Here is a 57,671-nt window from a genome sequence, read left to right on the forward strand (position 1 = left end):
AAGGTGGCGCCTCATCTCTGTACTTGCTACGCCACGCGCTGCGTTTTTCCCATAGCCACAGTGCAATGCCGTTTGCCGCGACAATACAGAAGGCGAAGACGGCAGTGTAGCGGAAGATCAGTAACAAATTGCTGCTGAGATTTTCCAGAAAGGCCAAGCTGATGCCCATCAAAAACAGAATAACGTACACCATCCAACTCAGTAGTTGGTTAATCAGCTGTAATGCTTTTTTGCCGCGCAGCGGTACCAGATAGCCAATGATGAGCGGTAATAAAATAATTAATAATCCTGAATACATCACAGAATTGATGTCCTTACGCGAGAAAAACGGCGCTAGCCCGTATTTTAGGATTGGCGGGGGTTGCCGTAGTCAAACAATGAGGCTTTTCTTCTTCATTTCTACCCCGATAGATATCGGCACGGCGGAAACACAAACCGTTCGTTAACAACATCGTGGGATTCATCGGCTACACTTGGCGGGAAGAAAAACGATAATCTATTAAAATTAAACAAATTATCGGAGTGAGTAAAGCGCTGTCTGGCAGGATATTCTATACGGTGAGCGTTTTTGCAGCAGAAACTCGCAGGCCGCTGCTACAGGAGAGAAGGATGCATCTGGAAAGTATTGAAATCCTAGGGTTTCGGGGAATCAATCGTCTGTCGCTGACGCTGGACGAGAACAATGTACTGATTGGTGAGAATGCCTGGGGGAAATCAAGCCTGCTGGATGCGCTCTCGCTGCTGCTGGCACCGACGCTGCCGCTTTATCATTTTGATATGCAGGATTTTCACTTCACGCCGGGGGATGAAAATAGCCGGGAAAAGCATCTTCAGGTTATTTTCACGTTTTGCGAGACGGCACCCGGCCATCATCTATCCCCTCGCTACCGTTCGCTAAGCCCCGTTTGGATAGAGGGAAATGAGTCGCTATACCGCGTTTTTTATCGGCTGGAGGGTGAAGTGGACGAAAGCCAGTCAGTTTTCACCTGGCGCAGCTTTCTGGACGCTGACGGACACCCAATACCACTGGATGATATTGATGAACTGGCCAGAGAAATTATCCGCCTGCACCCGGTGCTGCGGCTGCGAGACGCGCGTTTTATGCGGCGCCTGCGTTCTGGGACGCTGACCGCGACGTTAGATAACAGCAATGAAAAGCTGGCTCAGCAGTTTGAGCAACTGATGCGCGAACTGGTGCAAAATCCGCAGAAGCTGACGGATAAAGAACTTCGCCAAGGGCTGGTGGCGATGCGGCAACTGCTGGAGCACTATTTTTCCGAGCAGAACGCCACGGGTAATGACCGACGCCATCATCGGCATGCGCGAACGTACAACGGTAAATCGTGGCGATCGCTGGATAATATCAACCGTCTGATTGCCGATCCCAATAGCCGCAGTCGCCGAATTATCCTGCTGGAATTGTTTTCTACGCTGTTACAGGCGAAAGGATCGGTGGCGTTGGATCCCCATGCGCGTCCACTTTTGCTGATTGAAGACCCAGAAACCCGGCTGCACCCGATTATGCTATCCGTCGCCTGGGGGCTTCTGGTGCAGTTGCCACTCCAAAAGGTCACAACAACGAATTCAGGCGAGCTGCTGTCGCTGGTGCCGATGGAGCAGGTGTGCCGTCTGGTGCGGGAATCCTCACGGGTGGCGACATATCGCATTGGTCGTCAGGGTATGAATGCGGAAGACAGCCGACGCATTGCGTTTCACATTCGTATGAATCGACCCGCGTCACTCTTTGCCCGCTGCTGGCTGCTGGTGGAAGGGGAAACCGAAGTCTGGATGCTGAATGAACTGGCGCACCAATGTGGGCACCATTTTGAGGCGGAAGGGGTGAAAGTGATTGAATTTGCCCAGTCTGGACTCCGGCCATTGCTGAGGTTCGCACGTCATATGGGGATTGAATGGCATGTGCTGGTTGATGGCGACGACGCGGGGAAGAAATATGCCGCGACGGCAAAAAGCATGTTAACCGCACATGACGAGAGCGAGCGCGATCATTTGACCGTCTTGCCCGCATCGGACATGGAACACTACATGTATCGTGAGGGATTCAGCCACGTTTATCACCGCATCGCGCAGTTACCGGAGAAAGTGCCGCTCTCGATGCATAAAATCATCATCAAGGCGATCCATCGTTCATCCAAGCCCGATTTGGCGATTGAAGTGGCGATGGAAGCCGCAGCGATGGGCAGCGATGCCATCCCACCGCTTATTCGCAGCATGTTCTCCCGCGTGCTGTGGCTGGCCCGCGGGCGTGCAGATTAACAGTATCGACCAATAAAAAAATGCCGCTCAATATAACGAACGGCATTTGTCGCATTATAGTCATTTTACGGTTTAGCGTAGTGTGTTCTGAGTCGATGTGTAGGGTGTAGAAAGGGTCAGGATACGGCCTCGGCGATTTGCGGCACGATCAGGCAGGCATGATTGCCTTTCGGCCCTTGATGAACATCAAACCTGACAACCTGTCCGGCTTTCAGAGTCCGGTAGCCATCCATTTGAATGGTTGAGTAGTGCGCGAAGATATCGTCACCGCCCCCTTCTGGACAGATAAAACCAAACCCTTTGGCATTATTGAACCATTTAACAGTACCTGTCTCCATGCATTGACATCCTTCGCAAGAGTATTCTTTTCAGTAAGGTGTGGTTATTTGGTTACTACAAATACGAATTGATTAAAACCCCATCAATTCATCCGTACACTTTAGTGAAATCGATCCCGGCGTCAAGCGATCCACCGTGTGGTGAGGCGGGCAGTTTGCCAAAGTTTGATGCAGATAACGCTATTGATGAACCAACGATCGCGTTGCGTCATCAAGATATCGGTTACAGGCCTTGAATTTTGTTTTCCGGGAACCATTTAATCCCTCAGGTGGTAAAATAAAAAGCAGACGTGCTACTGTAAATGTAGAGATACCCGTCATCTTTCAAGTCGCAGGCGCTCATTTCCTGCTTCTCGGATCTATTAGGAATAACAGACCAATGTCGTGAGTCGCGATATTCGTTGCATGATGTGGATAGAGAATGGGAAACAACAGTACGTGGTCACAATCTGAGAACCTGACCACCGATAAACAGAAAGAAAAATTGCAGCCACCTTCCATGTATAACGTGGTGTTAAATAACGATGATTACACCCCGATGGAATTTGTTATTGACGTTCTGCAAAAGTTCTTTTCTTATGATATTGAACGTGCCACACAGCTTATGTTAACTGTGCATTATCAGGGTAAAGCGATTTGTGGCGTATTCAGCGCTGAAGTGGCTGAGACCAAGGTCGTACAAGTCAATCGTTATGCCAGAGAAAACGAGCACCCGCTGCTCTGTACGCTGGAAAAAGCCTGAAGTCAGGCGATTTATTGGGAGAGGTGCCTATGCTCAATCAAGAACTGGAACTCAGTCTCAACATGGCTTTCGCCAGAGCGCGTGAGCACCGACATGAGTTTATGACCGTGGAGCACCTGCTGTTGGCTCTGCTCAGTAACCCAGCCGCCCGTGAAGCATTGGAAGCATGCACGGTAGATTTAGCCGCGCTGCGTCAGGAACTGGAAGCGTTCATTGAGCAAACCACACCAACATTACCGCAGAGTGACGACGAGCGCGAAACGCAACCGACGCTCAGCTTCCAGCGCGTACTCCAACGTGCCGTCTTCCACGTGCAGTCCTCCGGCCGCAGCGAAGTGTCTGGTGCCAACGTTCTGGTCGCGATTTTTAGCGAACAGGAATCTCAGGCCGCCTACCTGCTGCGCAAGCATGACGTCAGCCGTCTGGATGTGGTGAATTTCATTTCTCACGGCACGCGTAAAGAAGAATCCGATCAGGCGCCGAACCCTGAAAGTCCCGTCAATGAAGAACAGGCAGGAGGGGAAGATCGTATGGAAAACTTCACCACCAATCTGAATCAGCTGGCTCGCGTTGGCGGTATCGATCCGCTCATTGGCCGAGAGAAAGAACTGGAGCGTACGGTTCAGGTGCTGTGCCGCCGTCGTAAAAATAATCCGCTGCTGGTCGGCGAATCTGGCGTCGGTAAAACCGCGATTGCTGAAGGGCTGGCCTGGCGTATTGTGCAGGGCGATGTACCAGAAGTGATGGCGGAGTGCACCCTGTACTCGCTGGACATCGGCGCGCTGCTGGCAGGCACCAAATACCGTGGTGATTTTGAAAAACGCTTCAAGGCACTGTTGAAACAGTTGGAGCAGGATAAAAACAGTATTCTGTTCATTGATGAAATCCACACGATTATCGGCGCTGGCGCGGCGTCCGGTGGCCAGGTCGATGCCGCTAATTTGATTAAACCACTGCTTTCCAGCGGCAAAATTCGTGTTATCGGCTCGACCACCTATCAGGAATTCAGCAATATCTTTGAAAAGGATCGGGCGCTGGCGCGTCGTTTCCAGAAAATCGATATCACTGAACCGAGCGTGGAAGAAACCATACAAATCATTAATGGTCTGAAGCCGAAATATGAGGCTCACCATGATGTTCGCTATACGTCGAAAGCGGTTCGTGCCGCGGTAGAACTGGCCGTGAAATACATCAATGACCGTCACCTGCCGGATAAAGCGATTGATGTGATCGATGAAGCGGGTGCGCGCAGCCGTCTGATGCCGGTTAGCAAACGTAAGAAAACGGTCAATGTGAGTGACATCGAATCGGTTGTCGCTCGTATCGCCCGTATTCCAGAAAAAACCGTCTCCGCCAGCGATCGCGATGTGCTGAAAAATCTCAGTGACCGCTTGAAAATGCTGGTATTTGGGCAGGACAAAGCAATCGAAGCACTGTCCGAATCTATCAAGATGAGTCGTGCAGGTCTGGGTCAGGAGCGTAAGCCGGTCGGTTCCTTCCTGTTTGCCGGTCCTACCGGTGTAGGTAAGACGGAAGTGACGTTACAGCTGGCCAAAGCGCTGGATATTGAACTGCTGCGCTTTGATATGTCCGAATACATGGAGCGCCATACGGTTAGCCGTTTGATTGGTGCGCCTCCGGGCTATGTGGGCTACGATCAGGGCGGCCTGCTGACGGATGCGGTGATTAAGCATCCTCATGCGGTGCTGTTGTTGGATGAGATCGAAAAAGCGCATCCTGACGTCTTTAACCTGCTGTTGCAGGTGATGGATAACGGTACGCTGACGGACAACAATGGCCGTAAAGCGGATTTCCGCAATGTTATTGTCGTCATGACCACCAACGCAGGCGTGCGGGAAACACAGCGTAAATCCATCGGCATCATCCATCAGGACAACAGTACTGATGCGATGGAAGAAATTAAGAAGGTGTTTACGCCAGAGTTCCGTAACCGTCTGGACGGCATTATCTGGTTCAACCATCTGTCGACCGATGTCATTCAGCAGGTTGTCGATAAGTTTATCGTAGAACTTCAGGCGCAGCTGGATGCGAAAGGCGTGTCGCTGGAAGTGAGCGATGAAGCGCGCGACTGGCTGGCAGAGAAAGGCTATGACAAAGCAATGGGCGCACGACCAATGGCACGCGTGATGCAGGAAAGCCTCAAGAAACCGCTGGCTAACGAGCTGCTGTTTGGTTCGCTGGTGGACGGGGGGTCTGTGACGGTGGAACTGGATAAAGAAACGCAGCAGCTGACGTATGGCTTCGTGAGTGCGCAGAAGCGAAAAGCAGAAAGCGTTAATTAATCAATATCGTGTGTTATCTAAGAGGGATGCTGAGGCATCCCTTTTTTATTGGGTTCCCGACCACTTTGGGTGCGCTATTTCGCATCATGGCCCAGTTAAAAGTACGATTCTTGGATCTTTTCGGATAGGCCAAGATTTTGCACAATCATGACTAGCGAGTAGTCGGCCCTGTGCATTGTCGCTGGCGTGTGGCCGTCTCTCTTCTCTTTCATCCTATCCCGTTTTGGAGTTCACTATGAGCCAACGTCTTGATTACTACAGCAAGTCTCCCGATGCCGCTAAAAAGTATCTGGAGTTCAATAATATTCTGCACAAGAAACCGTTTCTGGCTGAAATAGGCCATCTGGTTACGCTACGCGCTTCTCAACTTAACGGCTGTGCATTTTGCGTTGATATGCACGTTAAAGAAGCCAAGATTAATGGGGAGCGCGAGCTACGCCTGCACCACGTGGCCGTCTGGCGTGAATCACCGCTTTTCTCTCCGCGCGAGCGTGCTGCGCTGGAGTGGACAGAAGTGCTGACTCATCTTCCGCCGCACGGCGTGCCCGACGAGGTATTTACGCGCGTTCGTGAACAGCTGTCAGAAGAAGATCTGGCTGACTTATCTTTCATGATTATCGCGATTAATGGCTGGAATCGTCTGGGCGTCGCGTTTCAGGTCGTTCCCGGCTCCGCAGATAAACTGTACGGCTTGGAAAAAGCCAATCTGAGCTAATTAGCTCCCGTGCTGTTCAAGCTCGGCGAGAATCAATGTGGCAAGCCGTTCCGGTTCTGCCATCGTGGCGCAGTTGGTGAAACTGGCGAGTAGCGCGTTATCACCATTTCCTGATACTGCCCAGCGTGATAGCGGTTGAACGGCAATACCCTGAGCCAGCAGGCGGTCGGCAAGCTGCCGATCGCGAATGCTATCTGGCAGGCGTAACACTAAGTGCATCCCGCCGGGCTGCGAATCGATGTGTATACGGTTCCCCAAAATACTTTGTAGCGCAGCGATGGTGGCGGTGCGACGTTCTGCATAAAGGCGTCGCGTGCGCTGAATGTGCCGGGCAAAATGGCCTTCAGCGATGAAGCTGGCAACGATAGACTGCGTCATTGTTGGCGATGCGGAAGCGAAGAAAGTTCGGCTGATGTGTTCAAAGGTGGCAATTTGTGCCTGCGGTACAACCAAATAAGCCAACCGAATCCCCGGGAATAACACCTTGCTGAAGGTGCCCGCATACAGAACCCGCCCATGGCGATCCAGACTGGCGAGCGCTGGGAGCGGGCGACTGACGTAACGATATTCCCCATCATAATCATCCTCCACTACCCAGGCGTTCTGCTCGGTTGCCCACTGCAATAATGCCTGTCGCCGAGGAAGCGATAACGACATCGACAGAGGACTTTGATGTGCAGGAGTGACAACGGCCATACTGGCGTCATTCGCCAGCGCGATGCCGCGCTCCACATTGAGTCCTTCGCGATCGACGCTTACCGGAACCGGACATAAGCCAGATTGCGATAGTAGCTGGCGAGTGGGGGGATAACCGGGATCTTCAACCCAGACGCGCTGCCCAGATTTCAGCAAGGCTAGCGCTGTGAGTTGCAAATTGGCGCGCCAACCTGAGGTGATGAATACCTGATTTGCGGTACAGTCAATGCCACGTGCCACTTGCAGATAAGAGGCGATAGCGTTTCTTAGCGCTGGCAAGCCATAAGGTGCAGGGTAATCCCAATCCGGTAATTGCATGCTGCGAAGATAGCGTGCGCCCAGTCTAGCCCAGAGTTTGCGCGGAAAGGCATCAAAAGCGGGAACCCCCATTTGAAAGGGCAACAGCTGCGATGGACGCCACAGTATGTTTTGTTCATCGTCTGGTGCTGAGGGGGATATAGTCGCATCGGTAACGGACGTTGGCGCTAAGGGTAAATCGGGATTCACAAGCGTTCCTGCTTGCCCGCGTGCCTGAAGATAACCTTCAGCAATCAGCAACGAGTAGGCCTGTTCTATGGTTCCGCGTGCGACGCCGAGCTCTTTCGCAAGCATACGTGCGGAAGGCAGACGGTCACCCGGAGACAATAGGCCTACGCTGATAGCCCGACGCACCCGCTCGTAAAGCTGTCGGTAAAGCGGCGTACCTTCCTGAAAGGAAAGGGGGAAAAATAGGGGAGAGTCAGGCTTCATAGGCGGAATCCATGACAAGCAGGCTGTTGACCTTAAAACGGTGCCCCAAAAACAAAAGCCCTTGCCATGAAGGGAAGGGCTGGGGAGGGAGTCACATCCTCATATATCGCTAATAATAGCGATGAGCGAACCGGTTAACGGCTGCGGAAGACAATGCGGCCTTTACTCAGGTCGTACGGGGTTAACTCTACAGTGACTTTGTCACCCGTCAGGATGCGGATATAGTTTTTACGCATTTTACCGGAGATATGAGCGGTAACCACGTGCCCGTTTTCCAATTCAACGCGGAACATGGTGTTGGGCAGCGTATCAAGCACGGTGCCTTGCATTTCAATATTGTCTTCTTTGGCCATCGAATCCTCTAGGTCTAACTACCTTTATTTTTTAACCGCAAGATAATGCCGAAAAACCGACATTATGTAAAGAAGCGTTCACGTTTGGGGCGTTATTTACACGGTTTCCTCTATCACCCTGTCGGTTCGGCGAGCTGTTGTGGTAGCCAACAACCGTCATCGACGGCAATATCCTGCCACTGGAAAAGCAGTTGCAGAAAGCGTTCGCGGGGAATTTCACTCACGCCCAGTGACGCCGTATGGGAATTTAACACCTGACAATCAATCAAATGACCGCCGTGGCGAATAAAATGCTGCTGGAACGCCAGCAGTGCATATTTTGAGGCGTTATCCATGCGGCTGAACATTGATTCACCGCAAAATAATCGCCCTTGTTCAATACCATATAACCCACCAACCAGTGCGCCATTGTGCCACACTTCGACGGAATGTGCTTTCCCAACCTGATGAAGCTGGCGATAAGCTGAAATTATGTCTGGCGTAATCCAGGTGCCATCATGGTGTTCATGCGCGCAGGCGTGGATGACATCATCAAATGCCTGATTGAGCGTGGCATGAAAAGTATGACGTTTTAGGAATTTTTTCATGCTGCGGCTGAGATGGAATTCACCGGGAAAGAGAACCGCACGCGGATTCGGAGACCACCATAAGAGAGGTTCACTGGGGGAGTACCAAGGGAAAATGCCCTGTCGGTAAGCCGCTTTCAGCCTGGCAACGGAGAGATCGCCGCCAACGGCCAGCAGGCCGTTGGGGTCATCCAGCGCATGATTCGGATCAGGAAACTGAAGCGATTGAGACGATAGCTGGTATAGGCGCATATTTTTCAAACGTTGTGTTTCACTGAAATTGCCTTAAACGTGTTGGCGGAATTGCCAATAACGGCCTTGCTGTGCCATTAAAGCCTGATGGCTGCCCTGTTCGATCACTTTGCCATCGTCCAAAATACAGATGCGATCCATCGACTCTAAGCCGTATAGCCGATGAGTGATGACGATCAGCGTCTTATTGGCACAGTGCTGGCGGAGCAGTTGCAGAATACGCTTTTCGGTTTCTGCATCCAACCCTTCAGTGGGTTCATCCAATAGAACGAGCGGCGCGTCGTGCAATAAGGCACGTGCCAACGCGATACGGCGCTGTTCGCCACCGGACAGTTGTCGACCGCCTTCTCCCAGCCAGGCATTCAGTCCCTCGTTTTCCAGCAGTTTTTCTAACCCAACCTGCTGTAATACCTCGGCCAGTTTTTCATCTCGTGCAGTCGGCGCTGCTAGCAGTAGGTTATCACGCAGCGTGGCGCTGAAAATATGCACGCGTTGTGGCACCACGCTCATCATGGCGCGGAGATCTTCTTCTCTCCAGTCGGCAAGGGGGTGACCATTCAGCGTAATGTCTCCGTATTCACAATTCCATGCTCGAGTCAGCAATTGTAATAGCGTAGATTTCCCGCATCCGGTACGCCCCAGCAGCGCCAGATGCTCGCCCGGTTGAATGGAAAGAGTAATATTCTGTAGCACGGGCTGGGGTTGACCAGGATACGTGAAACCGACATGTGAGATGTCTAGCGCCGCCTCACGCGAGGTTTCTGGCCCATGTTCTGGGAACGTGACGTCAACGGGCTGGCGAATGATTTGATCGACCCGAGCCGCGGAGGCAATCACTTGTCCCATATGCTGGAAGGCTACCGTGACGGGGGCCAGCGCTTCGAAGGCGGCAAGCGAGGCGAACACAAACAGCGCAATCAATGCACCGGGCTGTGGATTACCACCAACACCAGCGGCTGCCAGCCACAGAATCAGGGTAACGGTCAATCCGCTGCATAAAATCATCACCGCCTGAGACAGACCGGTAAGGTTGGCCTGCTGACGCTGGCGACGCAGCCAGTTAATTTCCACCAGAGCCAACTGCTGACGGACGCGACTGAGTGCGCCGAAGACGGTGAGTTCCGCCTGACCTTGTAGCCAGGTCGTTAGCTGAAGGCGGTATTGTGCACGCAGCGCGGTCAAATCCTGCCCGATGCCGTTTCCTGCCCGATAAAAGATAATCGGCAGGCACAGCAGTAGTACTAGCATAATGGCACCCAGCGTCAGAGCCAGTGAGGCATCAATGAAGCTCAGGCCGTAACAGACGATAAGAATGACGGCGAATGCGCTGACGATGGGGGAAATCACACGAAGATAGAGGTGGTCGAGCGTATCGACGTCCGCCACCAGCCGGTTTAGCAGTTCAGCCTGACGAAATTGTGCCAGTCCACCCGGAGAGAGCGGCAGAATGCGAGAAAAAGTGAAAACACGTAAGCGCAGCAAAACGCGGAAGGTGGCATCGTGACTGACAACTCTTTCCCCGTAGCGCCCAGCCGTACGGGCGATAGCCGCGCCTCGCACGCCAGCGGCGGGCAACATATAGTTAAAGGTGAGCAGCCCGACGATCCCCGCCAGCGCAGCACCCGCCAGAAACCAGCCGGATAAGGCGAGTAGACCAATGCTGGCCAGCAACGTAGCAATGGCCAAGACCACGCCCAGACTCAAATACCAGAAGTGCTGACGATAAAGTGCCAGAAACGGTTTTAATACCTGCATCGTTTTCATCTGAGCCATTACAGCGCCTCCTGTCGTTGTGCCAGTAGCGTCGCGAAGGGACCCGCTTCGGCTCGGAGTGTTTGATAATCACCCTGTTGAACTAACTGACCGCTGTCCATTACCCAGATCGCGTCATACTCGGCGATCTCGGTGAGTTGATGCGTGACCAGCAGCGTGGTCTGCGAACGCGCTGCGTCATTCAGCGCCGTCATGACGAGATCCTCGCTATGGGCATCCAGACTGGCTGACGGCTCATCCAACAGCAGTAAGTTGCAAGGATGAATAAGCGCACGGGCAACGGCGACGCGCTGTGCCTGCCCGACGGAAAGGCGTGCCGCACCGTCACCGATCGTCGTTTCCAGACCCTGCGGGAGCTGTGGTAAAAATTCCTGTACATGTGCGCGCTCAATCGCTTGCTGCAATTCCACAATACTGGCCTGTGGGTTACCCAGCAGAATATTGCTGCGGAGCGTCTGTTCCGGTAAATGAGGGTTTTGCCCGACCCAGCTCAACTGCTGACGCCATGATTCAGGTGTCAGCGTGTTCAGCGCCTGACCGTTGACGGTGAGTGAACCACGATAGGGTAGGAATCCCAGTAGGACATTCAGCAGTGAGCTTTTTCCTGCTCCGCTGAGGCCGACCAGTGCGATACGTTCACCTGCGCGAATATCGAACGTCAGCGGTTGGGTCAGCGGTGTGCCATTTGGTGCGAGGACAACCAGATTTTCCGCTCGGATAGCAATGGCGCTATCGCTGCTGAATTCTTGTGTGCCAAAGCCGACCGTTTCGCCTTCTTCTGACAAAAAAGTTACCAGCGATTCTGCTGCGCCGATAGCCTGAGCCTTGGCATGATAGAAGGTGCCCAAATCGCGTAAAGGCTGAAAGAATTCTGGAGCCAGAATCAATACGAGAAAGCCGGCGAAGAGCGTCACGCCCATGCCGTAATGACCAAAATCCAGTTCCCCGAGATAAGAGAAACCGAAATAGACGGCGACAACAGCGATTGAAATGGAGGCGAAAAACTCCAGCACGCCCGAGGAGAGAAACGCCATGCGCAATACTTCCATTGTGCGACTACGGAAATCTTCGGAAGCATGACGGATTTGTTCGATTTCAGCCTTGCCACGATGGAACAGACGCAGAGTCTCCATCCCGCGCAGGCGATCGAGGAAGTGTCCGCTCAGGCGTGCCAGCGCCAGAAAGTTACGTCGGTTAGCATCCGCCGCGCCCATGCCAACCAGCGCCATAAAAAGCGGGATAAGCGGGGCGGTTAGAAACAGAATCAGGCCAGCAGCCCAATTGAGCGGGAAAATCGTGATTAAGATAAGCAGCGGAATCAGCGCGGCAAGATACATTTGTGGCAGATAGCGGGCGTAATAATCCTGCATATCATCAACCTGCTCAAGAATCATCGTTGCCCAACTGCCGGCGGGTTTGCCCTGAACCCAAGCAGGGCCAAGCTGTTGCAATCGATCCAGTACCAGCTTACGAATTTGCTGCCGAACGGCTTGTCCGCAAAGAAAACCAACACGCTCGCGTAACATACTGTTGAGTGCGCGCAGAATAAATGTGGCAATCAGCAGAAGGAAAGGGGAGAGCAAGGATTCGCGAGAGGCGTGCTCGATGATCAAGGCATGAAGCAGCGTCGCTAACAGCCAGGCTTGTGCCACGATTAACGCCCCGCTCAGGAATCCAAGCAGTAGTGAAATCCGTAGCCAACGTTGCGCCAGCTTACTCTGTTGTTTCAGCCAGGCGGTCAGTTCTTGCTGTCGGGTTTTTTTCATCAGGCACCAGTTCGTTATATTGCAGAAATGGACTTAACAGAAAATAACTCTCATATAACCGTTAGTTAACAAAATTATCTTCTATCACGCAGAATGACGCCATGTTACCGCGACAGAGACGCGCTGCAAACGAAAAGGAGAGGGGAAATGAGTGAGGCGATCAATTTTTGTGTTGCGGAAAGCAACCAGAAGGAAGAAAACGGAACGGCTATTGCCGTTCCGTTATGAGTACGCTCTTACTTGTTGACGGTCAGTCCGTCCAGGTAGCGTTCAGCATCCAGTGCCGCCATACAGCCGGTACCTGCGGAGGTAATAGCCTGACGGTAGATGTGATCCATGACGTCGCCTGCGGCAAAGACGCCAGGAATGCTGGTCTGTGTCGCGTTGCCGTGAATCCCGGACTGCACTTTGATATAACCGTTTTCCAGTTCCAACTGACCGCCAAATACGGCCGTGTTCGGGCTGTGGCCGATAGCGATAAACACGCCAGCCAGCTCCAGCTCTTCTGCGGCGTCGCTCTGCGTATCGCGGATACGAACGCCGGTTACACCCATGTCATCGCCCAGCACGTCGTCCAGCGTACGATTGGTATGCAGGATGATGTTGCCGTTTTTAACTTTGTCCATCAGGCGATCAATCAGAATCTTCTCTGAACGGAACGTCTCGCGACGGTGAATTAAATGCACTTCCGCAGCGATGTTAGACAAATACAAGGCTTCTTCTACCGCGGTATTCCCGCCGCCAACCACGGCGACTTTCTGGTTACGGTAGAAGAAACCGTCACAGGTTGCACAGGCAGAAACCCCTTTGCCTTTAAACGCCTCTTCAGATGGCAGGCCGAGATAACGTGCTGATGCCCCGGTGGCGATGATCAGTGCGTCACAGGTGTATTCGGCGCTATCACCGAATAAACGGAAGGGACGGTTCTGCAAATCAACACGTTCGATATGATCGAAGATCACTTCAGTATTGAATTTGGTCGCGTGCGCATGCATACGCTCCATTAACAGCGGGCCAGTTAAATCATCGGCATCACCCGGCCAATTTTCTACTTCGGTCGTGGTCGTCAACTGACCGCCTTTTTCCATACCAGTGATTAATACTGGCTGTAAATTCGCCCGTGCAGCATAAACAGCGGCAGTGTAGCCAGCCGGGCCTGAACCCAGAATCAATAACTTGTGATGTTTAACAGTACCCATGCTTTCCTCATTTCATGACGGCGGATAAGGTTCATATGAACGGTCTCTACGACAAACACGTTTCTTTACTATGAACAGTCTCTACCACGGACAATGCGAATGATTGTAAGGAAATTACAAGAGTAAAAAAAGTATGCAGAAAAGTTGCTGGCTATTTGTTTAATCGTTAATGACGATGGTGACGACAAATCGCTGAAAAATCAGCCACATTCATAAGTAAAATGATTGAAGTCACCTCGGCGAAGGGCTCTAGCTTATCCAATCTGGCAGTTTCTTCTGATTTTCGTTGTTTTGCTTTGACAATCGGCTGTGCATTTGCGAAAACATCTGGGTAAGAGGAAATTTTTTGTATGTGAACAGTTAAAAGCTCGGCTTTTTATTCGTTTTTGCGCAGGTAGGCCTTTGGGCCACGGATATGACGTGATGGTCTTCTTCGCGGGTAAGCAATACGTGGGGCGAGAACGAGAAGTTAATGACTGTTGATATACAAAATAGGCAGCGTGTCTTCTTTAAGGGTAGCTCTGATACATGAGGTCTATCGGGGTAAAGCGGGGCAGGGAAAAGTGAAGAGAGACAATAATAATGGTAGACACTAAAAAACGGCCAGGAAAAGATCTCGATCGTATTGATCGTAACATCCTGAACGAATTGCAAAAAGATGGGCGTATTTCCAATGTCGAGCTTTCCAAACGTGTTGGGCTTTCGCCAACGCCTTGTCTGGAACGTGTGCGTCGTCTGGAAAGACAGGGTTTTATTAATGGCTACACAGCGCTGCTAAACCCGCATTATCTGGATGCGTCACTGCTGGTTTTTGTTGAAATAACGCTAAACCGCGGTGCGCCTGATGTGTTTGAACAGTTTAACTCTGCGGTGCAGAAGCTGGAAGAAATTCAGGAATGTCATCTGGTTTCCGGTGATTTTGACTACCTGTTGAAAACACGCGTGCCGGACATGTCTGCTTATCGTAAACTCCTGGGCGAAACGCTGCTGCGTTTGCCGGGCGTAAACGACACCCGTACTTACGTGGTGATGGAAGAAGTGAAGCAAAGCAACCGTCTGGTCATTAAGACCCGGTAAACGTGTGGGTGCAAAACCCGATAAATTCAGCTACACTCCTGTGAATTTATACAGTCCCAGCGCCGGGTTTTCTCGGCGCTTTGTCATAAACCTTACAGGCCCCTGGAGAGACTCTTGAGCCAGGAATATACAGAAGATAAAGACGTTACCCTGAAGAAACTCAGCGGAACGCGTCGCTTGCTTGAAGCGATTTTAATCGTTGTGGCACTTTTTGCGGTTTATCTCGGTGTCGCACTACTCAGTTTCAGCCCCTCCGATCCTAGTTGGTCACAAACCGCTTGGCATGAACCTATCCACAACTTTGGTGGTGTGGCGGGTGCCTGGTTGGCGGATACGCTGTTCTTTATTTTTGGCGTTCTGGCCTATGCCATTCCACCGATTATGTTATCCCTGTGCTGGGCGGCTTTCCGTCAGCGTGATAACCAACAATCTATTGAATATTTTACCTTTTCACTTCGCCTGATTGGGACATTGGCGCTGATCCTGACCTCTTGCGGTTTGGCTGCGCTGAATATTGACGATCTCTACTATTTTGCTTCCGGTGGTGTTTTGGGAAGCCTGTTGAGCAGCTCAATGATCCCGCGTTTCAACAGCATGGGTGCAACGCTGATTCTGCTGTGCGTGTGGGGGGCAGGGTTAACGCTGTTTACCGGCTGGTCATGGTTAACGATCGCTGAAAAAATTGGCGCGGGGGTGTTGGGTTGTCTGACGTTTATGTCAAACCGTTCGCGCCGCGACGAGGACTATCGTGAAGAAAACGATAGTGAAGAGGATGAACGTGATGTGCTTAACCTGCGCCACGATGAGGCCTCAGGTGAGGCAATAACACAACAGCGTGATGACGATGATGTTCTGTTTTCTGCGCCTTCTGTTGCTGATGCGGCAAACGACACGGCGGCAGACAATCAGATAGAAGTGTCATCACCGTTAGCGGAGAACGCACCGACAGCGACACAACCGATCCTTTCCGCAGAAACGCCAGTGGCAGGGTCAACATTGTCTGGTGTGGCAGTGTCTGATTCCGCATTACCAGTAGCAGCATTCTCTGGTTCATCGTCTGGCATTGTGCCACCCGTTACCCCATCCGCGATTGATTCGACGCCGTCGCTAAATCCGCCGCTGTATTCGTTTGAAGTCCCTGAAACGCCAGCGACAATGCCAGAGATTGCAACCTCGCCTGAACTCCATAGCAGTGTGTATGCACCTTACGGAAATAGTTACGGAGAGAGTGCCGTACCACCGATTGTCTCGGCACCTGTGGTTCAACCTTTTGCTGAGCCGCCACAACCTGCACGCGATACGGATTTCAATACGAACAGCACGTTTATGCCTGCGTTCAGTGCCGATGGCGATGATAATCCGCAGATTAAACGCGGCGTAGGGCCTGAACTGCCGCGTCCTAATCCAGTACGTATTCCTACTCGCCGCGAGCTGGCGTCATACGGAATCAAACTGCCGTCGCAGCGGCTGGCTGAAGAGCAAGCAAGGTTGCAGGCGCAGAACGGTAGCGCAGAAACGGAATTGGCGAATGATGTGTATCAGGAAGAAACACCGGATGACATCGCCCAGCAGGAAGCGGCATTGCAGCAAGCGTATCTGGATCAGCAACGTCAGCGTTACGGTGATGAATACCCGTTACAGGAAGATGATGAAGACGCGCTTCTGCAAGCGCAGCTAGCCAGAGATTTCGCAGCACAGCAGCAGTCACGTTATGACGACAGTGCGTTGCAGCGCGATGAGGAAATCCCTGCTCCGATAGCACCGCCTGCGATCAGTGATCCCGTTCAACCAAACCCTGTTACATCGCACAACGCTTTTTCATTCTCGCCGTTTAGTGCGGAGAATGAACGCGAGCCTGAACCGCGTACGTTCAGTGAATCGACCTATTCACAGCCGTCCTATAACACCGAGCCAGAGCTTCCGCCGATGCATGCTGGTGAAGATGAGGACGACGAGGATGAGCACAACCCGTTGACGTTTAGTCAGCCAGCACAACCGGTGTCAGCGCCTGTTGAGGTTGCGAAACAGGAAAATGTGGCAACACCAACGCATCATCCGGCAATGGATGGCTTGATTCATCCGTTCCTGATGCGTAATGAACAACCGCTGCAGAAGCCGACTACGCCGCTGCCAACGTTGGATTTGTTGACGCCACCGCCGGCTAGCGAAGCGCCTGTTGATAATTTTGCACTGGAACAGACGGCGCGACTGATTGAAGCGCGCCTGGCTGATTTCCGAGTAAAAGCCGATGTGGTCGATCACTCTCCCGGGCCGGTGATCACACGGTTTGAATTGGATCTGGCTCCGGGCGTTAAAGCGGCTCGTATCTCGAATTTGTCGCGCGATTTGGCTCGTTCACTGTCGGTTGTCGCGGTGCGTATTGTTGAGGTTATCCCCGGCCGACCGTACGTCGGGCTAGAGTTGCCGAATGCGCATCGCCAGACGGTTTATCTGCGAGAAGTGTTGGACTGCGATCAGTTCCGGGATAATCCATCGCCGCTGTCGATTGTGTTGGGTAAAGATATTGCGGGTGAACCTGTCGTTGCCGATTTAGCGAAAATGCCACACCTGCTGGTTGCGGGTACGACAGGGTCGGGTAAATCGGTCGGCGTTAACGCCATGATCATCAGTATGTTGTATAAAGCCACGCCAGAAGACGTACGCTTTATCATGATTGACCCGAAAATGCTGGAACTCTCGGTATACGAAGGTATTCCGCATTTGTTGACGGAAGTCGTGACCGACATGAAGGATGCAGCCAATGCGTTGCGCTGGTGTGTCGGTGAAATGGAACGCCGTTACAAGCTCATGTCAGCGCTTGGCGTACGTAATCTGGCGGGATACAACGAACGGGTGATGACGGCAAATGCAATGGGCCGCCCGATTCCCGATCCGTTCTGGAAGCCAGGTGACAGTATGGATATGACGCCGCCAGTGCTGGAAAAACTGCCGTATATTGTCGTGATGGTCGATGAATTTGCTGACTTGATGATGGCGGTGGGTAAGAAAGTTGAAGAGTTGATTGCCCGACTGGCGCAAAAAGCGCGTGCTGCGGGGATCCACTTGGTGCTGGCGACGCAGCGTCCTTCGGTTGATGTCATCACCGGATTGATCAAGGCGAACATTCCGACGCGTATCGCGTTTACCGTTTCCAGCAAAATCGACTCACGGACTATCCTCGATCAAGGTGGCGCGGAGTCGCTATTGGGGATGGGAGATATGCTGTATATGGCGCCTAACTCTTCGATACCTGTCCGTGTTCATGGCGCTTTTGTGCGTGATGAGGAAGTTCACGCCGTCGTTCAGGACTGGAAAGCACGTGGCCGCCCTCAATATGTCGATAATATTGTCAGCGGTGGCGACGATGCAGAAGGCGGAAGCCTCGGTCTTGATGGCGATGAAGAACTCGATCCGCTGTTCGATCAGGCGGTAGAGTTTGTCGTCGATAAGCGGCGTGCATCCATCTCTGGCGTGCAGCGTCAGTTCCGAATCGGCTATAACCGCGCTGCGCGAATCGTTGAGCAAATGGAGGCGCAGGGTATTGTCAGTTCTCCAGGGCACAACGGTAACCGCGAGGTATTGGCACCGCCATCGATGGAATGAGAATACCGTACTGATTGACGTCATTCTACTAAGGGCTGCGTAAGCAGCCCTTATGCAAAGAAGCGTAAAAGCGGCAATAAGCAGATAATTCACCTATCACCGTCCGAGTGGGTTCAGATAACATAGATCTATAGATAATGTAGCTCGACGAATAACACCGATCTGTAAAGAACACAGGCGCTGTGCAAAGCGTCTGACCTTGATAGGTGAAGGTTCGTTATATTAAGAAATTCAAAGGATTATACGTATGAAAAAGTGGTTAGCTATCAGTTGCCTGATTGCAGGTGTTACCTCAACCGCTGTCTATGCGGACGCGGCAAAAGATTTGCAGGGTCGTCTCAATAAAGTAAACAGTTTCCACGCCAATTTCAGCCAGAAAGTCACCAGCGCTGACGGCGCAGCAGTGCAGGAAGGGGAAGGCGAACTGTGGTTGAAACGTCCTAACCTATTTAACTGGAAAACCACATCACCTGACGAAAGTGCGTTGATTTCTGATGGCAAAACGCTTTGGTTCTACAATCCGTTTGTTGAACAAGTCACGGCAACGTGGCTGAAAGATGCGACAGGCAATACGCCGTTTATTCTGATCACGCGTAACGACACCAGCGACTGGAATAAATACGATGTGCGCCAGAAAGGTGATGACTTTGAGCTTACGCCGAAATCAGCGAGCGGCAACCTGAAGCAGTTCGCGATCAATGTGACGACAAATGGCACAATCAAACAGTTTACCGCGACGGAACAAGATGGGCAGCGAAGCACTTATGTGCTGAAGAACCAGCAAAACGGTGCTGTTGATGCCGCGCAATTCACGTTCACACCGCCGAAAGGCGTCACGCTGGATGACCAGCGTCAGTGAGGCCAGAGTGAGCAATCTGTCCCTTGATTTTTCCCATAATGAATTCCAACCGCTGGCCGCGCGTATGCGGCCTGCGACGTTGGCACAGTATATCGGTCAACAGCACCTGTTAGGTGCCGGTAAGCCTCTACCACGTGCCATTGAGGCAGGGCAGTTGCATTCAATGATTCTCTGGGGGCCGCCAGGAACGGGAAAAACTACGCTGGCAGAACTGATTGGGCATTACGGGCAGGCGGATGTTGAACGTATTTCTGCCGTGACGTCCGGTATCAAGGAAATTCGTGAAGCGATTGAGCGTGCCCGACAAAATCGCAATGCAGGGCGCCGCACTATTTTGTTTGTCGATGAAGTCCATCGTTTCAACAAAAGTCAGCAGGATGCGTTTCTGCCACATATTGAAGATGGAACGATCACCTTTATTGGTGCGACAACGGAAAACCCCTCTTTCGAACTCAATTCCGCCTTGTTATCTCGCGCCCGCGTCTATTTGCTAAAAGCGCTGACGGCGGAAGATATCGAGCAGGTCTTGCAGCAGGCCATGAGCGACAGCGAGCGAGGATACGGCGGACAGAACATTGTCCTGCCTGCCGAAACCGCGCGAATGCTGGCCGAATTGGTCAATGGCGACGCCAGACGTGCGCTGAATAGCCTGGAAATGATGGCGGATATGGCGGAAATCGACGCACAGGGCATGCGTGTTCTGACGTCGGCACTCCTCAACGAAATCGCTGGCGAGCGTAGTGCCCGCTTTGATAACAAAGGTGACCGCTATTACGACCTGATTTCGGCGTTGCATAAATCGGTAAGAGGTTCTTCGCCGGATGCGGCGCTTTATTGGTACGCCAGAATCATCACCGCCGGTGGCGATCCGCTGTATGTTGCTCGACGGTTGTTGGCGATCGCGTCGGAAGATGTCGGCAATGCGGATCCGCGTGCGATGCAGGTCGCTATTTCTGCCTGGGATTGCTTCACTCGCGTCGGCCCGGCAGAAGGGGAACGCGCTATTGCTCAGGCGATTGTTTATCTGGCCTGTGCCCCTAAAAGTAACGCCGTCTATAGCGCCTTTAAAGCCGCGATGCAGGATGCGCGCGAGAAACCAGACTATGATGTTCCCGAACATCTGCGTAATGCGCCTACCCGGTTGATGAAAGAAATGGGGCTCGGCGCAGAGTATCGCTACGCGCACAATGAACCCAATGCCTATGCCGCTGGAGAGAGCTATTTTCCGCCGGAAATGGCCGATACGCACTATTACGCGCCGACCTCACGCGGCCTTGAGGGCAAAATTGGTGAAAAGCTCGCCTGGCTTGCCACTCAGGATCAAAATAGCCCGACAAAACGCTACCGTTGAACTAAACGTTGCGGTAAGGTTATTACGGTATTTTCTGAAACCGGCCGCGTAGCGCGCCGTGTCCGCCACCATTTCATTTGATAATCATAAGCACAGGATTAGCATGCTCGATCCCAATTTACTGCGTAATGAGCTAGACGCAGTCGCCGAAAAGTTACTGGCTCGCAGAGGCTTTAAGCTGGATGTTGAGACCCTGCGTAAGCAGGAAGAACGTCGTAAAGTATTGCAGGTAGAAACCGAAAACCTGCAGGCAGAGCGTAACTCCCGATCGAAAGAGATTGGTGCAGCGAAAGCACGCGGTGAAGATATCGAGCCTTTGCGTCGTGAAGTTAACACATTAGGCGAAAAACTGGATGCCGCGAAAGCCGAGCTGGATCAGTTGCAGAATGAAATTCGCGACTTGGCGTTAACGATCCCGAACCTGCCGGACGACTCCGTGCCGCTTGGAAAGGACGATTCGCAGAACCAGGAAGTGACTCGCTGGGGTGAGCCACGTAAGTACGATTTCCCGGTACGCGATCATGTTGAACTCGGTGAGATGGCTGCCGGGCTGGATTTTGCCGCTGCGGTGAAATTAACCGGTGCGCGTTTTGTCGTGATGAAAGGACAGATTGCCCGTCTGCATCGTGCTCTTGCCCAGTTCATGCTGGATTTGCATACACAACAGCATGGCTATCAGGAAGCGTATGTCCCTTATCTGGTAAACCACGCCACGCTATACGGTACAGGCCAACTGCCTAAATTTGGCGAAGACCTGTTCCATACCACTCCGCTGAGCGAAGAAGCAGAAAGCAGCAGCTATGCGCTGATTCCGACGGCTGAAGTGCCGTTGACCAACCTTGTGCGTGACGAGATTCTGGATGAAGAATCCTTACCGTTGAAAATGACTGCACACACGCCGTGCTTCCGTTCAGAAGCAGGTTCGTATGGTCGCGATACGCGTGGGTTGATTCGTATGCACCAGTTTGACAAAGTTGAACTGGTACAAATCGTCCGCCCTGAAGATTCCATGCAGGCGCTGGAAGAATTGACAACCCATGCTGAAACCGTGCTGCAATTGCTGAAATTACCTTATCGTAAGGTCTTGCTGTGTACGGGTGATATGGGCTTTGGCTCCACCAAAACTTACGATCTGGAAGTCTGGTTGCCGGCGCAGGATACGTACCGTGAGATCTCTTCCTGCTCAAACATGTGGGATTTCCAGGCGCGCCGTATGCAGGCTCGCTGCCGCAGTAAGTCCGATAAGAAGACTCGACTGGTTCACACGCTGAACGGTTCTGGTCTGGCAGTCGGTCGTACACTGGTGGCTGTTCTGGAAAACTATCAGCAGGCTGATGGCCGTATTGACGTTCCTGAAGTGCTGCGTCCGTATATGGGCGGGCTGGAATTTATTGGCTAAGCGTAGTTATTTGAATCAAGCGCCTAAGGGCGCTTTTTTATGCCATAGCTTCGGTAATATTTTTTCATCGTAAAAATAATCTCTCCCCTTTAAACAACCCGCATTACTTAAATTTCAAGTGAAAAATTATTTAAAATCAGCGGAGTAGCGGCTTTCTGTTTTTAAGCATAGCGGGTTTCCTATTCGTGTTGATTAATTCTTTCAATCCATAATTTGAGAAAGGACTTTTAGCACTTTTTGCCCGGATTGACTTTTATATACGCAGTGGCATGATGCGCTCACTCTTCTCCGGTTGTTTGGTTATCCACTTCGCTATGTCTGCTTATTCCCGCCCAGTGCTGTTATTGCTCTGCGGACTCTTGCTGCTGACGGTTTGTATTGCGGTATTAAATACCCTGGTACCACTTTGGCTGAGTTATCAATCTCTTCCTGTCTGGCAGGTTGGCCTTGTTGGTTCATCCTACTTCGGCGGCAATCTGGTTGGAACGCTACTAGCTGGTAAATTAATCAAGCTTTATGGGTTTAACCGTAGCTATTATTTCGCGGCTTTATTATTTGGTATCGCGATCGTTGGCCTCGGTATTTCTCCGGATATCAGCAGTTGGCTGTTATGGCGTTTTCTTGCGGGGATCGGCTGTGCATTAATCTGGGTTGTGGTCGAAAGCGCCTTGTTATGCAGCGGAACGCCGACGCAGAGAGGGCAACTGCTGGCTGCTTATATGATCGCTTACTACCTCGGCAGTGTGATTGGACAGCTTCTGCTTGGCGTGTTACCTACGTCATTGTTGAGCGTGTTGCCGTGGATAGTCGCATTGGTTATTTTAGCGGTATTACCACTGTTGTTCACTCGTCTTCCTGCTCCGCCAGAACAACACGAAAAGCATGTCAATATGTGGAAAATGCTGACGTATCGCAGTGCCCGCTTAGGCGTACACGGCTGTATCATTTCCGGTGTGATTTTAGGATCGCTGTATGGCTTGATGCCGCTGTATCTCTCTCATCAGGGAATGAATGATGCGCAGGTTGGATACTGGATGGCGCTGCTGATCAGCTCCGGTATCATCGGTCAATGGCCTGTTGGACGCATGGCCGATCGTTATGGTCGGTTGCTGGTTCTGCGGGTATTAGTCTTTGTGGTGATTATTGGCTGTATTGCGATGTTAAGTATTAGCCACTATGCCATGGCACCGTCGCTGTTCCTGCTGGGATGCGCAGGGTTTACGCTGTATCCCGTTGCTATGTCGTGGGCATGTGAAAAAGTGCGCCCTGATGAGCTCGTGGCGATGAATCAGGCGCTGCTCCTCAGCTACACGCTTGGCAGTCTTTGCGGGCCAAGCGTCGCTGCGGTGTTGATGCAGAACTACTCCGATCGATTGCTGTTTGTTCTGATCGCTGTTGTTGCCGTGATCTACCTGATGCTGTTACTCAGAAAAGCCGATCATCACCCAACGCCATTAGCTACTGCTTGAGCCAGCGGCATCAAGGCTGGCCAACGAACTTTGTCCAGCTTCTACCATGTTATTCCACAGCGCTTCGGCTACTGGGCTAAGGCGCTGTTTTGCGTTTCGCACCAGATAAAATATGCTGGTGAGTCCGAGTTTTTCCGGTGAAATAGCGGTAAGTTGCCCAGTTTCAACCCATTTCGCTGCATAGTGATCGGGAAGAAATCCAATATGTGTGCCAGCTAATAAGAGCAGCAAGCTACTTTCTAAATTCCAGGCTGTATTTTGCAAACCTTTCTTTGCGACTGGGCCTAATTGCTTACTAATTTCGTGCAGTGCATGGCCACCAATGAGTAACCTGTTCGGGTTAAGTGTTCCATCGCGCCACTCTTTTTCTATCCTCGCTGCATTTTCTGAAGCGGAATAAAAATAACTTTTTTCAACGAAAACGGGCTGGAAATAGATGTCGGTTGGAACATCATCCGGTAAGACGCTCAGGATAATGTCGATATGACCATTCTTTAGGCGTTCCATCAGCGGTGTGTAATCACCGATCTCTAGTTCAACCGCAACGTCAGGGCTCTGGCCGTACAATTTTCCAATCGCCTTGGAGATAACTTTGGCAGGGTGGGTGACGGTGTTATCCAAACAGCCAATACGGGCTTCACCAATGAGCTGATGCTTGATTCTTGCTAATCGATTTGCAAAGTCGTCCAGCGTGGCGATAACCGATTTGGCTTCCTGATAGACCACTTCACCTTCCGTTGTGAGAGCAAACCCTCCACGTCCTCGTTCGCACAGGACTAGCCCGAGCGTATCCTCTAGGCGAGACAAATAGTGACTCAACACGGGCTGGCTTAAGCCTGTTGCGATTTGTGCATTAGTAATCCCTTGTTTTTCAACAATTTTACAAAAAAGCTTTAACCAGCGAATCTCCAGTTTATCTAAGCGCATAGCATGTCCTTCGCATACATTACATATCTGAATGTTAACATCAAAATATATCTGTATTAATCGATATGAAACCCATTTATCTTGTTGTCACGCCACATTATTGATGTGGCTGCCACAAAAAATCGTGGTTTATGCGTCACATCAGGGTCTCTCATAAAGCACAATGGTGTCGTTAGCTTGCTGGCGACACCATTGTTCTATACGTCACCAGACAACCTCTATAAAATATCACAACGATACAATAATTATTTGCTGCTTATTTAATGGAGGAATTATGTCTCAAGGGAATGCTGTGCCTGAAAAAGAACAACAGGGACGGCAAATCTATGATTACGAATACGACCCCGTTCCTGCTGAAGCCAGAAAAAGTTGGTATGTTATCGCTTTAATATGGCTGGCAATGGGAATTGACATTTCAGGCCTATTTCTTGGCGCTTTCTTAAGCGGTGGGTTACCTTTTTCTCAGGCCGTTAGTGCCACGCTTATCGGTTCCGCCTTTTTAGGTGTGTTGGCAGCATTATGTGCTAACGTCGGTTATGGATGCGGATTATCAACAACGCTACTGAGTATCTCCGTTTTTGGACGTCTTGGTGGAAAGATCATCGGTATTTTCTCTGCTGTATCATTGATTGGCTGGTTTGCTTTTCAACTCGATTTTTTTGCCGTAATGCTGCAAAAAGCATTGCTACATTATCAATTAGAACCTGGACGTTTCCTCATTTTGGTTTTCGGTATGGTGCTGATGATCTCTACCGCTATTTGGGGAGTCAGGGCATTGGGCAAACTGAGTATATTCAGCGTGCCATTAATGCTGATATTGATCATTACAGGTTTAGTTTTAGCCGCAAGTAATCATCCCGAAATACCGATTCCGATAATTAAAGCGCCAATTAGCATGGGAAGCGCTATATCTTACGTAGTTTCTATCTGGATAGTATCTGCCGTGATGTCACCGGATATTGCCCGCTATGCCAAAACACGCAAAGATGCGCTTCTCGGTGCTGGCTTAGGATTCTTTTTAGGCAATAGTTCAACGATATTAGTTGCACTCATTCTGACTCATCTGGTCGGTACAGAGGATCTAGTTGAAGTGTTCTTCAGTATTGGTTTGGGCATGTCAGCTATTGTGGTGCTTATTTTTGCCCAATGGACAACAAATAGTACCAACCTTGTTTCTGCATCTCTCGGACTATCTGTTGTTATTCGAACGCTATCTCGGCCAGTATTGGTTGTGCTAATGGCTATTGCCGGTTTGCTGTTAGCCTACAACGGTATGATTAATAATTTTACTCAATTCCTGTCACTCCTCGGTGTACTGATTTCTCCTATCGCAGGTGTTTATCTCGTCGAATATTATTTTATTAAGTCCTCACGTTTGCAGAAAAATGTATCAGAGGCATCATTCTTGAATGTGGCGGCGGCTATATCTTGGTCACTCGGTAGCATTGTGAGCCTGTTGACCTCCCCAGATTTTTTCGATTTATTTACGATAAGTTCGATTTCTGCCCTGGATGGCGTAATTGTCAGTATGGCGATGTATATCGGCATACATAAAATTTTTCCTCAATTGGCAGATTGAACGTGTTATGCAGATAACACGAGATCTTGGGTAGGGTATGTCTCGTTATATTAATGCACAAACAATTGATGATATAGCATTAGGGGCCGCTGTTCTCGGTACAGGAGGCGGCGGCGATCCGTATGTAGGTTCTTTAATGGCAAAACACGCATTAAAAAATGCGGCCGAGGTACCTATATTCGGTTTAGATGAAATTAAAGACGACGATATATTTGTTCCTTGTAGCATGATCGGTGCAACGACTGTTGTTGTAGAAAAGATCATGTCAGCGAGTCAATTCGTTCGAGCATTTGACGCGATGGAAAAGGCGCTTGAGCGACCTATTACGGCGACTTTTCCCATCGAAGTCGGTGGTATCAATTCGCTAATGCCGTTTGTCGTTGCGGCCGCAAAAGGTTTACCTGTTATCGATTGTGATGCGATGGGGAGAGCCTTTCCCGAAGCCCAGATGGTGACCTTTTTTCTCGATGGTTTATCCTCTGCACCAAATACGTTAGCCGATGAAAAGGGAAATACCGTTACCTTAAATCCTATTGACGGTATGTGGTCTGAACGTTTAGCCAGGATGATTTCGGAACAAATGGGGGCTGCCTGCGCGATGTGTGATTACCCCTTACTCGGTAGTCAACTTAAGCGTAGTGCCATCAAAGGAACGCTGACGCTGGCGCAGGATATCGGGAAAACGCTGCGAGAATCTCATCGGTCAGGCAGTCATCCAGTACAGTCTCTGCTTACTGTGCTGAATGGCCATATCGTTGCATCAGGGAAAATTGTTGATGTAGAACGGCGCACAGCTGGCGGTTTTGCTCGGGGTAAAGTGGTGTTGGATGGTATGGGAAACGACAAAGGCGAGTCGTTTACTGTGCTTTTTCAGAATGAGTTATTGCTCGCTTATCGCTCATCACAGGTGAAAGATCCTACGCAGGATAATCTGCTGGCCGTTGTGCCTGATTTAATCTCCATAGTAGATAGTGAAACCGGACGTCCGATCATCACGGAACATTTACGTTATGGGCAGCGAGTCGATGTGATTGCCTATCCGTGTAATGACAAGTGGCGAACGCCAAAAGGGATTGACGTTGCGGGGCCGGAGTATTTCGGTTATCCGGTGCAGTATGTGCCGATAGAACTGCTTGCAAATCGCTGAGGCTTTCCCGATGTTACATAAAAATGATTACCGACTCGGGATTGATGTCGGCGGCACCAACACGGATGCGGCAATTTTAGATGCTGATCTACGCTGCATCGCGACGGCCAAATTTCCTACCAGTCTGGATATCTACAGCGGCATCGAACGGGTGATTGCGGAAGTATTGGCGCAGTCTGGTATCGCACCGCAGCATATTCGCTATGCGATGTTGGGTACAACCCAATGTACTAATGCCATTGTTGAGCGGAAAGGGCTGGATCGCGTCGGACTATTGCGCCTGAGCCTGCCAAGTAGCGATAGCGTCCCGCCGCTGTTTGGCTGGGATGACGAGTGGCAAAGGACATTAGGCGAGCATTTCTACCAGATTCATGGCGGCTATGAGTTTGATGGTCGAGAGATTCATTCTGTACTGCGGGATGAAGTGCTGGCAGTTTGTGACAAGATGCGCGGCCATGTCGATAGCGTGGCTATCTGTGGCGTATTTTCCCCCGTAAACAATCAACAGGAACTGCAGGTTGCCCAGTGGGTGAGTGCGGCATTGCCAGCGGTTTCCGTGTCGTTATCCCACCGAATAGGCAGCACGGGATTATTGGAAAGGGAAAACGCGACAATCCTGAATGCATCGTTGCAAAGTACCGCGAACCGCTTTGTTAACGGTTTTACGCAAGCGCTAGTTCGGCACGGTATCGAGGCTACACCATTCTTCGGGCAAAACGATGGCACATTGATGTCCGAGAATATGGTGAAGCAATACCCTATTCTGACGATGGCCTGTGGACCAACGAACTCGATTCGCGGAGCGTGCCACCTTTCCGGGCTGGATAATGCGTTGATTATTGATGTTGGCGGCACGACAACGGATATTGGCGTGTTGGTGAATGGCTTCCCGCGTGAATCGGCAATCGCCGTTGAAGTCGGCGACGTACGGACGAATTTCAGAATGCCGGACATTATTTCTATCGGCATTGGCGGTGGAACCTGCGTTCGACAGTCTCAGGATGGAAAGCTTACCCTTGGGCCTGACAGTGTCGGCTATCGCCTGCTTGAACAGGGTGTCAGCTTTGGCGGGGAGACGTTAACGCTCAGCGATATCATGCTACAACTACATCGTGAACGATGGATTGCGGATCTTCCTCGTCCGCTACCCAAGCTGGATAATGCATTTTGCCAGCAGGCTTATCGTCAGATGATTGAGAAAGTGGAAAGCGCTATCGATCGGATTAAATCGTCAAGCGCAGCAATCCCTGCAGTGCTTGTGGGCGGTGGCAGCATTTTACTGCCTGACGTTTTATCTGGTGTCAGTCAGGTCATGCGTCCGCAGAACTTTGATGCGGCCAATGCGGTTGGTGTGGCGTTAGGGGCAGTGGGCGCACAGATCGAACGTGTGGTTAAAATGCCGGATAACGATCGTGAGAAGATAAAAAGCGAATTGCAGCAGCAAACCATTTGTCTTGCAGAAGAGATGGGAGCTAGGCCGGGCAGTGTTGAAATCATCGACTATCAGGAAATTCCGTTGGCTTATCTACCAGGGAATGCGGTACAGGTGAAAATCAAGGCGGCAGGGAACTTGGCTTAGCACAGCGCATTAATACTGTAGTGATATCTACCCGCCAAAAATGAAAATAGCGCGCCGTGAGCGCGCTATTTTTCCAGAAAGCGTCAGAAGTTAGTACATGACCTTGTGACCGTAGCTTTCAAGAATCGATTTAACGCGATCCATCGTATCGGCCTTCGGCGGTTTAACACCGTCTAATTTGTACTCTTCACCCATCGCAATCCACTTGTGTTTGCCAAGTTCATGATAGGGGAGAAGCTCAATTTTCTCGATGTTCGTCATATCTTTGGTGAATTCGCCCAGCTTGTGTGCGGACGCATCATCGTCAGACCAGCCGGGAACGACCACATAACGTATCCAGGTGCGCTGATTGCGCTTTGCCAAATAGCGAGCGAAATCCAGAGTACGGTGATTGGATACGCCCACTAAATTCTGGTGTACGTCGTCATTCATTTGCTTCAGGTCGAGCATCACTAAATCGCTGACGTCCAATAGCTCGTCAATGACGGGGTCGTAACGACGCACAAAGCCATTGGTGTCCAGACAGGTGTTGATGCCTTCTGCCTTACAGGCACGGAACCAGTCGCGCACAAATTCGGCCTGGAGAATAGCCTCGCCGCCGGATGCCGTTACGCCGCCGCCGGATGCATTCATAAAGTGGCGATAGGTCACGACTTCTTTCATGAGTTCTTCAACCGTCACTTCCTTGCCGCCGTGCGTATCCCAGGTATCACGGTTATGGCAATACAGGCAGCGCATTAGGCAACCTTGAAAGAAGATGATGAAACGGATGCCTGGGCCATCGACGGTGCCACAGGATTCAAAGGAGTGGATGCGACCGATAAGTGACATTGCGAGGTTTTCTCCAAATTTGACCGAACAATAGCGGTCTTTATGAGCGCAGTCATAAGAAGGCAGATGCTGCTCTGACAAGAGTTTCTGGCAGAAGAACACCGTGTGACAGATGCTGCGTCGAATCTGTTTTGCGAGCCATCCACATAATGAGGGCAATATAGCGGGCTGGCAAAACAGGCTAACAATCTGAACGACAAGCGAGGGTGAGAAAAAGGCCCCACTGATGTGGAGCCTTTATTTTACGCCTTTTCAGACAGTCATGGAAATTAGATTGACTGTGTGAACGTACGGGTGATGACGTCTTGTTGCTGTTCTTTCGTCAGTGAGTTGAAACGCACTGCGTAGCCAGATACACGGATAGTCAACTGCGGATATTTCTCCGGATTTTCCATCGCATCAAGCAGCATTTCACGGTTCATGACGTTAACGTTCAGGTGCTGACCGCCTTCGATGCTGGCTTCGTGGTGGAAATAACCATCCATCAGGCCGGCAAGGTTAGCTTTACGTACGTTGTCGTCTTTACCTAACGCATTAGGTACGATGGAGAAAGTATAAGAAATACCATCTTTCGCGTAAGCAAACGGCAGTTTGGCAACAGAAGTCAGAGAAGCAACCGCGCCTTTCTGGTCACGACCGTGCATTGGGTTAGCACCTGGTCCGAACGGAGCACCTGCGCGTCGACCGTCTGGCGTGTTACCCGTTTTCTTACCATATACCACGTTAGAGGTGATGGTCAGAACAGACTGCGTTGGTGTTGCGCCACGGTAGGTATTCAGTTTCTGAATTTTCTTCATGAAACGTTCAACCAGGTCACAAGCCAGTTCATCTACGCGAGCATCGTTGTTACCGAATTGCGGATATTCGCCTTCGATATCAAAGTCGATAGCCAGGCCATCTTCATCACGAATTGGTTTAACTTTGGCATATTTGATGGCAGACAGGGAGTCAGCAGCAACAGACAGACCAGCGATACCACACGCCATGGTACGGAACACGTCACGATCGTGCAGTGCCATCAGCGCCGCTTCGTAGCTGTATTTGTCATGCATGTAGTGAATGATGTTCAGGGAGGTGACGTATTGTTTAGCCAGCCAATCCATGAAGTGATCCATACGCTCCATCACTTCGTCGAAGTTCAGAACGTCGCCTTTGATCGGTTCTGATTTCGGACCGACCTGCATTTTCAGTTTTTCGTCCACGCCGCCGTTGATTGCATACAGCATGGTTTTCGCCAAGTTTGCGCGAGCACCGAAGAACTGCATTTGTTTGCCAACGATCATCGGGCTTACACAACAAGCAATCGCGTAGTCATCGTTGTTAAAGTCAGGGCGCATCAGATCGTCATTCTCATATTGCAGAGAAGAAGTATCGATGGAGACTTTAGCCGCATAGTTTTTAAAGCTTTGTGGCAGTTTTTCAGACCACAGAATGGTCATGTTTGGCTCTGGAGACGGCCCCATGGTGTACAGGGTGTTCAGGAAGCGGAAGCTGGTTTTGCTCACCAGTGTACGACCATCCAGACCCATACCTGCCAGAGATTCTGTTGCCCAGATTGGGTCACCAGAGAACAGCTCATCATACTCAGGCGTACGCAGGAAACGTACCATGCGCAGTTTCATGACCAGATGGTCAATCATTTCCTGAGCTTCATCTTCAGTGATTTTGCCTGCTGCCAGATCGCGCTCAAGGTAGATATCCAGGAAGGTAGAGACACGTCCGAAGGACATTGCTGCACCATTCTGTGATTTCACCGCAGCCAGGTAACCGAAGTAAGTCCACTGCACGGCTTCCTGAGCTGTCGTTGCTGGACCAGAAATGTCACAGCCATATTTAGCAGCCATTTCTTTAATTTGGCTCAGCGCATGATGCTGATCGGCAATTTCTTCACGCAGACGGATTGTTGCTTCCAGATCTTCGCCGTTTTCCAGTTTGGATTGCAGAGAAGTGAACTGAGCAAATTTGTCTTTCATCAGGTAGTCGATACCGTACAGCGCAACGCGACGGTAGTCACCGATGATACGGCCACGGCCGTAGGCATCTGGCAGACCAGTCAGAACGCCTGATTTACGACAACGCAGGATATCTGGGGTGTAAACATCGAACACGCCTTGGTTGTGCGTTTTGCGGTATTCGGTGAAGATTTTTTTCAGTTGAGGATCCAATTCACGACCGTAAACTTTGCATGAACCTTCAACCATTTTGATGCCGCCAAACGGAATTAACGCACGTTTCAGCGGAGCGTCAGTTTGCAGACCAACGATTTTTTCCAGACCTTTGTTGATGTATCCCGCGTCGTGAGACGTGATAGTTGCAGCAACATTGGTATCAAAATCAACAGGGGCGTGAGTACGGTTTTCCTGTTTGATGCCTTCCATGACGCTGTCCCACAGCGCTGAGGTCGCTTTGGTTGCGCCAGCCAGGAAAGACTCATCACCTTCATACGGCGTGTAGTTTTTCTGGATAAAGTCACGAACGTTGACGTTATCCTGCCATTCACCTTTGCTAAAGCCTTGCCATGCATTGGCCAATTTTTCATTCAGCTCGGTCATTTTACACCTACCTTTGATATGGATTTCTTAAAACCCGACGTTGCGGCCGATTGCACCTTAGTGGTGCTTGTCTCCACCGCGCAAATAAATTACCCAATATGTCAAACCGACCATTACGCCGCCGCCGATGATGTTCCCCAGGGTGACGGGAATCAGGTTATCGGTAATAAAGTGGCTAACGGTTAAATGTTCAAACTGAGACGGCACCATTCCGATCGCATTCCAGAATTCTGGGGCCGCAAAATTTTTGATAACAATGCCCATAGGAATCATGAACATGTTGGCGATACTGTGCTCAAAGCCGCTGGAAACGAACATGGCAACAGGCAGAATCATGGCAAACATTTTGTCGGTAAGCGTACGGCCGGAATAGCTCATCCACACGGCCAGACAAACTAACAGGTTGGCTAGAATCCCCAGACACAGCGCTTCAACAAACGTATGTTCAAGTTTGTGTTCAGCTGTTTGCAGGACGTTAAGCCCCCACGCACCGTTTGCGACCATGTGCTCTCCCGAGAACCAGATAAGCCCAACGAAGAAAAGCGCGCCAATCAGGTTGCCGACATAGACATTTGCCCAGTTACAGGCTAGTTGCTTCCAGGTAATACGTCCACTGGCTTTGGCAATCACGATGAGAACGGTTGAGGTAAACAAGTCCGCACCGCAGACGACAACCAACATGAGGCCAAGGGAGAAACAGATACCACCGATCAACTTCGCGATGCCGAAAGGGATCGTCGCGGTCCCTGTGGTAGCCGTAATATAAAAGACGAAGGCGATCGAAATAAACACACCCGCAGTGATCGCTAAATAAAACGTCGTACACGGTTGTTTTGTAGCTTTATAGACTCCGGCGTCTTCAGCAACTTTTGCCATGGCGGCCGGGAGTAATAGAGTAAAGGGGTTGTCAGCTTTCACACTAACTCTCTCTTAAAAATTATCAGCGTTGAGATACTAACAAAGCAGTATACGGTAAAATTTGACGTGGATCATATTGCAAGAAATTAACAGGTTGGTGGGGAGGGTGAGATACCGAAGTTTTATGGTTAATTTATTGAATTTTATAATAAAAAAATATTTTAAGTTTTACAAAAATAGTTGAATGGCATACGTTAAACCTACCGATTTAGCGTTAATGAAAATCATGTTTTGTAGAATTTCAGTACCACCTTGTCGATGTAATTTAATTAAAAATTCACCATTCAATAACAATGTTCTGATTATGCATTACGAATAATAAATATTGCTCTTTGGACAATAAAATAGCCCTTTAAGAGAAAGGGCTATTTTTCGGTTGCTATTTGTACTCAATCGCACTCATCGATATAAAATGCGTGCTGATTGCACCACTCTGGCATTATTTTGCTTGCCAATAACGACGTTTCGCCTGTTGCAGTTTTTCATAGGCGGCTAGCAGCGATTGGTGTGCAGGTAAAGAAGCAAAGGTGTCATCCACGGCAAACAGACCATAGAAGCAGGCTTCGCCAGCAACGGCGGCACTGGCGGCATCGACCGTCTCACTGCCGTACATTTTGATAAAGGCATCGTAGTATTCTGCTGGATCGCGTTCAGGCTCTTGCGCCAGTAACAGCAGCGTTTGCAGGCAACGGTAATAATTGCTGCGTTGTGCCGTAAAGACGGAGTCGTTGAAATCCTGCGTCCACTCTGTCCAGGTCAGCGCCTGATCCAGATCGCCGCCAGCCAGAGCCAGCATGGCTTTCAATTCGCCAACGCGCAGAGTGAGCCAGCCATTATCTTTGCCAGTGGCAATACCAAGCAATTCGCGTACGCGGGTGAAATCATCCAGCCCTTCGTCATCCAACTGTTGCAACAGAGTCAGATAGTCTTCTTTTTCCCATTTGCTGTCAGGCAGCGCCAGCAGCGTGTCACGCAGATGAGCCCCCATGCTGTTATTGGCCAGCAACAGATCGTCAGCAGGGTAGATGTCCGACATTCCCGGCACGATGATGCGGCAGGCGTAAACAGCCAGATGCTCATAGTCAGCAATGTAGACTTCTTTATCTTCCTGCTTGAAGATCGCCATCAATGTAGCGAATTCTTCTTCCGTCGATCCTTTAAAGCTCCAATCAGCAAATTCATAATCCGCTGTTTTCTTGAACGTATCCCAAGAGATCAGACCGCTGGAATCGATAAAGTGGGTTTCCAGATTGGCGTGCTCGGCAACTTCTTCATCATCGAACGTCGGTGGGGTGAACACGTCCAGATCTTTCAGGCCACGGCCTTGCAGCAGTTCGGTAACGGTGCGCTCAAGCGCCACGCCGAAGTCAGGATGTGCGCCGAAGGAGGCAAAGCAGGTGCCGTTAGCGGGGTTAAACAGCACCACGCAGATAACCGGATATTTCCCGCCCAGTGAGGCATCGTAAGAGAAAATCGGGAAACCTTCTTTTTCCAGCGTTGCAATCGCTTCGACCACGCCTGGGTAGCGGTTCAGCACCTCTTGCGGAATTTCTGGCAGACTGATGGATTCGGCAATGATGCGGTTCTTGATGCTGCGCTCAAACACTTCAGACAGCCCCTGAACGCGGGCTTCGTTGGCGGTGTTACCTGCCGACATTCCGTTAGAAACGTACAGGTTACCGATGATGTTCATCGGAATATAGACGGTTTGCTGATCGGACTGACGCGTAAATGGCAGCGCGCAAATGCCTCTGTCGGCATTACCGGATTGCAGATCGATCAGATCGCTGGCGCTCAGTTCCTGCTCGGGATCGTAAAACTGGTGCAGACGGGCATCCAGAATACCTTCCGGCAATGCATCATCTTCTGGAATCGGGAACCATTTTTCATTCGGGTAGTGAACGAAATCGCCGTTAGCGATGCTTTTGCCGAGATAGAAGTCAGCAAAGAAATAGTTGGTGGACAGACGCTCGAAATACTCGCCTAACGCAGAGGCCAGCGCCGCTTTCTTACTGGCACCTTTACCGTTAGTGAAGCAAAGTGGGCAATCGCGGTCTCGAATATGGACAGACCAGACGTTTGGCACCGGGTTCAGCCATGACGCTTCTTCGATGTTAAACCCCAGGTCCTGGAGCTGTTGTTGAAAACGGGCGATGGAATCTTCCAGGGCGGCGTCTTTGCCTGGGATAAACGTTTGAGTCATGGTGTTCACTCTTATCGAGATTAGCGGAAGCGGCATGATACGGATTTTTCTGTTCAGACTCTATTTATTCATAACAGATCGGCAACAGTGAAAAAGAACAGACTGCGTAACGTGCCGTTTTGCATAATGAAAGCGCAATAAGCGTTGCAGCCGCGATTGACGAGTGATAAAACCGATAGCAGGGTAAAAGTAGTGTGGTTATGGCGGTCGTTCCGTTATAACTACTATCTTGTAACAGCGGTATTTTTATAACCGTCAGGTTTATAAAAATGGTATTTGTAACAACGGTGATAAAAAGAGCCGCTATTTTTTCAGGTGTGGTGAGGGGAAATGACTCAGATTTTTAATTTTAGCGCCGGTCCAGCAATGCTGCCGGTTGAAGTACTGCGTCGTGCTGAACAGGAATTGTGTAATTGGAATGGCCTGGGCACATCGGTTATGGAAATCAGCCACCGCAGTAAAGAGTTTATGCAGGTTGCCGCTGAATCCGAACAAGATCTGCGTGATTTGCTGAAAATCCCCTCCAACTACAAAGTGCTTTTTTGCCACGGTGGTGCGCGTGCGCAATTTGCGGCAGTACCGTTAAATCTCCTGGGCGAACGCTCAACGGCCGACTACATCGACGGTGGATATTGGGCACACAGCGCAATCAATGAAGCAGAAAAATACTGCACACCTAACGTGATTGACGTGAAAACGAGTGTAGGCGATCTGCGCGGCATTAAGCCGATGCGTGAATGGAAATTGTCTGATGACGCCGCGTTTGTACATTACTGTCCAAATGAAACCATTGACGGTATTGCGATCGAAGAAGAGCCAGATTTTGGCGATAAAATTGTGGTCGCCGACTATTCTTCCAGCATCCTGTCTCGCCGTATTGACGTTAGCCGTTACGGCGTGATCTATGCCGGCGCACAGAAAAATATCGGCCCGGCCGGTCTGACGCTGGTCATCGTACGTGAAGATTTGCTGGGCAAAGCGCGCCGTGAGCTGCCATCGATTCTGGATTATCAGGTTCTGGCGGACAATGACTCTATGTTTAACACGCCGCCAACGTTTGCCTGGTACCTGTCCGGCATGGTCTTCAAATGGTTGAAAGAGTACGGCGGTCTGGCTGAAATGGAAAAACGTAACCAAGAGAAAGCCGACCTGCTGTATAGCGCGATTGACGGTAACGATTTCTATCGTAATGACGTCGCGGTAGCTAACCGTTCTCGCATGAATGTGCCGTTCCTGCTGGCGGACTCTGCGCTGGATAAAGTCTTCCTGGAAGAATCAGTTGCTGCGGGTCTGCACGCGCTGAAAGGTCATCGCGTAGTGGGCGGCATGCGTGCTTCTATCTACAATGCGATGCCGTTGGAAGGCGTGAAAGCGCTGACGGAATTTATGGCTGACTTCGCGCGTCGCCACGGTTGATTAAGACCGCCCCTCGATACATTTTGATCAACCCCGGACTTTCCGGGGTTTTTATGTCCACGTTGAAAGAATAGGCTTTACATGCAGGAATCCCTGACGCTACAACCCATCAAACTGATTAACGGTACCCTTAACCTTCCTGGATCAAAAAGCGTCTCTAACCGTGCGCTTTTGCTGGCGGCCTTGGCTGAAGGAAATACCCGGTTAACTAACCTGTTAGACAGTGACGATGTCCGCCATATGCTTACCGCTCTAACGGCGCTGGGAGTGGAATATCATCTGTCGTCTGACCGGACCGTGTGTGAGATTTCGGGGCTGGGTGGCGCGTTTACGGCATCGCAACCGCTGGAGCTGTTTCTAGGGAATGCAGGTACAGCGATGCGTCCACTGGCTGCCGCGCTGTGTCTGACAGATGGCGATATTGTGCTGACAGGCGAACCTCGGATGAAAGAGCGCCCGATCGGGCATCTGGTCGATGCACTGCGTCAGGGCGGGGCGAAAATTGACTATCTGGAGCAGGAAAACTACCCACCGCTTCGTCTGCACGGTGGTTTTCAGGGCGGCGAAATCAGCGTAGATGGCAGTGTATCAAGCCAGTTCCTGACTGCGCTGCTGATGACTGCGCCTCTGGCCGCGCAGGATACGCAAATCAGCATTCAGGGCGATCTGGTTTCCAAACCGTATATCGATATTACGCTGCATATGATGAAAGCGTTTGGTATTGAAGTGCGTCATGAAAACTATCAGCAATTCTTCGTGGCGGGTCGCCAGCAGTATCGCTCACCGGGCGACTATCTGGTGGAAGGTGATGCGTCATCGGCTTCTTACTTCCTGGCCGCAGCGGCGATTAAAGGCGGCGTTGTGCGTGTGACTGGTGTAGGCCGTAATAGCGTACAGGGCGACATTCGCTTTGCTGACGTGTTGGAAAAGATGGGCGCGACCGTGCGCTGGGGTGAGGATTATATCGAATGCGAGCGCGGTGAGCTGCATGCGATCGACATGGATATGAACCACATTCCTGATGCTGCGATGACCATCGCGACGGCGGCGCTTTTCGCTCAAGGTGGCACCACTACGCTGCGTAATATCTACAACTGGCGCGTGAAAGAAACCGATCGTCTGGCGGCAATGGCGATTGAACTGCGTAAAGTTGGCGCGGAAGTGGAAGAGGGTAATGACTACATTCGCATTACGCCGCCGACCAAGCTGAAAGCGGCAGAAATCGGCACGTACAACGATCATCGTATGGCGATGTGTTTCTCTCTAGTGGCGCTATCGGATACGCCAGTTACGATTCTGGATCCGAAATGTACAGCTAAAACCTTCCCGGACTACTTCGAACAGCTGGCACGCCTCAGCGAGCTAGCCTGATCTCTCTCTAAGGCACGGTTTCCGTGCCTTTTTTCTCTATCGATTTCTCCGAGCAACGCTCAGCTTTTCTTCTGAAATTGCGTACCGCGTTCAGAGAATGCCTTATTTTTCCCGCCATTCCGGCATTGGGGTAACCTTTCTCTGTATTGATGCGTATAATGATGCTCCGTGATGCCATAAAAACGGCATAAGCGGAACTTCCCAGTATTAAGGAGAGAGAGATGACGGTGATGGCACCGGTAATTACGGTTGACGGACCGAGCGGCGCAGGCAAAGGTACCTTGTGTAAGGCATTGGCTGAAGCTTTACAATGGAACCTGCTGGACTCGGGGGCTATCTATCGTGTTTTGGCTCTGGCGGCATTGCACCACCATGTGGATATCAGTTCGGAAGACGCGCTGGTTCCGCTGGCTTCTCATCTTGATGTGCGTTTTGTTGCAGAAGACGGGCAGTTGAAAGTCATCCTGGAAGGCGAAGACGTTAGCCATGAAATTCGTACCGAAGCGGTAGGCAACACGGCGTCTCAGGCTGCGGCTTTCCCTCGCGTTCGTGAAGCATTATTACGTCGGCAGCGTGCATTTCGCGAGGCTCCAGGGTTGATTGCTGATGGCAGAGACATGGGAACGGTGGTCTTTCCTGATGCCCCAGTGAAGATTTTTTTGGATGCCAGTGCGGAAGAACGTGCACAACGTCGCATGCTACAGTTGCAGGGGAAGGGCTTTAATGTTAACTTTGAACGTCTTTTGTCTGAGATAAAAGAACGGGATGAGCGCGATCGCAGCCGTCCCGTTGCGCCGTTAGTGCCTGCTGCCGATGCGTTGGTGCTAGATTCAACGGAAATGACAATCGATGAAGTGATAGCGCGCGCGTTGGCTTATGCCCGCGAAATTTTAGCGTAATCACAAAAAACTGAATTTTTACCTCGCTGTAAGGATGCACAGCGGGGCATGTTAAACAACCCCATCGAGCAGGATGCCAGATGGACGTTAAAATGAAACCCTTAAGATTATCAAACATGACTGAATCTTTTGCTCAACTCTTTGAAGAATCCCTGAAAGAAATCGAAACCCGTCCTGGTTCCATCGTACGTGGTGTTGTTGTTGCTATTGATAAAGATGTCGTACTGGTTGATGCCGGTCTGAAATCTGAATCTGCCATTCCGGTAGAGCAATTCAAGAACGCACAAGGCGAACTGGAAATTCAGGTTGGTGATGAAGTTGACGTTGCTCTGGACGCTATCGAAGATGGCTTCGGTGAAACGCTGCTTTCTCGCGAAAAAGCTAAACGTCATGAAGCATGGCTGACGCTGGAAAAAGCTTACGAAGAAGCTGCAACTGTTACCGGTATTATCAACGGTAAAGTTAAAGGCGGTTTCACTGTTGAGCTGAACGGCATTCGCGCGTTCCTGCCAGGTTCTCTGGTAGACGTTCGTCCGGTTCGCGACACGCTGCATCTGGAAGGCAAAGAGCTTGAGTTCAAAGTTATCAAGCTGGATCAGAAACGCAACAACGTTGTTGTTTCCCGCCGTGCAGTTATCGAATCTGAAAACAGTGCTGAGCGCGATCAACTGCTGGAAAACCTGCAGGAAGGCATGGAAGTTAAAGGTATCGTTAAGAACCTTACTGACTACGGTGCATTCGTTGATCTGGGCGGTGTTGATGGCCTGCTGCATATCACTGATATGGCTTGGAAACGTGTTAAACACCCAAGCGAAATCGTCAATGTGGGCGACGAAATCACTGTTAAAGTGCTGAAATTCGACCGCGAACGTACCCGTGTGTCTCTGGGTCTGAAACAGCTGGGCGAAGATCCATGGGTCGCTATCGCTAAGCGTTACCCAGAAAGCACGCGTCTGACTGGCCGCGTAACCAACCTGACTGACTACGGCTGCTTCGTTGAAATCGAAGAAGGCGTTGAAGGTCTGGTGCACGTTTCCGAAATGGATTGGACCAACAAAAACATCCACCCATCCAAAGTTGTTAACGTTGGTGATGTAGTGGAAGTAATGGTTCTGGACATCGACGAAGAACGTCGTCGTATCTCTCTGGGCCTGAAACAGTGCAAATCTAACCCATGGCAGCTGTTCGCAGAAACCCACAACAAGGGCGACCGCGTTGAAGGTAAAATCAAGTCTATCACTGACTTTGGTATCTTCATCGGTCTGGACGGCGGCATCGACGGTCTGGTTCACCTGTCCGACATCTCTTGGAACGTGGCTGGCGAAGAAGCCGTTCGCGAATTCAAGAAAGGTGATGAAATCGCCGCTGTTGTTCTGCAGGTTGACGCAGAGCGCGAGCGTATCTCCCTGGGTGTGAAACAACTGTCTGAAGACCCGTTCAATAACTACCTGTCTGTTAACAAGAAAGGTGCTATTGTTACTGGTAAAGTTACAGCAGTTGACGCCAAAGGTGCTACAGTTGAATTAGCAGACGGTGTTGAAGGCTATCTGCGTGCTTCTGACGCTTCTCGTGACCGCGTTGAAGATGCAACTCTGGTATTGAGCGTTGGCGACAGCGTTGAAGCGAAATACACCGGTGTTGATCGTAAAAATCGCGTTGTTAGCCTGTCTGTTCGTGCGAAAGACGAAGCTGACGAGAAAGATGCAATCGCAACTGTTAACAACAAGCCGGAAGAAAACAATTTCTCCAGCGCGATGGCAGAAGCGTTCAAAGCAGCTAAAGGCGAGTAATCACTACGGTGGAATGAGCAACGTAAGTTGCTCATTCTTGTAACGGTAGTCAGTTATCCTGGTTATTGATAACCGCACTTGGAGGAGCTATGACCAAGTCTGAACTTATTGAAAGGCTTGCTGGACAGCAATCTCATATCCCAGCCAAAGTGGTTGAGGATGCAGTGAAAGAAATGCTCGAACAAATGGCTTCTACGCTAGCCGAAGGCGACCGTATTGAAATCCGTGGGTTTGGCAGTTTTTCACTTCACTACCGTGCACCGCGTGTAGGTCGTAATCCGAAAACGGGTGACAAAGTTGAGTTGGAAGGTAAGTACGTCCCTCACTTTAAACCAGGTAAGGAACTCCGCGACCGCGCTAATATTTACGGCTAATCGTTAGTCTTAAATACCAGCCTTATAAAAGCACCCATCTCGGGTGCTTTTTTACATTTATGGCCTATTTTCCTCTCCGACCTTCCACATGATTTGATCTAGTTACTTATTAGAATGCGATCCCACGTAATACGCTTTCCTTTTGGCCCTTCACGTTTCTAAGTGATCGCCAGCACACGAAATATGAATTTTTGATTTTCAACTGCTTGGACGTTGAAGTTTCTAATGTTATTGCCTATTTTTTATTCGGTACATTAACATTTCTAATGCGTTACCTCTAAATAAGGAAAGTGTATGAGTGAAGCGTGTGGCCATTCCGGTAGCATAAGCTGTTCCTGCTGTAGCCCCCTGTGGAAATCGTTTCTCCCCGATACGCCAGTTGAGATCCCTGAGGGGGAGAACAGTCTACATATTGAAACGAAGCTATTCCGTTCCGCACCAAATAAGGATGGGAGCCCTGGAAAAGCTATTCTGACGTTAGAAGATGGGAAGGAAGTTGCAGTTGAGGCCATGGGCATTCGTGACGGACTGGTGGTTGCAACGGGTTCGTATCAGGATGTGAAAGCCAAAATGCCGAAAAACACGTCTGAGCATCAATTATCAGGCAAACAAACGCTGTTGCCGGGGCTGATTGAGCCGCATGTCCACATCACTAGTTCCGCGATGCTTTCTGGTATTGGTAATGATGTTAGCCCGTTTGAAGAGCAAAAATTACGCAAAAGTTATAACCGTAGCTGGGTGATATCCCATCTACAGGAGAAGGCGTTACCGCATAAATCCGATAAATGGCTTATCGGATTTGGTGCTGATCCATCGCTGTTTGTTGATGGAAATAAGGCATTTGATGCTGATGCTCTCGATAAAATCACGACACTCCAACCGGTATTTGTCCTCAATGCCTCGATGCATCTTGCCTATATCAATCATGCGGCGATTAAGTGTGTTAAAGACTATTATGCAGATAAACCCCCCCTTGTCCCACCTATCAGCGAAGACGGTATCCTTAAGGAAATAGTTGGTATCCAGCCAGTGCTAAATGTCATGGTCAGTAGCTACCCTAAAACGGAATTGGCGGTAAAGCTCATTGCATCGATGAGCAAACTGTTTGCTTTGGCGAGTAAACGTGGCGTGACTTATATGCTTGATGCTGGCGTTGAACCCAAAGGGTCTCAGCCGGGCTTCGATCAAGTGAGTTTCCTGGACAAATGGGCTCATCTGCCGATTTGTCCGGTGCGGATAGGTGGTGCGCTGATTGTTACGAGTAGTGAGGATTTTGAAAATAAAGTGGTGAATTATTACTCTCCGGGGTATGGAGATGAACACTTTCACTTGCCGTATATCAAGGTTATTTCAGATGGTTCAAACCAAGGGCTGACGGGGTATCAATCCACTCCGTACTGCTGTAATCACCTCTATGAAAAAACGCCAGGCGTGGATAATGTCGGTGCCTTCAACTTCGATCCATCCACTAATATCAATACGCTGGTGCAGAACGTTGTAGATAAAAACTGGTCATTGATGATTCATACGAATGGCGATGAAGCCATCAGGCTGACCTTAGCGTCTTTTAAACTGGCTGGCGTGACATCAGAGACTTACGAACTGCGGCGGGATCGTTTGGAACATGCCTCCCTGCTCACTGACGATCATCTTGTGGAAATGAAACAGCTCGGTATTTCCCCCAGTTTCTTAATTGGTCATGTGGGGTATTGGGGCTGGGCATTCCAGCAAACCATATTGGGAGAGAAGCGGGCTAATCACCTCGACCGCTGCCAATCCGCGATCAATCACGGGATGAGGATTACGCTACACAGCGATAACGGTGTTACACCGCTTGGCCCACTGCGCATGATGGAACAGGCTATTTCACGCGTGATGGAAGGGGCAACTCAAGAGAAGGCTTCTGCTGTACTGAATGAGAAAGAGCGGATTTCCCGTTTCGCCGCGCTTAAAGCCGCGACCTATGATGCCGCCTGGCAATGTCATGCAGATCAATGGGTCGGATCGTTAGTGGCAGGCAAATGTGCCGATTTTGTGATTCTAGCGGACTCTCCACTGACTTATGAGTCAGCAGATAAAAATAATCCGGTGAAAGATATGCGTGATATTCCGGTTCTGGAAACCTGGAAAGGGGGACGTAAGGTGCACTCAAGCTAACACGGCGATGTTGGCATAATAAAGCCCCGCGTTATCAGCGATCGATAACGCGGGGAACAGATTTACTTATTGTGACGCGCTTTCAGGCGATTGATGATCGTCGCCAGATCTAAATCCTGATCCTGCAACAGCACCAGCAGGTGGTATATCAAATCCGCGGCTTCGTTGGTCAGCTCTTCGCGGTCATGCACCGTTGCTGCTAATGCCGCTTCCAATCCTTCCTCACCGACTTTCTGCGCAATGCGCTTGGTGCCGCTGGCATACAGACGCGCAGTGTAAGAGCTATCCGGGTCAGCATGCTTACGCTCGGCCAGCAGTTGCTCTAACTGATAGAGGAACGTCCAGTCGCTGGCAGCAGGCGAGAAGCAGCTGCTGGTGCCAAGGTGACAGGTTGGTCCTATAGGGTTAACCAGAATCAGCAGGGTGTCGTTATCGCAGTCCGGCGTGATAGAGACGACATTCAGGAAATGGCCGGAAGATTCGCCCTTGGTCCACAAGCGCTGCTTGGTCCGCGAGAAAAACGTGACCTTGCCGCTCTCTTCCGTAGCTTGCAACGCGTCCTGATTCATGTAGCCCAGCATTAACACTTCACCGGACACCGCATGTTGCACGACAACCGGCAACATGCCGTCCGTTTTTTCCCAATCGAGTTGGTTTCGTTGTTCGTCGTTTAGAAAAACTGCTTCGCTTAACACACTCGAATCTCCACACCCTGTTGCTTAAGATATTGTTTCAGCTCGCCAATATTAATAATTTGCTTGTGAAACACCGATGCTGCCAGCGCGCCATCAACGTGGGCGGTTTGGAATGCATCCAGAAAATGTTCCATGGTGCCTGCGCCGCCGGAAGCAATAAGCGGGACATGACAGACATCACGCACCAGATTTAACTGATGTAAATCATAGCCGTTACGCACGCCGTCCTGATTCATCATATTCAGGACAATTTCACCTGCGCCACGTTTTTGCACTTCTTCAACCCATTCTAACGTTTCCCAAGTGGTGACCTTGGTGCGCGCTTCATCACCCGTGTATTGATTCACATGGTAGCGGCCCGTCGCGGCATCGTGCCAGGTATCAATCCCGACGACGATGCACTGCACGCCATAGCGGTCAGCCAGTCGGGTAATCAGCTCAGGGTCGGCCAGCGCTGGTGAGTTGATGGAGATTTTATCCGCGCCGAAAGAGAGGATCTGACCCGCTTCTTCCACGCTTTTAATGCCGCCCGCCACGCAGAAGGGAATATCAATCACTTCTGCGACGCGGGATACCCAGCTTTTATCGACTACACGGCCATCGGAAGAGGCGGTGATATCATAAAAAACCAACTCATCTGCTCCTTCCTGCGCATAGCGCTGCGCCAGTGGCACGATGTCACCGATGATTTCGTGGTTGCGGAACTGTACACCTTTGACGACCTGACCGTTACGTACGTCCAGACAGGGGATTATCCGTTTTGCCAGCATGAAATAGCCTCCGCGACGTTGAATTTACCTTCCAGCAGTGCACGACCCACGATCACGCCCTGCACACCGCTGCCGCGCAAATTGGCGATATCCGTCAAGTTGCCGATGCCGCCGGATGCCTGAAAGGCAATTTGCGGGTAGCGCTGGCTGATTTCACGATAGAGCTCGACGTTGGAGCCGCTCAGCGTACCGTCACGAGAAATGTCAGTGCACAGCACATGTTTCAGACCAAACGGCAGATATTGTTCGACGACCTGCTCAAGCGTGGCGTTTGAATTTTCCTGCCAGCCGCTGATAGCGACGAACTTCGTGCCGTTGGCGTCGATTCGCACGTCCAGCGCCAGCACCAGCGCTTCTGCGCCGTAGCGGGTGAACCATTGCTGAACGAGCTCCGGCTGCTTAACGGCGGTGGAGCCGATGACGACACGGCTGGCTCCGGCTTTTAATAACGCTTCCACGTCCTGTTCGGTGCGGATACCGCCGCCAATCTGAACGGGGACCGTAACGCCAGCCAACAGCGTCGTTAATAGCGGAATCTGGCGGGCAGAGGGATCTTTTGCACCGGTCAAATCCACCAGATGCAGCACACCTGCACCTTGTTGCTGGTAATCCTGCAAGCGGGGGAGCGGATCGCTGCCGTACTGGCGCTGTTGGCCATAATCACCCTGATGTAGACGGACAACCTGTCCATCAATCAGATCTAATGCGGGAATAATCATGACGCTCTACATCTCCAGAAAGTTTTTCAGCAGTTGCGCGCCGGCGGCACCCGAACGCTCAGGGTGGAACTGCACGCCAAAGAAGTTATCTTTTTCCAGCGCGGCGGTGAAGGCTTCGCCGTAGTTGGCTTGGGCAATCGTATTTTCGCAGACCGGCATGGCATAGCTGTGAACGAAATAGAAATAGGCACCGTCATCGATATCGCGGAACAAACGATGTCCTGCCTTCGGAATGACCTGATTCCAGCCCATATGCGGCAGCGGTAAGCCGTGGTCAACCATCTTTTTCACCGGCGAATCAACAATGCCGAGCGTGGGAATGCCGCCATTTTCGTCGCTGTTTGTGCCCAATAACTGCATACCAAGGCAAATACCGAGCACCGGCTGTGTACAGGCCTTGATCAACGTAATCAGGTTGCGCTCTTCCAGTTGATTCATCGCGGCCTGCGCGGTACCAACGCCCGGCAGAAACAGCTTGTCCGCTTGCAGGACAATCTCTGCCTCGCGGCTCACAACGGGCGTATACCCCAACCGCTGCACGGCGTAGGTCACCGAAGAGAGATTAGCGCAGCCGGTATCAAGAATGACGACCTTCATCAGAGCACTCCTTTCGAGCTCGGCAGCGTATCACCCTCGACGCGGATTGCCTGACGCAGCGTGCGCCCGAAGACTTTGAACAGGCTTTCTACACGGTGATGATCGTTACGCCCTTTAGTTTTCAGGTGCAGCGTACAGGCCATGGAATAAGACAGTGAACGGAAGAAGTGTTCGACCATTTCTGTACTCAGGTCGCCAACGCGCTGGTAGCTGAATTCCGCTTTGTATTCCAGATGCGGACGGCCTGAAATATCCAGCGCACAGCGTGCCAGACACTCATCCATCGGCAGAACAAAGCCAAAGCGGCCAATGCCGCGTTTGTCGCCCAGCGCTTTATTCAGGGCTTCGCCCAGCGCCAGACCGGTATCTTCTACCGTGTGGTGATCGTCGATATATAGATCGCCTTTCACTTCAATGTTCATGCGGAACCCGCCGTGGGTGGCGATTTGATCCAACATGTGATCGAAGAAGCCGACGCCGGTGTTGATTTTGCTGCCACCTTCCTGATCCAGCCAGACGTTCACATCAATCGCGGTTTCACGCGTGACGCGGTTGACGTGCGCATGGCGGTCACGCTTGGTCAACTGGTTGGTAATCGCTTGCCAGTTTAGCCCGCCACGTTGATAGAGCAGCCCAGTTATGCCCATGTTTTGCGCTAGTTGAATATCGGTCTGGCGGTCACCGATGACGTAGCTATTCGCCACATCCATCAGGCCGTTGTTCAAATAGGCAGTCACCAGCTCGGTCTTGGGCTTGCGACAGGTGCAGTTATCCGCGGGTAAATGTGGGCAGATCAGCACTTGCTCAAAACGGATGCCCTGCGATGTCAGAATCTGCATCATCAGGTTGTGCGGTGGATCGAAGGTTTCCTGCGGAAAACTATCGGTTCCCAACCCATCCTGATTCGTAATCATCACCAGCGTATAACCGGCTTTTTGCAGCGCCAGCAGCGAGGGAATGACATCTGGTTCCAGCGCCAGTTTATCCAGACGGTCAACCTGAAAATCTTCAGGCGGTTCAGCAATCAATGTTCCGTCACGGTCGATAAAGAGGTATTTCTGGCCCACGTGAGCTCCTTAAAATTAAGCGTTGATGCCCGGCAATGATTGTAATGCAGCAACAACGCGTTCACATTCGTAGCGGTTGCCGATAGTAATGCGCAAACAGCCTGCGAGGCTCGGTTGCTTATTTTGGTCACGCAGAATAATGCCTTGATCCCACAGCGTTTTAAATACAGAGGGGGAGGCGGTAAAGCGCACCAGCAGATAGTTACTCTCGCTGGGGAAGATTTCTTCAATGCAGGGAATGTCTTTTAAGGCATCGCTCAGCCAGCGGCGAGCGGAGGTAATTTCCTCAACATTCGCCTTCATTTTAGCGATCCCTTCGTGACTCAGCGCCTGCGCGGCGATATCGGCCACTGGGGTGGACAGCGGGTAAGGGGCAATCACCTTCAGCAGAAGCTGAATCACTTCAGGGTTTGCCAGCGTGAAGCCACAGCGCAATCCGGCGAGTGAGAAGGCTTTGGACAAGGTACGCAGAATCACCAAATGTGGGAATTCGTCCAGCCAGACCGAGGTGGTCGCCTGCGGACAGAATTCAATGTAGGCTTCATCAATAACGACCAGCGCTTTTCCCTGTGCCAGCGTGAGCAACTGACGCAAATCCTCCCGTGCAATCAGGTTGCCGGTTGGGTTGTTCGGGCTACATACGTAAATGACCTTAGTGCCGTCCAACTGTGCTTCAATCGCGTCGAGATCCAACTGCCAGTCTGATTTGCTGGCTACGGTGCGGCGTTCCACGCCAAATGTCTCGGCGCTGACGGCGTACATGCCGTAGGTTGGTGGACAAAACAGGATGGCATCTTTTCCCGGTTCGCAGAACGCGCGGATAAGCAGCTCGATACCTTCGTCGGCACCGCGGCTGACCAGAACCTGCTCCGGTGTTACGCCAGCATACTCGGCGTAACGGCTGATCACCGTGACTGGCTGGCATTCCGGGTAGCGGTTCAGCGTCTGTGACGTTAACTGAAATGCTGGTGCTTCAGGGTATTCATTGGCATTCAGCCAGACATCGCCGTTACCGCCCAGACGACGGGCAGATTGGTACGGCGTCAGCGCACGGACATTGGCGCGTGCCAGTTCTTCAATGCTGCTCATGCTTGCTCCTTCAGTGCTGCAACACGCAGGGTAACGGCGTTTTTGTGGGCGGTCAGCTGTTCGGCCTGTGCCAATATTTCGATGGTCGGCGCCAGTTGCAGTAACCCTTGCGGCGTGAGCTGCTGTACGGTCATGCGTTTCTGGAAATCGGCCAGACCCAGGCTTGAATAGGTCGAGGTATAGCCATAGGTCGGCAGAACATGGTTAGTGCCGGAGGCGTAATCGCCCGCGGATTCTGGTGACCAGTCGCCAAGGAAAACTGAACCCGCGCTGGTGATGCTATCAACCAGTGATTCGGCGTCGCGCGTCTGGATGATCAGGTGCTCTGGACCATATTGATTGCTGATTTCAATGCACTGTGCCAAATCACGCGCAACGATGACGCGGCTGCTGGCAAGCGCCTGACGCGCGATGTCCGCACGGGACAATTGCGTGAGCTGTTCTTCAACGGCGTCCGCCACGGCCTTAGCCATTGCTGCGTCAGGCGTGAGCAGAATGACCTGTGAATCCGGACCGTGCTCTGCCTGCGACAACAGGTCGGAGGCGACAAACGCGGGCGTCGCGCCGCTGTCAGCGATCACTAATACTTCGGATGGCCCTGCGGGCATATCAATGGCTGCGCCATCGAGCTGCTGGCTAACCTGACGCTTGGCTTCCGTGACGTACGCGTTGCCGGGGCCAAAGATTTTATCCACTTTCGGCACGCTTTCTGTGCCAAATGCCATCGCAGCAATCGCTTGAGCCCCTCCGAGCTGAAAGACTTCTTTGATGCCGCACAGCTGTGCGGCATACAGAATTTCATCGGCAATCGGCGGCGGTGAGCACAACACCACGCGACCGCAGCCAGCGATGCGTGAAGGCGTTCCCAGCATCAGCACGGTTGACGGCAGCGGGGCAGAGCCCCCAGGAATATACAGCCCGACGGTTGCGATGGGGCGCGTGAGCTGCTGGCAACGTACGCCTGGCTGCGTTTCAATATCGACAATCGGCAGCTTTTGTGCGTTGTGGAATGTCTCGATATTACGTACGGCGATCGCCATCGCCTGTTTTACCTCATCGCCCAGACGGGCGGAGGCGGCAGCGATCTCAGCCTCGGTGACGCGAATCGCATTCACCTGAACCTTATCGAACTGCGCGCTGTAGTCGCGTAAGGCGTTATCACCACGGCTTTTCACGTTTGCCAGAATATCGCTCACGACGGCGGTAATGCGTTCTGACGCGGAAATCGCCGGACGAGTCAGTAGCTGACGCTGTTCTTCTACTGAACAGCGCTGCCAGTCAACGAGCGTGCTAAAGCTGCCAGTGCTTTTGGTGTTGTCAGCCATCGTCATCACTCCATCATTTTTTCAATGGGCAGGACCAGAATGGAGCTGGCACCTAATGATTTCAGCTTCTCCATGGTTTCCCAGAACAGCGTTTCGCTACTGACCATGTGCATGGCAACACGACGCTGATCGCCGGCCAGCGGCAGAATGGTTGGGCGCTCAGCACCAGGCAACAGAGCAATGATTTCGTCCAGACGCTCGCTGGGCGCGTGCAGCATGATGTATTTTGACTCACGCGCCTGAATCACGCCTTGCATACGGGTCAGTAGCTTATCGATTAGCTGTTGTTTCTCTGCTGGCATTTCGCCGTCGCGCTGAATCAGGCAGGCCTTGGAACGGTAAATGACTTCGACTTCGCGCAGGCCGTTGGCTTCCAGCGTTGCACCGGTTGATACCAGATCGCAGATAGCATCGGCCAGACCGGCACGCGGTGCTACTTCGACGGAACCGTTGAGCAGACAGGATTTGAAATTGACAGATTGTCTGTCGAGATATTGTTTGAGCAGGTGAGGATAAGAGGTGGCGATACGTTTGTTTTGCAGACATTCAGGGCCAGTATAGGCTTCGTCCAGCGGCATTGCCAGCGACAGGCGGCAACCGCCGAAATCCAGACGGCGCAGCGTGAAGTAACGCGGATCTTCACCCTGTGCACGACGGTTTAACAGCTCTTCCTCCAGCACGTTTTCGCCGATGATGCCCAGATCGACCACGCCATCCATGACCAGACCGGGGATATCGTCATCGCGTACGCGCAGGATATCAATCGGCATATTTTCTGCGAACGCGATCAGACGCTGTTGCTGTAAGTTGATTTTGATCCCGCAGCGCGCCAGCAGTTCGCGTGAATCGTCGCTCAGGCGGCCTGACTTCTGCATTGCTATCCGTAAACGTGTTTTATCCAGCATGGAAACCTCATTAACCTGTCAAATTTAAAATTTTTAGAAACATTGGGCCATAAAAAAACCCTCGGAAGGTGATCTTCCGAGGGCTCTCTTTGTATTCTGCGCCACTGGAAGATCTGAATGTCTTCCAGCACCAACTGCCCGAAAGACTAATCAGGATGATGGTGATGATGGTGGTTAAACAGAACGCATGTCATAAGATGTCTCTTTGTTGTGTCAGTGTTTATTAAATCAATAACGATTTCTGCCGAATAACCTAAACCATGTTCGGGCTGTTGTGCAACATTTTTTTAGCAGATGTGGGAAGTTCGTTTTGCTTGAGTGATGTGCCAGCATAATCGCGCTGGATATCCGCTTTTGATAGGCAGAAAAGACTACGGAATCGGACAGGCATCCGTAGCGGTGGGCGTCAAAGCCGTTTACTCTGTAGGCGTGCATGATGTTAATTAACAGGCTCCTTGCAGGGGAGAACGGCTGATGAAAAAAGTATCGATTGTGGGATTGGGCTGGTTGGGTATGCCGCTAGCTCTGGCGCTGAATGGGCACGGCTACCACGTGACAGGGACGAAAACCACTCAGGATGGCATAGAAGCAGCGCGAATGAGCGGCATTGAGTGCTATCAACTGGCGCTGACACCTGAATTGGAATGCGACGCAGACGAGCTTAGCGCATTACTACAGGTTGACGTATTGATCGTGACCTTGCCCGCCAGCCGAACGGCGGAAGGCGGGGAAGGGTATGCACAAGCGGTACAGCAGTTGGTGAATATGGCGCGCGTGTTTCATGTCCCGCGTATTATCTTCACCAGTTCAACCTCGGTTTATGGCGATAGCAGCGGCACGGCAAAAGAAAACTCGCCGCTACAGCCGACGACGGTAGCGGGGAAAACGCTGGTTTCCCTCGAACAGTGGTTGCAGCATCTACCTGATACCTCCGTGGATATCTTGCGTCTTGCAGGGCTGGTCGGTGGTGAACGCCATCCTGGACGTTTCCTTGCGGGCAAAACCAATCTGCCGCGTGGTAATCATGGCGTGAATCTGGTACATCAGGAAGATGTGCTGGCGGCGATCCTGTTGCTGCTTAAGCTTCCGAACGGCGGGCATATCTATAATTTGTGTGCGCCAGAACATCCTGCCAGACAGGATTTTTACCCTGAACAGGCGCGCAGATTGCACCTGTCTCCGCCGCAGTTTGCGCCCGTAACCGACAGCGATCAGGGGAAGATTGTTGATGGGCAGCGAATCTGCCATGAACTCGGGTTTGAGTATCAGTACCCTAATCCCTCAATGATGCCGCTGAATGAAGGTTTGTAGCGCTAACGGCAATGCGTTCTGGCTTGTTTGCCACGATTTTTGATACCGCTATAGGGTTTCTGATACGCCCGGATGCACGCGATGCCATCCGGGCGTGAGTCGCTAAAACGACGTCCAGTCGCTTTCTGATGACACGGCTTTTTTGTCTGCCGTTGACACCTGTTTTGGCAGCGCGTGGCGTGACGCAGAGGATGATGCCCGCGCGCCTGCGCGGTTATCAGATTGAGACACGCGGAAGTGCTCGAGCAACTTCTCTAACAATACAGCCTGTTCTTCCAGCGAGTTGGCGGAAATGGAGGATTCCATTACCAGCGAGGCGTTCTGCTGAGTGGTGGTGTCCAGTTCACTGATTGCCTGTGCGATTTGCCCAATTCCCCGGCTCTGTTCTTCCGAAGCAGATGAAATTTCCCCCATGATGTCGTTCACGCGAGAAACGGAATCGACGATTTGCTCCATGGTTTCTCCAGCAACCGCCACAAGATGGCTGCCCGCATTGGTGCGCTCGACGGACTCTGAGATCAACGCTTCGATGTCTTTAGCCGCCTGAGAGCTGCGCTGCGACAAACTGCGTACTTCGCCTGCTACCACGGCAAAACCGCGCCCTTGTTCACCGGCGCGCGCGGCTTCTACGGCGGCGTTCAGTGCAAGAATGTTGGTCTGGAAAGCAATGCTATTGATGACGGTGGTGATATCGGCAATTTTTTTAGAACTGGCTGCGATGTTGTCCATGGTCGTCACAACCTGTTTCACGACTTCGCCGCCTTTCAGCGCATTCTTGGAGGCATCGGCAGCGATCTGGCTGGCATGTTTAGCATTATCGGCGTTGTTTTTCACCGTTGATGTCAGTTCTTCCATGCTGGATGCGGTTTCAACGACGGCAGCCGACTGCTGTTCGGTACGTGATGAAAGATCGCTATTGCCCGTGGCAATTTTACTTGCCGACTGGCTAACGCTACCGACGCTGTCCCGCACTTCGGAGATAACGTGGCGCAACTGCTCATTCATCGTTCCCATGGCCATGGTGAGTCGGCCGAGTTCATCGTGACGATCGGTCTGAATTGTCGTCGTCAGGTCACCACTGGCAATACGTTCCGCCAGCGCCAGGTTATGGATGATGGGGCGGGTAATAATCCGGGTGATGTAGATCGAAATAATGATACCGATGATGACGGCGATGAGACCGATAATCATGGTAATGGTGGCAGAGTTATAGGCCAGCTCATCGTTTTTCGCTTTGATAATGGCCGTCAGTGCGTTGATGTCGGCACTGCTTTTCGTTCCTGCTCTCATGACCAGATATTCTGCTTTTTTCACGTCATCGAAAGCGGTGTAATAGTCTGCGTTAATCTGTTGATATTGCTTGATGTAATTGCGTAATGCGTCAGCCTGACCTTTCAGATCGGCAGGTAAAATCGGTAAGGCCTGATAGGCTGATTCCGTTTCCGCATAACGGTTATTCAGTGCAGTGACGGTTTTCTCATCTTTTGTTATTTGCAGCTCATAACTCAGCTTTTGCACTTCACTTAACAAGAAAGCGAGTCTACTAATCGCGTAATAGGCATCATTATCGGGGAATGAACTGGTGCTATGAATGGTCTGTGCAACAGGTTCCAGCGTGGCTTGTGCATGGAGTTGATTTATTTTTCCCTGAATAGCAACCGCTTTTTGTGTTGCAACAGACATTGCGGATACCGATGTCTGAAAGCCTTCTAAGTTTTCTTTTAAGCTGTTGATGTGGCCTAACTCATCGGTGCTCCAGGCCAGCGTTTTTGCACTGTCTGTTAAGTCTGTCGCGCTTTTAACGAATTTCGCCAGAATATCTTTTGTCTTTTCATCAGGGGCGTAGAAATATTTAACACGATTTATTTTTGCCTGAAACACCTCAATATTGATGCTGTAAATAAGATTGGTTTTCTCATAGATATCTTTGATGTCTTTAAATCTTTTTGTACTAAGCGATGAGGCAACAATAACGAGTAATAAAATAATGCCAAATCCCGCATACAGTTTATGTGCGATTTTTGTGTTACGGATTCGACTGGCAAGATTCTGCATTATAACTCTCCATGTAGGACGATTTATTAGTAATAATGATCACGATTTTATTGCTAACGATTATTTCACGGTTAATAACGATGTCATGTTTCACGACGGTTTCATTGCTAGCTACTATGAGTTATCGGGCTTTCTTATCGCGATGTTAGTGCCAGAGTAGGGGATAATAACATTTTGTGATGGATATCAAGGCGGGCTGTGCAAATGCACAGTGTTTTATGGGGATACATCCAAAACAACGTAGCTTACTGATTATTTAACGATTTATTGATCATTGAATTCAGCCCTGACGTCATATCAGGGCTGAAGGATCTAATGTTAGAACGTTGTCCAGCCTGAATCCTGCGACTGTTTTGATGCAGGTGGCAGGCGTTTCTGCTGTGGCGGCAAACCGGAGAGATTTGCTTTGGGTTTGCGCCCCTCTTGATCGGACAGGCGGAAGTTCGCCACCATACTTTCGAGTATTGCAGACTGTTCTTCCAGCGAGTTAGCGGAGATTGAGGATTCCATTACCAGCGCCGCATTCTGCTGCGTGGTGGTATCAAGCTCGCTGATGGCGCGAGAAATTTGCTCAATACCGCGGCTTTGCTCATCGGAGGCGGAGGCGATTTCCCCCATGATGTCGTTAACCCGCGAGACAGACGAGACAATCTGATCCATCGCGGTTCCCGCGTTTGCCACCAACTGCGTGCCGACATTGATACGGGATACTGACTCAGATATCAGAGTAGCGATTTCTTTCGCCGCTTGAGAGGTGCGTTGAGAAAGCGTCCGTACCTCGCTGGCAACCACGGCGAATCCACGGCCTTGCTCCCCAGCTCGAGCGGCCTCTACGGCGGCGTTAAGCGCCAGAATATTGGTCTGGAAAGCAATGCTGTTGATAACGGCGGTGATATCGGCAATCTTTCGTGAGCTGTCTGAAATCCCTGACATGGTATCCACTACATCGCGTACCACTTCGCCGCCTTTGTGCGCATTTTGCGAGGCTTCAGTACTGATTTGGCTCGCTTGTTTGGCGTTTTCGGCGTTGTTTTTCACGGTCGACGTCAGTTCTTCCATGCTGGCGGCAGTTTCTACCACAGCGGCAGACTGCTGCTCGGTGCGCGAGGAGAGGTCGCTGTTACCTGCGGCAATCTTGGCCGCAGAGGTGGACACGCTGTCCACGCTGTCGCGCACATCGCTGATCATATGGCGCAGCTTCTCGTTCATTCTTCCCATGGCGGACGTTAGCTGACCCAATTCATCATCGCGGTCAGCCACGATCGTTGACGTCAGATCGCCTGCGGCGATTTTTTCCGCCAGAGAAAGGTTGTGAATCACGGGGCGGGTGATTTGGCGGGTAATCAGCAGCGAAATGATAATGCCGATCACGACGGCGATGAGGCCAATGATCATCGTGATGGTAGCGGAACCGTATGCCAGTGCATCATTCTTCTCTTTGACGATAGCGATAAGCGCTTTAATAGAGGCGCTGCTTTTATCCCCGCCGACCTTCACGCCGTCTTCGGCTTTTTTCAGATTGTTGACGCTCTGGAAGTAGTCAGCGTTGAGCTTTTTATAGCTGGTGACATAGCTCCGCAGGCCCTCTGCGGCGACCTGCTGTTCAGGCGTCAGTGCCGCAGTGGCGGCCTGGTAGTTGCTGTCAAAGCGACCAAAAGCCTCATCGAGCTTCTTCGCGGCATCGGCATTTTGCTTAAGCTGCAACTCATAGGATAACTGCTTGAGTTCTGAAACCTGCGTTGCCAAATCTTCAGCCTGATATTGCGTTGCGCTATCAGAAGGCTGCTGGCGCAGTTTGGTGTAAAAATCCGCGGTAATGTTTTGCCCGTTGGCGGCGCTGATTTTGTCGCGATTTTCTACCACGCGCTGCGTGGATTTCCCCATCTCGGTGATCGCGTTCTGGAATTCGGTCAGGTTCTGGCCGAGATCGTTGACGAGGGGAGCGCCTTCCGGACTCCATGAGAGCGTTTTCGCTTCAGTGGTTAACTCTGAAGCATGTTTAACGAAGCCTGCCATAGTTTCACGTGACTTCTCTTCATACGAGTAAAAATACTTCAGGCGATTTATTTTGGCCTGAAAGACTTCGATGTTGATGTTGTAAATAAGATTGGTTTTTTCATAGATATCACGAATTTCTCTGAAGCGACCTGCGCTCAGTAGCGATGCAATGATGACCAGTAGCAAGATCACCCCAAACCCAAGATACAACTTTTGGGATATTTTAAGATTTCTGATTTTTTTGGCTAAGAACATGACGTCTCTCCGGGGATGAATTACTGGTGTCGGGTAACGAATTAATAGCGATATGACCCATAATGCTTATCGGATTTATAGTGGTTTTTTTTAGTGTGAGTGAAGAAACGAATAATAATTTGTGAGGCTTCTCTCGTATTGTTGGACAATTGCACTGCAAGCGCTGGTCGAATTACCAATCTGCGTTACGGTAACCGCTGTAGAGATAAATACAGGGAACTATGATTATTTTTAAAAACTTGAGAAGGAACGGGGTAATTTAGAATTTTTTTTTGAAATATAAGCAGGGTAAAAATAACGAATGGTTAAGTTTTGAATTAATAGAGGTAAGATGCACTGAGTAGTGCATGACGTTATTACGTTAGCGGATTTTTATCTCAATTTTTATCGTACATTGTTGTCTGACTGTGCCGAATGCCCTATGACGGCTAATCTCACCGTCATAGGATAGGGGGGCTAGTGGGTGCTTTTGGTACGATACAGCCGACGTGGGTGACCAATCTTGCCGTAACGCATTTCGATGTCGAGGAACTGGTTTTCAACGCAGAACTCCAGATAGCGACGCGCCGTCGTTTTACTGAGCCCCGTTTTTTCGACGATTTCATCGACAGAGTAGAGCGTATCGCCGCCATCGTTGGCAAAAATCTGCTTGATCAACCCCAGCGTGTTCTCTTCAATGCCTTTTGCTGATGAGGAGGAGGCAGAGCCGGACGATTGCAGCTGATAGAGAATATCGACGTTTTGCTGATCGACAATTTTGTAGGTGTGCTGAGTTTTTACGAATTGAATAAATCGCTCCAGCGAAGAGCGCAGCCGTGGGTAGGAGAGCGGTTTGATAATGTAGTCAAAGGCCCCGCAGCGAATCGCCTGAGCGCAGGTATTCATATCGCTGGCGGCGGTAATAAAGATGACGGAACAATCCATCCCTTTGAGCAGTTGGCTTTCAATCAGCGAAACCCCTTCGCCGTCAGGCAAATAGTTATCCAGCAGGATCAGGCGTGGCCTGTGCTGCTGAAGGAGCTTTTTGGCTTCAAAAAGCGTAGCGGCAATCCCGACGACACGCAGATTGAAATGTTTCTCAATAAATTCAGCATGAATATTTGCCAGCTTACTTTCATCTTCAACGATTAAGACATCGAAATGTTCAGTGTGCTGCATGGTGTGAATCCCTGTTAGTCTCTGAATTATAAAATAGTGTGTCCGTTATACCTCAAGCGGCCTGTGCGTTGTTCAATACGCTGCCGCTCAAATTATTGGGGGGACATCGGAATAAATAGGGAAAATATGCTGCCCTTCGGCTGGTTGGCCGAGACTTCGATCATTCCCTGAGCCTGATTGACGTAACTGGCGACCAAATGCAGCCCCAGCCCGTGATCGCCCTGTGTTTTACTGGTCACGCCCATTTCAAACAGGCTATCGGCAATGGCGGGATCGATACCCGTTCCCTGATCGGCGACTTCGATGACCAGCTCTTGGTCGCTGTTATAGATGTACACCTCGACAGGATAATGTGGCGCAGTGGTGGCTAATGTGGCTTCCATCGCGTTATCCAGCAAATTACCAATGATGGACATCAGTTCCGTTTCACTCAGCGCAGGTGGAATGTGGGTGAGCTGGCAGCGCGGGTCGAAAACAATCTCAATGCCTTTTTCCCGTG

At 50.9% G+C, this 57,671-nt stretch carries 45 protein-coding genes and 1 other annotated feature (2 of these 46 only partly in view); of the genes, 20 read left to right on the top strand and 25 right to left on the bottom strand.

The features are described from left to right. On the bottom strand, positions 1-298 hold the 5' portion of the coding sequence (locus tag EIP93_RS09700; protein ID WP_103970985.1) for a LysO family transporter. The gene continues 602 nt to the left of window position 1, outside the view; the window shows 298 of its 900 coding nt (coding positions 1-298); it begins with the start codon at positions 296-298; its stop codon lies off the left edge, out of view. 311 nt (positions 299-609) lie between these two features. Here EIP93_RS09700 and EIP93_RS09705 point away from each other — a divergent pair, with 311 nt between their 5' ends. Further along, positions 610-2,274, top strand: a complete 1,665-nt coding sequence (locus EIP93_RS09705; protein WP_125232640.1) for an ATP-dependent endonuclease — start codon at positions 610-612, stop codon at positions 2,272-2,274. Between the two features lie 116 nt (positions 2,275-2,390). On the opposite strand, the gene cspD is transcribed toward EIP93_RS09705, so the two are convergent. Continuing rightward, on the bottom strand, positions 2,391-2,612 hold the full coding sequence (cspD, locus tag EIP93_RS09710; protein WP_095699219.1) for a cold shock-like protein CspD: 222 nt from the start codon (positions 2,610-2,612) through the stop codon (positions 2,391-2,393). A gap of 421 nt (positions 2,613-3,033) precedes the next feature. Here cspD and clpS point away from each other — a divergent pair, with 421 nt between their 5' ends. The 3 genes from clpS (at position 3,034) to EIP93_RS09730 (ending at position 6,372) form a co-directional block, all read left to right on the top strand. Next, the gene (gene clpS / locus EIP93_RS09720) at positions 3,034-3,354 is read left to right on the top strand and encodes an ATP-dependent Clp protease adapter ClpS (RefSeq protein WP_010306375.1); all 321 of its coding nucleotides are present in this window, start codon (positions 3,034-3,036) and stop codon (positions 3,352-3,354) included. A gap of 29 nt (positions 3,355-3,383) precedes the next feature. Beyond that, entirely contained in the window at positions 3,384-5,657 is a 2,274-nt protein-coding gene (gene clpA, locus EIP93_RS09725) for an ATP-dependent Clp protease ATP-binding subunit ClpA (protein WP_103860910.1), read from the top strand. Between the two features lie 235 nt (positions 5,658-5,892). Next, positions 5,893-6,372, top strand: a complete 480-nt coding sequence (locus EIP93_RS09730; protein WP_010306367.1) for a carboxymuconolactone decarboxylase family protein — start codon at positions 5,893-5,895, stop codon at positions 6,370-6,372. Here EIP93_RS09730 and pdxR read toward each other — a convergent pair whose 3' ends face one another. From pdxR to trxB, 6 genes are all read right to left on the bottom strand, one after another. Beyond that, a complete protein-coding gene (gene pdxR, locus EIP93_RS09735; RefSeq protein ID WP_125232641.1) occupies positions 6,373-7,818 on the bottom strand; it encodes a MocR-like pyridoxine biosynthesis transcription factor PdxR in 1,446 nt (481 codons plus the stop codon). A gap of 134 nt (positions 7,819-7,952) precedes the next feature. Next, the gene (infA, locus tag EIP93_RS09740) at positions 7,953-8,171 is read right to left on the bottom strand and encodes a translation initiation factor IF-1 (protein WP_002211347.1); all 219 of its coding nucleotides are present in this window, start codon (positions 8,169-8,171) and stop codon (positions 7,953-7,955) included. Between the two features lie 113 nt (positions 8,172-8,284). Then, positions 8,285-8,989 (bottom strand): leucyl/phenylalanyl-tRNA--protein transferase, encoded by a 705-nt coding sequence (gene aat / locus EIP93_RS09745; protein ID WP_125233329.1) that lies wholly within the window; start codon positions 8,987-8,989, stop codon positions 8,285-8,287. A gap of 33 nt (positions 8,990-9,022) precedes the next feature. Next, entirely contained in the window at positions 9,023-10,744 is a 1,722-nt protein-coding gene (gene cydC / locus EIP93_RS09750; protein ID WP_405078185.1) for a heme ABC transporter ATP-binding protein/permease CydC, read from the bottom strand. A 17-nt stretch (positions 10,745-10,761) separates the two neighbouring features. After that, the gene (gene cydD, locus EIP93_RS09755; protein ID WP_125232643.1) at positions 10,762-12,528 is read right to left on the bottom strand and encodes a heme ABC transporter permease/ATP-binding protein CydD; all 1,767 of its coding nucleotides are present in this window, start codon (positions 12,526-12,528) and stop codon (positions 10,762-10,764) included. A gap of 236 nt (positions 12,529-12,764) precedes the next feature. After that, positions 12,765-13,727, bottom strand: a complete 963-nt coding sequence (trxB, locus tag EIP93_RS09760; RefSeq protein ID WP_039276288.1) for a thioredoxin-disulfide reductase — start codon at positions 13,725-13,727, stop codon at positions 12,765-12,767. Between the two features lie 582 nt (positions 13,728-14,309). Between trxB and lrp the strand changes: the two genes are divergently transcribed. The 6 genes from lrp (at position 14,310) to EIP93_RS09790 (ending at position 23,485) form a co-directional block, all read left to right on the top strand. Further along, complete coding sequence (gene lrp, locus EIP93_RS09765) at positions 14,310-14,804, top strand: leucine-responsive transcriptional regulator Lrp (protein ID WP_005967536.1); 495 nt, start codon at positions 14,310-14,312, stop codon at positions 14,802-14,804. Positions 14,805-14,918: 114 nt separating this feature from the next. Continuing rightward, complete coding sequence (locus EIP93_RS09770) at positions 14,919-18,407, top strand: DNA translocase FtsK 4TM domain-containing protein (protein ID WP_125232644.1); 3,489 nt, start codon at positions 14,919-14,921, stop codon at positions 18,405-18,407. A 247-nt stretch (positions 18,408-18,654) separates the two neighbouring features. Beyond that, the gene (lolA, locus tag EIP93_RS09775) at positions 18,655-19,266 is read left to right on the top strand and encodes an outer membrane lipoprotein periplasmic chaperone LolA (RefSeq protein ID WP_039489875.1); all 612 of its coding nucleotides are present in this window, start codon (positions 18,655-18,657) and stop codon (positions 19,264-19,266) included. A gap of 7 nt (positions 19,267-19,273) precedes the next feature. Further along, the gene (locus EIP93_RS09780) at positions 19,274-20,617 is read left to right on the top strand and encodes a replication-associated recombination protein A (protein WP_103861103.1); all 1,344 of its coding nucleotides are present in this window, start codon (positions 19,274-19,276) and stop codon (positions 20,615-20,617) included. A 103-nt stretch (positions 20,618-20,720) separates the two neighbouring features. After that, positions 20,721-22,016: a serine--tRNA ligase gene (gene serS / locus EIP93_RS09785; RefSeq protein ID WP_116587011.1), complete on the top strand. Its 1,296-nt coding sequence runs from the start codon at positions 20,721-20,723 to the stop codon at positions 22,014-22,016. A gap of 314 nt (positions 22,017-22,330) precedes the next feature. After that, a complete protein-coding gene (locus EIP93_RS09790; RefSeq protein ID WP_103860902.1) occupies positions 22,331-23,485 on the top strand; it encodes an MFS transporter in 1,155 nt (384 codons plus the stop codon). Here the strand turns inward: EIP93_RS09790 and EIP93_RS09795 are convergent. After that, positions 23,471-24,412, bottom strand: coding sequence for a LysR family transcriptional regulator (locus EIP93_RS09795; RefSeq protein ID WP_103970979.1), 942 nt, complete (start codon positions 24,410-24,412; stop codon positions 23,471-23,473). The genes EIP93_RS09790 and EIP93_RS09795 overlap by 15 nt on opposite strands. Before the next feature lie 274 nt (positions 24,413-24,686). Here EIP93_RS09795 and EIP93_RS09800 point away from each other — a divergent pair, with 274 nt between their 5' ends. From EIP93_RS09800 to EIP93_RS09810, 3 genes are read left to right on the top strand one after another with little or no spacing between them, the layout of a single operon-like run. Next, positions 24,687-25,991, top strand: a complete 1,305-nt coding sequence (locus tag EIP93_RS09800) for a cytosine permease (protein ID WP_105879551.1) — start codon at positions 24,687-24,689, stop codon at positions 25,989-25,991. A gap of 37 nt (positions 25,992-26,028) precedes the next feature. Next, the gene (locus EIP93_RS09805) at positions 26,029-27,138 is read left to right on the top strand and encodes a DUF917 domain-containing protein (protein WP_125232645.1); all 1,110 of its coding nucleotides are present in this window, start codon (positions 26,029-26,031) and stop codon (positions 27,136-27,138) included. Between the two features lie 10 nt (positions 27,139-27,148). Beyond that, entirely contained in the window at positions 27,149-28,717 is a 1,569-nt protein-coding gene (locus tag EIP93_RS09810; RefSeq protein WP_125232646.1) for a hydantoinase/oxoprolinase family protein, read from the top strand. A gap of 90 nt (positions 28,718-28,807) precedes the next feature. On the opposite strand, the gene pflA is transcribed toward EIP93_RS09810, so the two are convergent. From pflA to ycaO, 4 genes are all read right to left on the bottom strand, one after another. Further along, positions 28,808-29,548 (bottom strand): pyruvate formate lyase 1-activating protein, encoded by a 741-nt coding sequence (gene pflA, locus EIP93_RS09815; RefSeq protein ID WP_103860897.1) that lies wholly within the window; start codon positions 29,546-29,548, stop codon positions 28,808-28,810. A gap of 269 nt (positions 29,549-29,817) precedes the next feature. Then, complete coding sequence (pflB, locus tag EIP93_RS09820; RefSeq protein ID WP_103860896.1) at positions 29,818-32,100, bottom strand: formate C-acetyltransferase; 2,283 nt, start codon at positions 32,098-32,100, stop codon at positions 29,818-29,820. A 57-nt stretch (positions 32,101-32,157) separates the two neighbouring features. Further along, a complete protein-coding gene (gene focA, locus EIP93_RS09825; RefSeq protein ID WP_010277178.1) occupies positions 32,158-33,018 on the bottom strand; it encodes a formate transporter FocA in 861 nt (286 codons plus the stop codon). Positions 33,019-33,457: 439 nt separating this feature from the next. Further along, positions 33,458-35,221 (bottom strand): 30S ribosomal protein S12 methylthiotransferase accessory factor YcaO, encoded by a 1,764-nt coding sequence (gene ycaO, locus EIP93_RS09830; RefSeq protein WP_103860895.1) that lies wholly within the window; start codon positions 35,219-35,221, stop codon positions 33,458-33,460. Between the two features lie 330 nt (positions 35,222-35,551). Here ycaO and serC point away from each other — a divergent pair, with 330 nt between their 5' ends. The 6 genes from serC (at position 35,552) to EIP93_RS09860 (ending at position 43,228) form a co-directional block, all read left to right on the top strand. Next, positions 35,552-36,637, top strand: coding sequence for a 3-phosphoserine/phosphohydroxythreonine transaminase (serC, locus tag EIP93_RS09835; RefSeq protein ID WP_103940573.1), 1,086 nt, complete (start codon positions 35,552-35,554; stop codon positions 36,635-36,637). Between the two features lie 81 nt (positions 36,638-36,718). Continuing rightward, positions 36,719-38,008, top strand: coding sequence for a 3-phosphoshikimate 1-carboxyvinyltransferase (gene aroA, locus EIP93_RS09840; protein WP_103860893.1), 1,290 nt, complete (start codon positions 36,719-36,721; stop codon positions 38,006-38,008). A gap of 221 nt (positions 38,009-38,229) precedes the next feature. After that, entirely contained in the window at positions 38,230-38,907 is a 678-nt protein-coding gene (gene cmk / locus EIP93_RS09845) for a (d)CMP kinase (RefSeq protein WP_039544520.1), read from the top strand. A 92-nt stretch (positions 38,908-38,999) separates the two neighbouring features. Next, positions 39,000-40,697 (top strand): 30S ribosomal protein S1, encoded by a 1,698-nt coding sequence (rpsA, locus tag EIP93_RS09850; RefSeq protein ID WP_180744587.1) that lies wholly within the window; start codon positions 39,000-39,002, stop codon positions 40,695-40,697. A gap of 89 nt (positions 40,698-40,786) precedes the next feature. Continuing rightward, positions 40,787-41,071: an integration host factor subunit beta gene (ihfB, locus tag EIP93_RS09855; protein WP_005967571.1), complete on the top strand. Its 285-nt coding sequence runs from the start codon at positions 40,787-40,789 to the stop codon at positions 41,069-41,071. 294 nt (positions 41,072-41,365) lie between these two features. Continuing rightward, the gene (locus tag EIP93_RS09860; protein ID WP_125232647.1) at positions 41,366-43,228 is read left to right on the top strand and encodes an amidohydrolase; all 1,863 of its coding nucleotides are present in this window, start codon (positions 41,366-41,368) and stop codon (positions 43,226-43,228) included. 62 nt (positions 43,229-43,290) lie between these two features. Here the strand turns inward: EIP93_RS09860 and hisIE are convergent, their stop codons facing one another. From hisIE to hisG, 8 genes are read right to left on the bottom strand one after another with little or no spacing between them, the layout of a single operon-like run. Next, positions 43,291-43,923 (bottom strand): bifunctional phosphoribosyl-AMP cyclohydrolase/phosphoribosyl-ATP diphosphatase HisIE, encoded by a 633-nt coding sequence (gene hisIE / locus EIP93_RS09865; RefSeq protein WP_103860890.1) that lies wholly within the window; start codon positions 43,921-43,923, stop codon positions 43,291-43,293. Continuing rightward, entirely contained in the window at positions 43,917-44,693 is a 777-nt protein-coding gene (hisF, locus tag EIP93_RS09870; RefSeq protein ID WP_010301049.1) for an imidazole glycerol phosphate synthase subunit HisF, read from the bottom strand. The genes hisIE and hisF overlap by 7 nt, the downstream gene beginning before the upstream one ends. Then, a complete protein-coding gene (gene hisA / locus EIP93_RS09875) occupies positions 44,675-45,412 on the bottom strand; it encodes a 1-(5-phosphoribosyl)-5-[(5-phosphoribosylamino)methylideneamino]imidazole-4-carboxamide isomerase (RefSeq protein ID WP_010301046.1) in 738 nt (245 codons plus the stop codon). The genes hisF and hisA overlap by 19 nt, the downstream gene beginning before the upstream one ends. A 6-nt stretch (positions 45,413-45,418) precedes the next feature. After that, positions 45,419-46,009 carry an imidazole glycerol phosphate synthase subunit HisH gene (gene hisH, locus EIP93_RS09880; protein ID WP_125232648.1) on the bottom strand — a complete coding sequence of 197 codons (591 nt, stop codon included), beginning with the start codon at positions 46,007-46,009 and terminating at the stop codon, positions 45,419-45,421. After that, the gene (hisB, locus tag EIP93_RS09885; protein WP_010277147.1) at positions 46,009-47,076 is read right to left on the bottom strand and encodes a bifunctional histidinol-phosphatase/imidazoleglycerol-phosphate dehydratase HisB; all 1,068 of its coding nucleotides are present in this window, start codon (positions 47,074-47,076) and stop codon (positions 46,009-46,011) included. Before hisB ends, hisH begins: the two co-directional genes overlap by 1 nt. A gap of 15 nt (positions 47,077-47,091) precedes the next feature. Beyond that, on the bottom strand, positions 47,092-48,165 hold the full coding sequence (gene hisC / locus EIP93_RS09890) for a histidinol-phosphate transaminase (RefSeq protein ID WP_103940565.1): 1,074 nt from the start codon (positions 48,163-48,165) through the stop codon (positions 47,092-47,094). Beyond that, positions 48,162-49,490, bottom strand: a complete 1,329-nt coding sequence (gene hisD / locus EIP93_RS09895) for a histidinol dehydrogenase (RefSeq protein ID WP_107333715.1) — start codon at positions 49,488-49,490, stop codon at positions 48,162-48,164. Before hisD ends, hisC begins: the two co-directional genes overlap by 4 nt. Before the next feature lie 5 nt (positions 49,491-49,495). Next, entirely contained in the window at positions 49,496-50,395 is a 900-nt protein-coding gene (gene hisG, locus EIP93_RS09900; protein WP_044204795.1) for an ATP phosphoribosyltransferase, read from the bottom strand. A 49-nt stretch (positions 50,396-50,444) separates the two neighbouring features. Then, positions 50,445-50,566, bottom strand: a sequence feature (His leader region). A 303-nt stretch (positions 50,567-50,869) separates the two neighbouring features. Here hisG and EIP93_RS09910 point away from each other — a divergent pair. Then, positions 50,870-51,706: an SDR family oxidoreductase gene (locus EIP93_RS09910; RefSeq protein WP_125232649.1), complete on the top strand. Its 837-nt coding sequence runs from the start codon at positions 50,870-50,872 to the stop codon at positions 51,704-51,706. Positions 51,707-51,808: 102 nt separating this feature from the next. Here EIP93_RS09910 and EIP93_RS09915 read toward each other — a convergent pair whose 3' ends face one another. The 4 genes from EIP93_RS09915 to EIP93_RS09930 all read right to left on the bottom strand — a co-directional run. After that, positions 51,809-53,761 (bottom strand): methyl-accepting chemotaxis protein, encoded by a 1,953-nt coding sequence (locus EIP93_RS09915; protein ID WP_125232650.1) that lies wholly within the window; start codon positions 53,759-53,761, stop codon positions 51,809-51,811. Between the two features lie 318 nt (positions 53,762-54,079). Then, positions 54,080-56,014: a methyl-accepting chemotaxis protein gene (locus tag EIP93_RS09920; RefSeq protein ID WP_109225609.1), complete on the bottom strand. Its 1,935-nt coding sequence runs from the start codon at positions 56,012-56,014 to the stop codon at positions 54,080-54,082. Between the two features lie 456 nt (positions 56,015-56,470). Then, positions 56,471-57,172 carry a response regulator gene (locus EIP93_RS09925; protein WP_103940557.1) on the bottom strand — a complete coding sequence of 234 codons (702 nt, stop codon included), beginning with the start codon at positions 57,170-57,172 and terminating at the stop codon, positions 56,471-56,473. A gap of 92 nt (positions 57,173-57,264) precedes the next feature. Next, a protein-coding gene (locus EIP93_RS09930) for an ATP-binding protein (protein WP_125232651.1) crosses the window boundary here: on the bottom strand, positions 57,265-57,671 show its final stretch. It continues 1,189 nt past the right edge of the window; only the last 407 of its 1,596 coding nucleotides appear in the window; its start codon lies beyond the right edge, outside the window; it ends in the stop codon at positions 57,265-57,267.

The organism is Pectobacterium versatile (assembly GCF_003932035.1).
GTDB classification, from domain to species: Bacteria; Pseudomonadota; Gammaproteobacteria; order Enterobacterales; family Enterobacteriaceae; genus Pectobacterium; species Pectobacterium versatile.

What these genes read in the sequence shown, in the direction of transcription:
- lolA (WP_039489875.1), top strand. Translation starts at nt 18,655, where the DNA reads ATGAAAAAGTGGTTAGCTATCAGTTGCCTGATTGCAGGTGTTACCTCA.
- EIP93_RS09920 (WP_109225609.1), bottom strand. Translation starts at nt 56,014, where the DNA reads ATGTTCTTAGCCAAAAAAATCAGAAATCTTAAAATATCCCAAAAGTTG.
- EIP93_RS09790 (WP_103860902.1), top strand. Translation starts at nt 22,331, where the DNA reads ATGTCTGCTTATTCCCGCCCAGTGCTGTTATTGCTCTGCGGACTCTTG.
- infA (WP_002211347.1), bottom strand. Translation starts at nt 8,171, where the DNA reads ATGGCCAAAGAAGACAATATTGAAATGCAAGGCACCGTGCTTGATACG.
- hisA (WP_010301046.1), bottom strand. Translation starts at nt 45,412, where the DNA reads ATGATTATTCCCGCATTAGATCTGATTGATGGACAGGTTGTCCGTCTA.
- trxB (WP_039276288.1), bottom strand. Translation starts at nt 13,727, where the DNA reads ATGGGTACTGTTAAACATCACAAGTTATTGATTCTGGGTTCAGGCCCG.
- EIP93_RS09730 (WP_010306367.1), top strand. Translation starts at nt 5,893, where the DNA reads ATGAGCCAACGTCTTGATTACTACAGCAAGTCTCCCGATGCCGCTAAA.
- hisH (WP_125232648.1), bottom strand. Translation starts at nt 46,009, where the DNA reads ATGAAGGTCGTCATTCTTGATACCGGCTGCGCTAATCTCTCTTCGGTG.
- EIP93_RS09805 (WP_125232645.1), top strand. Translation starts at nt 26,029, where the DNA reads ATGTCTCGTTATATTAATGCACAAACAATTGATGATATAGCATTAGGG.
- cspD (WP_095699219.1), bottom strand. Translation starts at nt 2,612, where the DNA reads ATGGAGACAGGTACTGTTAAATGGTTCAATAATGCCAAAGGGTTTGGT.
- cydD (WP_125232643.1), bottom strand. Translation starts at nt 12,528, where the DNA reads ATGAAAAAAACCCGACAGCAAGAACTGACCGCCTGGCTGAAACAACAG.
- aroA (WP_103860893.1), top strand. Translation starts at nt 36,719, where the DNA reads ATGCAGGAATCCCTGACGCTACAACCCATCAAACTGATTAACGGTACC.
- serS (WP_116587011.1), top strand. Translation starts at nt 20,721, where the DNA reads ATGCTCGATCCCAATTTACTGCGTAATGAGCTAGACGCAGTCGCCGAA.
- EIP93_RS09810 (WP_125232646.1), top strand. Translation starts at nt 27,149, where the DNA reads ATGTTACATAAAAATGATTACCGACTCGGGATTGATGTCGGCGGCACC.
- clpA (WP_103860910.1), top strand. Translation starts at nt 3,384, where the DNA reads ATGCTCAATCAAGAACTGGAACTCAGTCTCAACATGGCTTTCGCCAGA.
- lrp (WP_005967536.1), top strand. Translation starts at nt 14,310, where the DNA reads ATGGTAGACACTAAAAAACGGCCAGGAAAAGATCTCGATCGTATTGAT.
- cydC (WP_405078185.1), bottom strand. Translation starts at nt 10,744, where the DNA reads ATGCAGGTATTAAAACCGTTTCTGGCACTTTATCGTCAGCACTTCTGG.
- serC (WP_103940573.1), top strand. Translation starts at nt 35,552, where the DNA reads ATGACTCAGATTTTTAATTTTAGCGCCGGTCCAGCAATGCTGCCGGTT.
- pflB (WP_103860896.1), bottom strand. Translation starts at nt 32,100, where the DNA reads ATGACCGAGCTGAATGAAAAATTGGCCAATGCATGGCAAGGCTTTAGC.
- EIP93_RS09915 (WP_125232650.1), bottom strand. Translation starts at nt 53,761, where the DNA reads ATGCAGAATCTTGCCAGTCGAATCCGTAACACAAAAATCGCACATAAA.
- pdxR (WP_125232641.1), bottom strand. Translation starts at nt 7,818, where the DNA reads ATGAAGCCTGACTCTCCCCTATTTTTCCCCCTTTCCTTTCAGGAAGGT.
- EIP93_RS09925 (WP_103940557.1), bottom strand. Translation starts at nt 57,172, where the DNA reads ATGCAGCACACTGAACATTTCGATGTCTTAATCGTTGAAGATGAAAGT.
- ihfB (WP_005967571.1), top strand. Translation starts at nt 40,787, where the DNA reads ATGACCAAGTCTGAACTTATTGAAAGGCTTGCTGGACAGCAATCTCAT.
- aat (WP_125233329.1), bottom strand. Translation starts at nt 8,989, where the DNA reads ATGCGCCTATACCAGCTATCGTCTCAATCGCTTCAGTTTCCTGATCCG.
- cmk (WP_039544520.1), top strand. Translation starts at nt 38,230, where the DNA reads ATGACGGTGATGGCACCGGTAATTACGGTTGACGGACCGAGCGGCGCA.
- EIP93_RS09800 (WP_105879551.1), top strand. Translation starts at nt 24,687, where the DNA reads ATGTCTCAAGGGAATGCTGTGCCTGAAAAAGAACAACAGGGACGGCAA.
- pflA (WP_103860897.1), bottom strand. Translation starts at nt 29,548, where the DNA reads ATGTCACTTATCGGTCGCATCCACTCCTTTGAATCCTGTGGCACCGTC.
- hisC (WP_103940565.1), bottom strand. Translation starts at nt 48,165, where the DNA reads ATGAGCAGCATTGAAGAACTGGCACGCGCCAATGTCCGTGCGCTGACG.
- EIP93_RS09860 (WP_125232647.1), top strand. Translation starts at nt 41,366, where the DNA reads ATGAGTGAAGCGTGTGGCCATTCCGGTAGCATAAGCTGTTCCTGCTGT.
- hisF (WP_010301049.1), bottom strand. Translation starts at nt 44,693, where the DNA reads ATGCTGGCAAAACGGATAATCCCCTGTCTGGACGTACGTAACGGTCAG.
- EIP93_RS09705 (WP_125232640.1), top strand. Translation starts at nt 610, where the DNA reads ATGCATCTGGAAAGTATTGAAATCCTAGGGTTTCGGGGAATCAATCGT.
- ycaO (WP_103860895.1), bottom strand. Translation starts at nt 35,221, where the DNA reads ATGACTCAAACGTTTATCCCAGGCAAAGACGCCGCCCTGGAAGATTCC.
- EIP93_RS09910 (WP_125232649.1), top strand. Translation starts at nt 50,870, where the DNA reads ATGAAAAAAGTATCGATTGTGGGATTGGGCTGGTTGGGTATGCCGCTA.
- hisD (WP_107333715.1), bottom strand. Translation starts at nt 49,490, where the DNA reads ATGGCTGACAACACCAAAAGCACTGGCAGCTTTAGCACGCTCGTTGAC.
- EIP93_RS09795 (WP_103970979.1), bottom strand. Translation starts at nt 24,412, where the DNA reads ATGCGCTTAGATAAACTGGAGATTCGCTGGTTAAAGCTTTTTTGTAAA.
- rpsA (WP_180744587.1), top strand. Translation starts at nt 39,000, where the DNA reads ATGAAACCCTTAAGATTATCAAACATGACTGAATCTTTTGCTCAACTC.
- hisG (WP_044204795.1), bottom strand. Translation starts at nt 50,395, where the DNA reads ATGCTGGATAAAACACGTTTACGGATAGCAATGCAGAAGTCAGGCCGC.
- clpS (WP_010306375.1), top strand. Translation starts at nt 3,034, where the DNA reads ATGGGAAACAACAGTACGTGGTCACAATCTGAGAACCTGACCACCGAT.